This is a genomic window from Pusillimonas caeni (genome assembly GCF_003545815.1).
Taxonomy (GTDB): Bacteria; Pseudomonadota; Gammaproteobacteria; order Burkholderiales; family Burkholderiaceae_B; genus Pusillimonas; species Pusillimonas caeni.
The window spans coordinates 111,447-169,117 of the sequence record NZ_PDUW01000001.1 but is presented as its reverse complement, the minus strand read 5'-3'; the positions used below and the strand labels follow the sequence as shown (position 1 = coordinate 169,117).

Sequence of the window (57,671 nt, the reverse complement as noted above, 5' to 3'; positions counted from 1 at the left end):
TCTTCGGCTTCGGCCATGGGCCCTTCAGGTAAAACTCAAGTCGACAAGGTCACGCATGGCGCCGGCCAGGGAAGCATCGTCGGAAAGGGGCGATACCAGCCCTGCGTAGCAGGCTTCGCGCGGCGCAATGCCGCGCGCGATGAGGCCGGCGGTGGCGACCAGCAGCCTTGTGCTGGGCACTTCGGCCAGGCCGCGGTCCTGGAAGGCGCGCAGCTTGTGCGCCAGGGCGACCAGGGCGGCGGCCTGGGCGGTGTCGATGCCGCTTTCGGCGGCGACGATCTGGGCTTCGCGCTCGGCGGGGGGGAAGTCGAAGTCAAGCGCGACGAAGCGCTGGCGCGTGCTGGGCTTCAAGTCCTTCAGCATGCGCTGGTAGCCGGGGTTGTAGGAGATGACCAGCTGGAAGCCGGGCGGCGCTTCCAGCACTTCGCCGGTCTTGTCTATGGGCAAAATGCGCCGATGGTCGGTAAGGGGGTGCAGGACGACGATGGTGTCCTGCCGGGCCTCCACCACTTCATCGAGGTAGCAGATGGCGCCCTGGCGCACGGCGGCGGCAAGCGGGCCGTCCTGCCATACGGTGTCGTCATGCCGTATCAGGAAGCGGCCGATGAGGTCGCTGGCGGTAAGGTCGTCGTGGCAGGAGACGGTGACCAGGGGCCGGCCGAGCCGCCAGGCCATGTATTCGACGAAGCGGGTCTTGCCGCAGCCGGTGGGGCCCTTCAGCATGACGGCCAGCCGATTCTGGTGGCATTGCTCGAACAGCTGGATTTCGTTGCCGTACGGCAGGTAGTAGGGCGGTTGCTCGCCCGTCGCCAGGCGGGCAACCGTGTTGCCGGGTTCGCGATGCACGTCAGGTGACTCGTTCGTTGGCATAGCGGCTGTCGTGCAGGGGCGGCGCGGCGCCTTCGCCGTGGGTCGCGGCATGGCTCTGGCCGTCATGGGCATGGCCATTGAGGAAAATGGGCGCATGGCGGAAGAAGTCCCATATGTACAGGACGACGCCGATGACGAAGAGGGAGGCGGTGGCCACCAGCATGAGGAAGTGCACCTGGATCTTGAGCTGGACGTCGAGGTAGCCGATGCCCAGCACGCGCTCGAGGTAGACCTGGCCGATGCCGGCGGTGGCGAAGGAAAGCGTCATGCCGAACATGCCGGCGATCTGCAGCCAGAAGGCCCAGTAGCCCAGGCTGCTGCCGGCCTCGGAGCGGTTGCGCGTCATGGTGGGCATGGCGTAGGCGATGACGGCCAGGATGATCATGACGTAGGCGCCATAGAAGGCGGCATGGCCGTGCATGGCGGTGATCAGCGTGCCGTGGGTCCATTTGTTGATGTCGGGGAAGGTGTGGGCCAGGCCCAGCAGGCCGGCGCCGAACAGGGTGAACACGGCGCTGCCGATGGTCCAGTGCAGGGCCAGCACGTTGGGGTGGCGCACGCCCGAGCGGCGGATGGAAAAGTAGGCGTACATGGCCATGCCCACCAGGGCCACGGGTTCGAGCGCGCTGAAGAAGCCGCCCAGCGGCAGCCAGTAGGTGGGCACGCCGACCCAGTAGTAGTGGTGGGCCGTGCCCAGGATGCCGGCGATGAACACCAGGCCCACGATGACGTACAGCCATTTTTCAAGCACTTCGCGGTCGGCGCCCGAAAGGCGGATGAGCAGGTAGGCCAGGAAGGAGCCCTGGATCATCTCCCACACGCCCTCGACCCACAGGTGGATGGTCCACCAGCGGTAGAAGATGGAGACGACGTAGTTCTCGTAGTGCAGCAGGGCCGGCAGGTAGAGCACGGCCGAGCTGCCCAGGCCCAGCAGCAGGACGCCTTCGGTGGTGGTGAAGCGGCCGGATTTCTTGATGGTCATGCCGATGTTGTAGAGGAAGATCAGCATGCAGATGACGATGACGATTTTGTGCGGCAGGGGCTGCTCGAGCAGCTTGTTGCCGGTGCCGTAGCCGAAGAGATAGCCGATGACGGCGGTGACGCCCATGATGGCCCAGAGGATCAGCTGTATATAGGCCAGCTTGGCGCTGTAGAGTTCGGTGCGCGATTCGTCGGCCACGATCCAGTAGGTGGCGCCCATGAAGCCGGTAAGCACCCACACGATGAGCAGATTGGTGTGGATGGTCTTGGTGACGTCGAAGGCCATGATGTTCAGCAGCGGGTCGGGCCCCAGGTATTTGGCCGCGGAGAGCAGGCCGAACACCAACTGCAGGCCGAACAGGATCATGGCCAGGGCGAAGTACCAGTAGGCGACGGATTGGGTTTTATAACGCATGGCGACTCCAGGTTCCGATGGGCTGTCCAGTGTGGGCGTTCGTTATTTGAATGAGGCCAGATAGGCGACCAGGTGGTCGATCTGCGCTTCGGTGAGGTCCTTGCCGTATGAGGGCGGCATGAACGACACGCCGTTGGCTGAGTACATGGGCCCGGGATGCAGGTAGGCGCTGGGTTCCACGATGGATTCGTGAATGAACTCTTCGACTGTGGTGGCTTTGCCCTTGTAGTCGGACGATGCGATGACTTTTTGCGCGGTGGCGGCGAGGTTGGCCAGAGAGGGCCCCGCCAGGTTGACGCCCGGCGCCACCGAGTGACAGGCCGCACAGGTGGGCACGGCTTCGTGGAACAGGGCCTGGCCCAGCGCGATGGGGTCGTTGGAGCTTTCTACCGGACGCCCGCCGGGCGGCTGGTTGCCGGGTTCGGTGCCGGCGGCGGCCGAGGACTGGTCCTGCTGCGCGATGCTGAGCTCGGTGCCGGGAATGGACCCGCCCGTGACCAGGATGGGGCGCGGCGGCCAGCCCTGGTTGTCGATATGCGAGACCCAGTCCATGAAGGCGATGAGGTCGGAAATTTCCTGGTCTGACAAGTTGGGATTGGGCATGAGGCGCCGGTGGCGCTGTTCGTCGTAGAACTGCGAGGGGTCTTTCAGGAAGGCCGTCAGATAGGGCGCGCCGCGATGCTGGGTGATCTTGGTGAGGTCGGGCGCGTAGTAGGCGCCTTCGCCCAGTATCGTATGGCAGTTGATACAGTTGTTGGCGTGCCAGACGTCCTGGCCGCGCACGACTTCGTCGGTGATGTTCTGCGAATTGGTCAGCTTGGGAAACTGCCGATGGCTGTCGACGGTAAGAATCAGGAAAACCAGGCTGGCGACGGCGGTGGAGGCAATGGCGAAGATTCTGGTCTGGCGCTTGTTCATGGCGGCCCCTTCGTCAGACGCCGATGCCGGACCAGTAGCGGACGCCCGTCGCGCCGGCGTACACAATGGCGGCAAGCATCAGTAACACGACCAGATAGCTGACGATGCGCAAAATCGAAAACAGGACTCGTGCATTCACTGGTAATCCCCTTGTTCTGATTTTTGGCGGCGACGAAGCCTTATTGCCTGAGCCAACTATACGCCCGCATGGCGGGCCGGGCAATCGTGCCCACACTTGAAATGTGGCTTTTCGCCCTTATCTGGAATGCGACGTTTTATTTGCCGCGCGCCCTTGCGTGGCCCGCAACCGCGCCATCGCGGACCAGGCGCGCGCGGATCTTCTTGAGTTTTCAACCATTTATACCGATCAGACAATGACCCAAGCCGAATCTACCAATACGCCGTCCGAAACCCTGGGTTTTCAGGCCGAAGTTAAACAGCTTCTGCATCTCATGATTCACTCCTTGTATAGCAACAAGGAAATCTTCTTGCGCGAGCTGGTCTCCAACGCTTCGGACGCCTGCGACAAGCTGCGTTTCGAGGCCATCGACAAGCCCGAGCTGATGCAGGGCGATGCCGACCTGCGGGTGCGGGTGGAGTACGACGCCGACGCGCGCACCGTCACCATCTCCGACAACGGCATCGGGCTGTCGCGCGACGAGGCGGTGGCCAACCTGGGCACCATCGCCCGCTCGGGCACCAAAGAGTTCTTCTCGCACCTGACCGGCGACAAGCAGAAGGACGCCCATCTCATCGGCCAGTTCGGCGTGGGCTTTTATTCGTCCTTCATCGTGGCCGACAAGGTCACGGTGCGCAGCCGCCGCGCCGGGCTGGACGCCGCCGAGGGCGTGCAATGGGAATCGGACGGCCAGGGCGAGTTCACCGTGGCGCAAATAGACAAGGCCGATCGCGGCACCTCGGTCACTCTGCACCTGCGCGAGGGCGACGATGAATTCCTCAGCGGCTGGAAGCTGCGCGAGGTGCTGCGCCGCTACTCCGACCACATCTCGCTGCCCGTGCAGATGCGCAAGGAAGAGTGGGACAGCGAAAAGTCCGAGCAGGTCAAGACCGACGAATGGGAAACGGTGAACCAGGCCAGCGCGCTGTGGACGCGCGCCAAGTCGGACATTACCGACGAGCAGTACCAGGAGTTCTACAAGCACATTGCGCACGACTTCAGCGACCCGCTGGCCTGGACGCACAACCGGGTCGAGGGGCGCAGCGAATATACGCAGTTGCTGTACGTGCCCAAGCAGGCGCCCATGGACCTGTGGGACCGCGAAGGCCGCCGCGGCGTCAAGCTGTACGTGAAGCGTGTCTTCATCATGGACGATGCCGAGCAGCTGCTGCCCAACTATCTGCGCTTCGTGCGCGGGGTCATCGATTCGGCCGACCTGCCGCTGAACGTGTCGCGTGAAATTCTGCAGGAAAGCCGCGACGTCAAGGCCATCCGCGAGGGTTCGGCCAAGCGCGTGCTGTCGCTGCTGGAAGACCTGGCCGAGAACCAGGCCGAACAATACGCCGAGTTCTGGGAGCAGTTCGGCCAGGTGCTCAAAGAAGGCACGGGCGAAGACCCCCCCAACCGCGAGCGCATCGCCAAGCTGCTGCGCTTTGCTTCCACCCACGCCGACAGCCCGGTGCAGTCGGTGGCGCTGGCCGACTATGTGGGCCGCATGAAAGAAGGGCAGGACACCATCTACTACATCACGGCCGAATCCTATTCCGCGGCCGCCAACAGCCCGCAGCTGGAGATCTTCCGCAAGAAGGGCCTGGAAGTATTGCTGATGTCCGACCGCGTGGACGAGTGGATGCTTTCCTTCCTGCACGAGTTCGAGGGCAAGAAACTGGTGTCGGTCGCCAAGGGCGGCCTCGATCTGGACCAGCTGGCCGACGAGGAAGAGAAAAAGCAGCAGAGCGAGCAGGCCGAGACCATGAAGCCGCTGGTCGAGCGCCTGCAGAAGGCCCTGGGCGAGCGGGTGAAAGAGGTGCGTGTCACGGCGCGGCTGGTCGATTCGCCCGCCTGCGTGGTGGTCGACGCCAACGAGCTCAGCCCCCATCTGCGGCGCATGCTGCAGGCCGCCGGCCAGCAGGCGCCCGAGCTCAAGCCCATACTCGAGATCAACCCCGGCCATGCGCTCATCACCCGCATCGACCAGGCGCCGGACGAGGCCTTCGACGAGTGGGCGCAGCTGCTGCTGGACCAAGCCATGCTGGCCGAGGGTGCGCAGCTCGAGGACGCCGCGGGCTTCGTCAAGCGAATGAACAAGCTGCTGCTTGGTTGACGCCTTCGAGGCGGGGCGAGACGGCATCACTCAAGATGCCGCCGGCTTTCGGGCGGACCGCGGGACAGGCCGGGCGTCGCCTTTGAGCCGTCATGCATCAAAAGGGCCTCGCGCTTTGTCGTGCCTCGAAGTTTGGCGCCAACCCGGGCGCACTCTTGGCGATGCGGTTTTTTCAGGCGACCGGCGGCATCTGACGCCTGAACCAGCCATTCTCCCTGCCGTAACGGCCCCAGTCGAAAGCGGGGCCCGGGTCGGTCTTGCGGCCCGGGGCAATGTGCTCGTGGCCGCGCACGGCCCGCAAGGGATACTGGTTTCTCAACGCCTGGGTGAGGCTTTTCAGGCTGGCGTACTGTTCGTCGGCATAGTCCAGCACGTCCGTGCCTTCCAGTTCGATGCCGATGGAAAAGTCGTTGCAGCGTTCGCGCCCTTCGAATTGCGATACGCCCGCATGCCAGGCGCGCTGGTCGGTGGAGACGAACTGCACGATGGTGCCGTCCCGGCGTATGAGGAAGTGGGCCGACACGGTCAGGCCGCGCAGGCATTCGAGCCAGGGGTGCGAGGAATAGTCCAGCCGGTTCAGAAACAGGTCGATGATCTCGTTGCCGCCGAACACTCCGGGCGGCAGGCTGATGTTGTGCAGGACGAGCAAGCAGGGCTCGACGCCCGCCGGACGGGCGTCATAGTTGGGCGAAGGCATGCGCTGCACGCCCGGCTTGGGCTTGAGCCATCCGTGTCGATCGAGTGTCAGCGTGGTCATGGTCTGCGTTTCCTCGGGCTCGCGCTGTGCGGGAAATTTCGGCCGCGATACGGGACGTCAGCGCCGCTGCCCCAATTTGGCGTGCTCGCTGCTGCACCAGGTTTCGCCGTTGATCAGCAAAGCCTCGGAGCGGGGCATGTGGATGCCGCAGTGCGCGCAGCGCACCATGGATTCGGGCTGGTCGACCGGAGGCGCGGCGCCCCGGCGCGGCAGGGAGTCGGCGCGCGGCGCGGAGGCCTGCTTGTCGTGCTGGCGCGCCAGGATGCGCGCCACCAGCAATACGGCCAGGATGACGATGGCCCAGAAAATGAGTTTTCCCACATTATCCTCGGTGCAGAATGACGTCGATGACGAAGCGGCTGCCGCTGTATGAAAGCAGCACGAAGGCGAAGCCCGCCAGCGTCCAGCGCAGGGCCTGCCGGCCGCGCCAGCCGCGCAGGTGGCGCCCGACGAGCAGGACGGCGAAGGTCAGCCACGACAGCAAAGTGAAGATGGTTTTATGGTCCAGCGGAAACAGCACGCCGGTCAGCCGCTGCGACACGATGGCGCCTGAAATGACGGTAAGCGTCAAAATGGAGAAACTGATCCAGATCAGGCGGAACAGCAGGCGTTCCTGCACCAGCAGCGGGGGAATGGCGTCGAGCGCGCGGCTGAGCGACCCGCGTTCGCCCGCCTGCTCGACCGGCCGATGCAGGTAGCGGTCGAGCGCGGCCATCAGCAAGGACTGCAGGGCGGCGACGGTGGTCAGGCCATACGCGGTAAGGGCGATCAGCAGGTGGATGCGCAGCCATTCGTCGGCCGCGTTGCTGACCAGATGGCCGTGGTGAAACACAGCGGCCACGGCGCTGACGAGGGCCGCGGCCGGGAGTAAAATCAGCAATAGCCCATCGATGCGCATGACCAGGCTCTCGAGCCAGAATACGATCATGCCCAGCCACAGTGCGGCCGACAGGGCCAGGGCCCAGCCCAGGTACAGATGGCTGGCGCTTTGCAAAATGGCCATGTACAGCCCCGCGCCGTGCAGCACGATGGCGCCCAGCAGGCAGCTGCGCCGCACGCTTCCCACCTTGGTCTGCGGATCTCCGCCCTTCAGCGGCTGCCACAGCGAGACGGCCAACAGGCCATAAGCCAGCGCGGCGAGCGAGTGAAATACAATGCCAGCAGACATAGATCCGTTAAATCCCGAAGGGGCGTTGAGGCATAATGCCAGGTTGCCCCCGTATTTTAGTGCGTTAGCGTAACCGTTTCTTATTTCGGTTATTTCGACCAGCTAGTTTAAGCGAAAGATTGCCATGCTCGAAAACCTGACCCAGCGCATGTCCCGCGTCGTCAAGACCATACGCGGCGAGGCGCGCCTTACCGAGGCCAACACGCAAGAAATGCTGCGCGAAGTGCGCATGGCCCTATTGGAAGCCGACGTGGCGCTGCCCGTGGTGCGCGACTTCATCGCCCGCGTCAAGGAAAAGGCGCTGGGCCAGGATGTGGTCGGCAGCCTCAACCCCGGCCAGGCCCTGGTCGGAGTGGTGCACAAAGAGCTCACGGCCCTCATGGGCGGCGACCTGGGCGCCGAGGCGGGCGAGCTCTCGCTGGCCACCCAGCCGCCTGCGGTGATTCTGATGGCCGGCCTGCAGGGGGCGGGTAAAACCACCACCACCGGCAAGCTGGCCAAGTGGCTGGTCGAGGGCGGACACGTGCAGCAGGGCCGCAAGTCCGGCAAGAAGAAAGTGCTGGTGGTCAGCGCCGACGTCTACCGCCCGGCCGCCATCGAGCAGTTGAAGACCGTGGCCGCCCAGGCCCATGTCGATTTCCTGCCGTCCGACCCCTCGCAAAAGCCCGAAGCCATTGCCACGGGCGCGCTCGACCATGCCAAGCGCCATCACTACGACGTGCTCATCGTGGACACGGCCGGCCGCCTGGGCATAGACGAAGCCATGATGCGCGAGATCCGCGCCTTGCACGATCTGCTGCGCCCCATCGAGACGCTGTTCGTGGTCGATGCCATGCAGGGCCAGGATGCCGTCAACACGGCCAAGGCCTTTGCCGACGCCCTGCCGCTCACCGGCGTGGTGCTCACCAAGCTGGACGGCGACGCCCGCGGCGGCGCGGCCCTGTCGGTGCGGCACGTGACGGGCAAGCCCCTGAAGTTCGTGGGCATGTCCGAGAAACTCGACGGCCTGGAGCCCTTCCACCCCGAACGCATGGCCCAGCGCGTTCTGGGCATGGGCGACATCGTCTCCCTGGTGGAGCAGGCGCAGAAGAACATCGACATCGCCGAGGCCCAGAAGCTGGCCACCAAGATCAAGTCGGGCAACCGCTTCGATCTCAACGATTTCCGCGAGCAGCTTCAGCAGGTCAAGAAAATGGGCGACATGGGCTCCATGCTCGAGAAGCTGCCGGCCCAGTTTGCCCAGGCGGCCTCGCAATTGCAGGGCGGCCAGGCCGAGAAACAGCTGCGCCGCACCGAGGGCATACTCAATTCCATGACGCCCGCCGAGCGCGCCAAGCCCGAGCTGCTGAAGGCCTCGCGCAAGCGGCGCATCGCCGCGGGCGCCGGCGTGCCGGTGCAGGAGGTCAATCGCCTGCTGTCTCAGTTCGAGCAGATGCAGGGCATGATGAAGCAGATGAAAAAGGGCGGCATGGCCAAGATGATGCGCGCCATGGGCGGGCTGAAAGGCTTGGGCGGCGGCGGTGGTGGCGGTTTTGGCGGTTTTCGACGCTAAGTGCCTGGCCCGTCTTTGACTTTCACGGCCGACTTTTGTCGGCCGTTTTTCATCGCTTGAGCCCTTTTAGCCGCCGCCCACGGCGACGACGATTTCTACGACGTCGTCATTGGCCAGCGCCGTGTGCGCGTGCTGGCTCTTGGGAACGATGTCGCCATTGCGTTCCACCGCAATGCGCTTGCCCTCGTAGCCCAGGCTGCGCACCAGGTCGGCCACGCTGCGGTCCTGGTTCAGCGCGTGGGGCTTGCCGTTCAGAGTGATGTTCATGGAGTCCTCCGGAATCAACGGCCTCGCGGCACGAATGGATGTTCAATATATAGAGATGGGGACGGCCGGCGATTTTTCACCGGGCGAACTTGTCGGTGGCGGCGAGCAGTTGAGCCAGTATGCCGGGCTCGTCGAAAGCATGGCCGGCGTCGTCCACCACATGGAACTCCGCCTGGGGCCAGGCGCGGTGCAGCTCCCAGGCCGTGCGCATGGGCGTGCAGGCATCGTAGCGGCCCTGCACGATCACTCCCGGTATGCCGTGCAGCCTGTGCGCGTCCCGCAGCAGCTGGCCTTCTTCCATGAAGCCCTGGTTCACGAAATAATGGTTTTCGATGCGGGCAAACGCCAGCGCCGAGCGGTCGTCGCTATGCGACTGGCTGTGGGCGGGGCTGGGCAGCAGCGTGATGGTGTGGTCTTCCCATTGGCTCCATGCGTGGGCCGCCTGCAGCTGAACCTCGGGGTCGGGCGAGGTCAGCCGCTTGCGGTAGGCCGCCATCAGATCGTGGCGCTCTTCGGGCGGAATCGGCGCCAGATAGCGTTCCCAGACGTCGGGAAACAGCCATGATGCGCCCTCTTGGTAGAACCAGAGCAGCTCTTCGCGCCTGACGGTGAAGATGCCGCGCACGATCAGCGCGCTGACGCGCTGCGGATGCGCTTGCGCATAGGCCAGCGCCAGCGTCGAACCCCACGAGCCGCCAAAGACCAAGGCCTGCTCGGCCTGCAGTATCTCGGTGCGCAGGCGCTCGATGTCGGCCACCAGATGCCAGGTCGTATTGTCCTCCAGGCAGGCGTGAGGCAGCGAGCGGCCGCAGCCGCGCTGGTCGAACAGCAGCACTTTGTAGCGCGACGGGTCGAACAGACGGCGGTGGGCGGGCGAGCAGCCGCTGCCCGGCCCGCCATGCAGGAAGACCGCCGGCTTGCCTTGAGGGTTGCCGCAAAGCTCCCAATAGATCTGATGGCCGTCGCCGGTGTCCAGCAGCCCGTGGCGATAGGGTTCTATAGGCGGATACATCTCAGCCCTTGCGCTTGAAGATCAGGTCCCACACACCGTGGCCCAGCCGCAGCCCGCGATTCTCGAACTTTGTGAGCGGACGGAAATCGGGGCGGGGCGCAAAGCCATCGCTGGTGTTCTCCAGCAGCGACTCGGCGCTCAACACGTCGAGCATCTGATGGGCATAGTGTTCCCAGTCCGTCGCGCAATGGATATAGCCGCCCGGCGCCAGACGGCTGGCCAGCAGCTGCACGAAGGCCGGCTGCACCAGCCGGCGCTTGTGGTGGCGCTTCTTGGGCCACGGGTCGGGAAAATAAATGTGCACCCCGGCCAGCGAATCGGGCGCAATCATGTCCCGCACCACCTCGACCGCATCATGCTGGATGATGCGCACATTCTGCAGCTGCGAGGCCTCGATGCGCTTGAGCAGGGCGCCCACGCCCGAATTGAACACCTCGACGCCCAGGAAATTGTCGCCGGGGCGCGCCAGCGCGATTTTCTCGGTGGTTTCGCCCATGCCGAAGCCGATCTCCAGCACCGTGGGCGCTTCACGGCCGAACACCTGTTCGAACTTCAGCGGCGCGGCGCGGTAGGACACGGCCCACTTGGGCATGAGCAGATCCAGCGCTTCTTGCTGGCCGGCCGTGATGTGGCTGCGCCGATGCACGAAGCTGCGGATATGGCCGAAATCGGCATGCGGCGGCGTGGTCTCGCCTTGCGGGCCGTGGCTGGGTGGGGTGTCGGTGGGGGAGGAGGGCTTGGAATTCATAGGATGAATTGTAGCCATTTGGCGGCCTGGACGACGCCCGGGCCGTTTGCGCGGGGGCGGGAAACAGGCATACAATTCTTTCCTCGCGCATCAGCCGATGCGAGCGTAGTTTAATGGTAAAACTAAAGCTTCCCAAGCTTTCGTCGTGGGTTCGATTCCCATCGCTCGCTCCAGAATCCAAGCAAGGCCCAGGCTTCGGTCTGGGCCTTTTGTAGCTCAGCCGCCAATGTTGCTCTGCCTGGCCATCAAGCGTTCCAGCGCATGATCGACAAGGCCCGGCCACTCGCCCGGCGCAATGTCGCTGTATCCGCCATGTCCTCCGGTGGCGCTGGAAATCACGAAATCGGGCTCCAGCGTCCGCAGCGTTTCCAGGCTTTTTACATAGGCATCGAAATCGCTATTGCCGAGGAAGGCCGCCTCCAGCACCTTGTTCCCGCTGAACCACAAGGTATCCCCGGTGAACAGATAGCGCTTGCCGTGGGGCGGGCTCACGTAGAAGCAGGTGCTTCCGGGGCTGTGTCCGGGCGTCGGGATGACCTCGATGTTGCCCAGGTGCATTTCGCGCCGCTCGAACAGGATGGTTGGACGGCGGAACCTGGAGAATTCCTCCAGTTCGCGGACATGCCCGCCGAGGTCTGCGCCGAAGCGCTCCGCCACCGTGTTCAGACTATCGCCCAATTCGTCACGATGGCTGAGGTACTGGCGGGCCACGCCACCCAGAGCAGCCATGCGCTCGATTTCATCGATGTGGCTCGTGTTGTAGAACAGGACATTGCCATCGTCGCGCAGCAGCAGATAGGCATGGGTATAGAGGCCCGCGGCAGGGTTTTCGACTTCGGTTTCCCAGATGTCCGGCTGTATCTGTTTCATCACATTCCTCCCGTGCAGAATGGTTGATAACTTCGATAAGCACAGTATGGCGCCTGGTGAAGGGAAGAAAAAGTGCTATAAATTTGTCATCAATGATCTAAGATCTAGAGCATGCTTCCGCGCCGTCTTCATAGATCACCGCATGCAGTGCGGTGATCTGCATTTATGCCTTCTTCTCCTGATTCCGACGATTTTTATCGCTTGAGCGTGCCCCTGTTGCTGACAGTGGCGCTATTGGGCGTGTTTGCCTTCATCCAGGTGTATTCGGTGCAGTCGATCCTGCCCGAATTGCAGCGCGACCTGAACGCTTCCGTGGTAGAGGTCGGTAACGCCGTGGGGATGACGGTGCTGGCGGTGGCGCTGATCTCGCCCTTCATCGGAATGCTGTCCGACGCTTTGGGGCGCAAATGGTTGATCGTCCTGTCGGTATTTGCGCTGGCCATACCCACCGCATTGATGACGCAAGTGCAGTCGGTGCACGGGCTGCTGGTACTGCGGTTCCTGCAGGGCTTGGCCGTGCCGGGCGTGTCGGTGGTGGCCATCGCCTATGTCGGCGAAGAATTCCGTGGCGCCGCGATGGTGCGGCTGATCACGGGATATGTGACCGGCTCTGTGCTGGGCGGGTTCATGGGCCGCTTCCTGATGGGACACCTGGCCGAGTTCATCTCCTGGCGCACGGCCTTTGGCGTGATGGCGGTGATCAATCTGGTGGGCGCCTGGCTGGTGTGGCGCGGGCTGCCGCCCTCGCGTCATTTTGTGGCCAATAAGCGGGTTGCCGACAGCCTGGCGACGCTGGGCCGTCTGGTGCGCAACCCGGCCCTGCACGTGGCCTGCTCGCTGGGCTTTACGGTGCTGTTTGCGCTGGTCGGGCTGTTCACCTTCATCAACCTGCGCCTGGCGGCGGAGCCCTATCATTTCAATTCAGGCCATCTCGCCAATATCTTCAGCGTCTACCTGCTGGGAGTGGTGGTCACGCCGCTGGCGGGGCAGGTGATCCCGCGCATCGGGGCACGCCGCACGGTGCTGGCGGCCGTGATCGTGTCGGCATTGGGCGTGCTGGGCACGCTGGCGACGCCGGCCTGGATGATCGTGCTGGCGCTGGCCGTGGCGGCCTGCGGTGTGTTCGTGACCCAGTCCGCCACGATGAGCTTCATCGCCCATCGGGTGACAAGTGGCCGCTCTCTGGCCAGCGGCTTGTACTATGGGGCGTACTACTGCGGCGGTTTCGCGGGCGCCTGGGGCGGCGGTATCGCCTATACGCTGGGGGGATGGCACGCTACCGTGACCACGCTGATCGCAGTGCAGGCGCTGGGGTGGCTGATCGCCTGGCGCTTCATGCCCGGCCTGGCGGCGCCGCTTGGGGCCGGTGAGTCTCCCTCGCGGCCAGTATGACTAGCATGCAAGTCGATCTTTTCGGAGATGCTGCGCCCCAGCCTCCGGGCAAGCCCGAGGCCAATGCGCATTCGTCCCGCTCTGCCAGCCAAGGCACGGCCAAAGTGCATCCCGCTTCCGCCGGGGAGGCCTGGAGCGAGCTGGCGCAGCAGCTTCCAACTCAGTTGCGGTTCGGTGTCTCTACCTGGTCCTACCCGGGCTGGGAAGGTCTCGTCTGGGACGGCGAATACGATTCCAGCACGCTGTCGAAGCACGGCCTCGAGGCCTACCATCGGCATCCGCTGCTGCGTACGGTTTGCGTGGACCGCAGCTTCTGGCGTCCGCTGACGGTAAGCCAATATGCCGCTTATGCGGGCCAGGTCGATGACGACTTCCGTTTCGTCGTCAAATGTCCGGCCAGCATCACCGACGCCCAGGTGCGTGGCGACGAAGGCAAGGCGCGCGAGCCCAACCCGGGCTTTCTCGATCCGCAACTGGCCATCGAACACTTTGTGCAGCCGACGCTCGAAGGCTTGGGCGCCAAGCTCGGCGTTCTCGTATTTCAACTGAGCCCGCTGCCCTGGGGCTTGCTCAGCCACCCCGCGTCGCTGCTGGACAAGCTGGGCCGCATGCTGGCGGCCGTCCGGCAAGCCTTGTACGCGCACGCCGCCGTGATCGTCGCGGTGGAAGTCCGTGATCCCGAACTACTGTGCCAGGCGCTGGTCGACACACTCAAGGCGCATGGCGCCACCTTCTGCCTGGGCTTGCATGGCAAGATGCCGCCGATCGAGGCGCAGCTGCCCATGCTGCGCGCGCTATGGCCGGGCCCGCTGGTATGCCGATGGAACCTGAATCGCATCTTCGGCGCCTACGGCTACGCCGACGCGCAGCGGAAGCACGCTCCGTTCAATGCCATACTCAGCGAAGATCCGCACACGTGCGCCGTGCTTGTGCGCACCATCCGCGGCATCACGGGCACGGGACAGCCGGCCTACGTGACTATCAGCAACGATGCCGAAGGCTGCGCGCCGCTCTCCATTCAGAAGCTCGCCCGGGCCATTGCCGCGTAGGCCTACGGAACGATTGAAAGACCAAGGCGGGCACGGCTCCCATGCAGCAGCAGGCGATTTAGCGCAAGGCATTCAAGCTGCGCCCCGTACTTGCGGGCTACCGCCTCGCTTACGGTATTGCCGCTGGCAATCACGATCTCCACCCGCTGATATCGGCTTCATGACCCCTTCATGGCCGATTGAAAGCTGTCGCGCGGCGGCAAGGCCTCCGTCTTTGTCCGTTCGGCGATACGCCGTCGATTCAACTCTATCGCATCCTTTGACGGCTCCCAGTCCTTCCAGAAGGCGTCCGGTATATCGGGGAACTGATGGCGCTCGACTCCCTGAAATGAAGGCTTGTAGCCTCGACGCTTCATCTCCCTGACCAAGTCTGCATGCCGCCTGGCCAGGTAGGCCAGCCGGGTATAGAAAAACAGCAGATGGCCTTTGCCGAGTGTGTAGGCATCGGGCTGCGTGAATGGCCCGCGTGCTGCGGCTTTCCGGGCCAGCGCGAACACCCTGGGCAATTCGCGATACTCCGCAACCAGATGCGGTCCACTCAGTTCCTGCACGGGCACGCAATTGATTCGGGTCATGAGCTCTCTCTTCGGGACAAGCCATGATATCGCGTTGAGGTGCGAACGTACTGCTTTGACGCACGCTGCCTTTCGATGTCATTTCATCGAAGAAATAGCCCGTTTCATCGAAAAAATCTTGTTTCATAAAAAGTAGGGCGGCAGACTGCACGGGAATTCTCCACATTGCCTGTCGCCGTGCGCCCCGTTTACCGGAAAGGCGTCCGGAGCCCGCACACGGTGTGCGCGGTTCGCAAGCGGCAGGCCAAGCAAAAAGAAGCCTGTCGATCATGAAAGCACATACTGACCATCGCACTGGAACGGTTGCACTTCCCCGGCCACACATTTTGCGCCTGGCCGTGATATCGGCCCTGGGCATGTATGCCGCGACATCGGCCAACAGCGCACACGCAAGCTGCAATACGAGCGGTGACGCACACTTGGCTTACCAAGTGTGCCAGGGCGCCGATGGCAAGGACGGAAGCTCGAGCGAAAAGAAAGGCAAGGACGGCGAAAGCTTTATCTACAATGAGACCGGAGCCCTGACGGCCGACGCCAGCAGCAGTTTAAGCTACCCGGTAACCGGCAATGTGCCCGGGGTGCTCATGCTGTACAGCCGTGGCGGCAAGGGGGTTGACGAAGGCGCCGGGGGCAAGGGCGGGACAATAAGCCTTTCGAATCGGGGCAGCATTGCGCTGGAGGGCACGACGAACGCAGGCTACTTTCAAAGCCTGATCGCCGTGACGTCCATCGGCGGCAATGGCGACGACTACAACGACAACTACAAGTCCAGCGGGGGCGCCGGCGGGGAAGGCCAGACGCTGACCATTACCAACAGCGGCAATTTGTCCATCAGCGGCACGGTGCAGCCTTACAAGATGTCGGGCAGCACCCGAAGCAATGTACCCATGTTCGGCATCAGCGCGGTAAGCGGCGGCGGAACGGGCGGAGACCAGAACGATGGGGTCGTGGGCGACCAGGTGGGCGGCGCAGGCGGCGACGGCGGCGCGATCGAGCTGACGAACAGCGGTTCGATTTCGCTGGGCAGCAGTGCAAGCCGGCTTACCGGCTACGCCCGGGGCGCGGGCATTCATGCCGAGTCTTATGGTGGCATGGGCGGCACTGACAATGGCGGCGCGGGCGACACCGGTCAGGTCGTTGTCACCAATACAGGCGACATCGATATTGCCTGGACCGCGCAGGACGGCACGGATGTCTATGGCATTCATGCCATCAGTGGCGCCGGGGACGGCCGCAAGTCCAACGATGACAGCAACCCCGGAGGTCGTGGCGGCTTCGGCGGCGCAGTCGGGGTTTCGTCCAGCAGCGCTATCTCGGTGGATCTGAGCGGCACGTTCACGGGCGAGGGGGCGGGCATTGCCGCATTGAGCCGGGGCGGCAAGGGCGGCGAGGGCCCCCCACAGGAAAGCACCGGGGGCCGGGGCGGTATCGGCAACTACGTTTCCGTGCATTTGCAAGGTGAGAACTCTCGTATCTCGACCCGAGGCAACACCCTGTATGGCATCCTGGCGCAAAGCCTCGGAGGCCAGGGCGGCGACGGTGGCAACGGCGCGGCGTTGGCGGGCCAAGGGGGCGGCGCGGGCCTTGGCGGAAGCGCCAGCAACGTTGAGGTGGCCACCGACGGCGGCAGCTCCATAGACACCACGGGCCATTTTTCGACGGGCATCATGGCGCAGTCCATAGGCGGGGGCGGCGGCACCGGCGGTACCTTCGTCTCGGTGCTGGCCGGCCAGGCGGGCAACGGCGGCAGCGGCGGCGATGCCGGAAACGTCACCGTGGACGCCGGCGGCTCGATCGAGACAGGGGGTGACCATGCCCACGGCGTGCTGGCCCAATCCATTGCGGGCAGCGGCGGCGCGGGAGGAGTCGATGTCAGCGGCGTCGTGGCCCTGGGCGGCGACGGCGCGGGCGGCGGTACGGCGGGCGGTGTCAGCGTGCATCAGTCGGGCGATGTTTCAACCGCCGGCTATGCAGCGCACGGTGTGCTGGCCCAGTCCATCGGCGGCGGGGGCGGCGCATCGGGCAGCGCCATCGGTGCGCTCAGCGTCGGCGGCAGCGCAGAGGGTACGACCGGTTCAAAAGGGGGAAGCGTGACCGTCAGCAACCGGGGCGGCAAAATTCAAACGGCCGGCGACGCCTCGATAGGCATCATGGCGCAATCCATCGGCGGCGGCGGTGGAAGCGGCGGCGACAGCAAGGGCATTATCGGCGTGGGCGGCGACGGCGCCGCGGGTGGCGAAGGCGGGCGTGTCGTGCTGCAAGACCTCGGCACCATTTCGACATCGGGCCGGTTCAGTCCGGGCGTGCTGGCGCAATCCATCGGCGGGGGCGGCGGCAATGGCGGGGACACCTTCACCGCGTCGGTCGGCGCGTCGCTTGCCATTGGCGGTAGTGGGTCCGGCGGCGGCAACGGCGGGTCACTGTGCCTGGGCAATGCGGGTGCCTGCGGGGAAGCTTCCCCCGGCCCCATGTACCTGACTACGCACGGCGATTATTCGCCGGGCATTGTTGCCCAGAACATTGGCGGCGGGGGCGGCAACGGCGGCAGCGCAACCAGCGCTACGCTTGAGTCGCTCGTATCGCTGCAGCTTGGTGGCAGCGGTGCAAAAGGCGGGCATGCGGGTACCGATGGCACTGCAATCCACTATACCGACTTGAACATTCGCACCGGCGGCTCGCATGCAACGGGCATACTGGCCCAATCCATTGGCGGAGGCGGGGGAAATGGGGGCGACGCGTCCCGCTTCGACGCGAGCGTCGGCCTGAGTTCCGCCGTGGTGCTGGGCGGCAGCGGCGGTGCCGGCGGGTCGGGGGCCAAGTCGCGGGTGGTGCTGAACCGCTCGCAAATTGCCACGGGCATGGACTACAAGACGGCGGATGCCGGTACCTATGCGCCCAATGATTCGTTTGGCATCCTGGCGCAAAGCATAGGCGGAGGCGGGGGCAATGGCGGAAGCGCAAGCGCCAGCAACCTGGTCATTGCCGTACCTACCGGAGCGGAAACGCCTCCCATCTCTTTCAGCTTCCAGACGGCAGTGGGCGGCCAGGGCGGAGACGGCGGGCACGCCTGCGCGTCGGGTGATGCTTCATGCGTGACCGAGATTTCATTGCTCGAAGGCACGTCGGTGACGACGCTGGGCGACGGCTCCCATGCCGCGGTGGCCCAGTCCATTGGCGGTGGCGGCGGCAACGGCGGCGACGCCTCGGTATTGTCGACGGGTATCAGCTACGGTGATTCCATTTCGGGCAAGATCGGCATGGCGCTGGGTGGCAGCGCGGGCAACGCCTCGCACGGCGGCAAGGTGCTGGTGCACTTGGGAACCGACAGCACGCAGTATGTTGATTTGCCGTCCAGCATCGACTTGCCGCTGAACCTGGATGATGAATCAAGCGTCCTGGCGCCCCAATCAACCATACGTACTTACGGTGATTTCGCCAATGGCGTGCTGGCCCAATCCGTAGGCGGTGGCGGCGGCAACGGCGGCGTCGGCAGCAGCAACTCCTATTCGGCCGGAGGCATGGTCGAGGTCGACTTGAACATCGGCTTGGGCGGGCTGGGTGGCGGTGGCGGCAATGGCGGAGAGGTCGATGTCTATTTGGGACCGACATATACGATACACACTTTGGGCTCGGGATCGCGCGGCATCCTGGCGCAATCCATAGGCGGCGGTGGCGGAACATCGCAGGGCGGCACCATGAGCATGGGCGCCTCGATCGAAGGACTCGGCGGGAAACTGACGCTGGGCGTGGGCCAGGCCGGCGGCTCGGGCGGCAAGGGGGGCTACGTCAAGGCCGACATTGATGGGGCGATTCGAACCCAGGGCGGCGATGCCGATGGCGTTCTGCTGCAATCCATAGGCGGGGGCGGCGGACTGGCGGGCTCTATCGGCGCGGACTCGTCTTCAAACCCCATTCTCGACCGCATCGGCAAGGCCCGGAACACCATTGCCCGCGTGGCGGATGATGGCAGCCAGGGTTATGGCTTCGAGGTCGACATAGGCGGCCGTGGCGGTACCGGCGGCGCGGGAGGGCAGATCGACATTGATTTTGGCGGCAAGATCGCTACCGAGGGCGACTGGGCCGACGGCCTGGTGGCGCAATCCATCGGCGGCGGCGGCGGAGCGGGGGGCTCTTCCAGCGCGTCGGGCAGCTCCAAGTCTGCCCAGATCAATATCGCCGTGGGCGGAGCGGGCGGTACGGCCGGCAATGGCGGGCCCGTCTATGCCTACTTTGACGGCGCCCACTACAATTACATCGGCACCGAGGGCTACAACGCCTACGGTGTGTTGCTGCAGTCCATAGGTGGTGGCGGCGGCCAGGGCGGAGACGGCTCCGACATGGCGCACGGCGACATCTACGTCGGCGGTGGAATGGGCGGCGGCGGCGGGGCCAGTGGATCGGGCGGCGACATCCGTACGAGCGGCACGGATTCATGGCTTAGAGTCCAGACCTTCGGATCCGACGCGCCGGCCTTTGCGGCGCAGTCGATCGGCGGCGGTGGCGGCATCGGTGGCGCGGGCAACAGCGATTCGGCATCCCGTTCCGACGATACCCATGAAGTGGCTCTGTCGGTGGGCGGTCATGGCGGCTCGGGCAACCATGGCGGCACGATAGGGTTGCAGCTTGGAATCAGCTCGTCGACCCAAGGAGACCGTGCTTACGGCTTCCTGGCTCAGTCCATCGGCGGCGGCGGCGGGGTGGGCACCGCCGGCAAGGCCGGCAATCTTGCCAGCGTCGGCCTGGGTGGCCGTGGCGGAGCGGGCGGCGACGGCGGCACCGTGAGCCTCACCTTCAACCCGGGCAGCAACATCGACACCTCAGGTAAGGGTTCGCACGCTGTTGTGGCGCAGTCCATCGGCGGCGGCGGCGGTATCGCCGGCGACAGCTCGCTGAACCTGGGGCTTGGCTCTGACGGCTGGCTGGTGCCCGCCGGAGAAAGCGGCGGCAACGGCAATGGCGGTAGCGTCAGCATCAAGTCGCAGGGCAGCATCACCACCTCCGGGGCCAATGCCTTTGGCATTCTTGCGCAGTCCCTTGGCGGTGGTGGTGGGCTGGGCGGCAATGAAGCGGGTGTCTACGCGGGTTCCACGGGTCATGGAAGCGGCTCGGGCCGCGGTGGCGGCGTGCACCTGGAACACAGGGGCGCCATCCTGGCCAGCGGCAGCGGGGCCAACGGGATATTTGCGCAAAGCACGGGGCCCGACGGCGGGAGCGCCGTCGGCCTGAGCCTGTACGGCAAAGTGCAGGGCGGGTCCGACGACGGGGCCAGCGTGTGGATCGACGACGGCAACTACAACAAGTTCAACATCTACGAGGACGGCGAGGTGCTTCGACCCGAAAGCGGCGTCGGTCTGCGCTACACGGGCAGGGGCACGACAGAGGCGGGCTATGTCCTTGACGTCGACCTGAGCGGACACGGCACGATAGGCGGCAACATCTTGTGCCAGAACGCCAGCGGCTCGGGTGCCGGCGGCACCGACAAGCCCTGCCGGGTCGAGTCGGGCGGCCAGACGGTGATGAAGGAAGCCACGCTGTACCAGGCCGACATCCGCAACGGCGGCCTGCTGGAGATCGGCCGCACAGGCAAGTTCGATACGCTGACGGTCGAGGGCGACTACGAGCAGAAGTCAACAGGCGTCCTGCGGGCCGACATGGATTTCGGCGGGATGCGCACCGACCGCATGATGGTGAAGGGCGATGCCAATCTGGACGGCGGCTTCGACCTGGCCGCGATAAGCCTGCTGCCCCGACGCGAGCTGAGCGTACTGGATGTCGAGGGCGCGCTTGCCGGAACCCTGCAAGCCATCGATTCGCCCATATTCGATTTCCATATGCGCCGGCAAGGCAAGTCGCACCGTGTCAGCGTGAAAGGAGCCGACTTCAACGCCAACGGTCTGGATCTCGAAGGCAATCATCAGGGGGTTGCGCAGCATCTGCAATATGTTTGGGACCAGGGGGGCACGTTGGCTCTGGGGCCGCTGTTTGCGGCGCTGAACACCGCGGCCAAGAGCGGGGCGGGTACGTACCGCGAGCGCCTTACCGACCTGGCGCCCGGTGCAGCCCTGGCGCCGGCCGGCCAGATGGCGGCCGGCATGGTCAACTTCATGGGCGCCATGATGTCGTGCCCAGTCATGGAAGGGACAGGCACCCTGGGCCGCGAACACGACTGCCTGTGGGGGCAGATAAGCCGCCGCAACACCGATCATGATGGGGGCAATGGTTCTCCCGGATTCTCGTTCGACAGCACCGTGCTTCAATTCGGCGGGCAGTGGCAATATAAGCCGAACTGGTTTGTGGGCGGGTCGATGGCCTATCAGGACAGCAGCCTGAAGGGCGACAGCGGACGCGTCAGCGGCAATGGCGACTCGGGCTATGCAGGCCTCGTGCTCAAGCATCAGGATGGGCCGTGGGTGTATTCGGGATCGATCGCCGGCGGCTATGGCTCGTATCGCATGAACCGCGGCATGGAGATCATCGGCTACGACCGTAACGTGCACAGCAGCCCCGACGTCTACAGCGTAGGAGCCAAGCTTCGCGCGGCGCGCCATTTCGAGCTGGCCGAAAAGCTTTATCTGAAGCCTTATGCCGATCTTGACGCGTTCTACACGCGCATGCCGGGCTATAGCGAGTCGGGCGGCCCGCTGGGCCTGGACGTGGACAGCAGCGATCAATTCGTCGTGGGCCTGTCGCCCATGCTGGAGTTCGGCGGGCGCGTCGATTTTTCGGACGGCACGGTCATGCGGCCCTATGCTTATGCCGGCGCATCGTTCCTGAGCAAGGATGCCTGGACGACGAGCGCACGCCTGGCGGGCGCTCCTGCGGGAAGCGCCTCGATCAGCACCTCTTTGCCCGGCGATAATGTCGTGGGACGCTTCGGGTTGGGCGTGCAGCTGAATACAGGTAAAGGGCTGGATTTCCGGCTGCAATATGACGGCGAGGCCTCCAGCAAGGTCACCAGCCATGCGGCACAATTGAAGATGATGTACCGCTTTTGACGGCATTGGCCTCAGGCGATCGATGCCCCAGCGGCCGCGTGCGCGGTTCAGGCCATGGCTCGCCGAAGGCGCAACGAGGCCGTGCGGCCCAGAGCTATCGGTGCAACGCCATTGTTGAAGCTGACCTCGGTTTGCGAGCCGCTGCGGTGCGACAGATGCGAAATGTGTTCAAGGTTGATGATCATCGACCTTGACACGGAGTGGAAGGGAGGCGAGGGCAATTGTTCCGCCAGCCGCTTCATGGTGGCATGCATCAATTCGTCGCCGTGGGCGGCGCTGCAAAGGCGGACGTAGTCGCCTTGCGCCTGAATGATAGTCAGGTCGCAAGTCTTGATCAGTTTCGTGCCGTTTTTCGTGCGGATGGTCAGGTGGCCGCCCGCATGAGGCCTGAGGCGGTCGAGTGCTTGAGAGAGCCGGACAGGGTTGACGGGCTTCAGCAGGTAGTCCACGGCCTCGACTTCGAACGCCTGCGCAGCGTAGTCGCTGTGAGCCGTAACGAATACGATGCCTGGTGTGTGGTCCAGCCCTTTCAGCAGGTCGAAGCCGCTCTCTCGCGTCAACAGGACATCCAGAAAAAGGGCATCTGGACGGGATTCGTGGATCATTCTGCGTGCTTGCTCGGCGGTGGCCGCCTCGCCTTCGACTTGCACGTTGGGTGCGGCCTCGAGCAAACGGCGCATGTAACGCCTTGCGGGCGCTTCGTCGTCTACGATAAGTACACGCAGCATCAGTCCCCTTTATTCTTGTGTAGCAGGTGATGTCGATCAGCCCAATACCCAGGACTGATAGTCTGGTTCTTGCATGTGCCGCTTCAACGACGATTAGTGCCGGTTCGTCGAAAAAGGGATGTTTCGCCGCGTATTCTACTATCTAATTACTAGCGGCGACCCAGACGCTCAACGCGGCGCCTCGCGGTATGGCGCGTTCATGAGCATCGAGTCGATATCTTAATTTCACAGCGAGGCTCGCTGGCGGTATGTCCATGAAGTTTCGTCCTATCAGCGGGGAGTTGGCCCCGGAAGAACCCTTTTTCGGCTTCTGGCGCGCGCAAGCGGTCGTATGGGTTTCTCTGGCCATCATCGGCTTTTTCATCCGGTTTGCGATATTTGGCAATGCCATGGCCGCCTTCTGGCCCACGCTCGCGCTCGAGCCTCTTGCATTCGCTCTGACCAGCGCCGCCGCCATCCTGCACGGCCGCCTCACCCCCAAAAGCGAATCGATCGTTCCGACCCTGGCCTGTGCGGTACTGCTTTGCCTGGCGGCTTCCGCGCTGCTTTCCTCCATCGGATATCTCATACACCAGTTGTTCCTGCCCGGAACGGTGCGACTCGTCCCGGGAAACCAATACCGCCTGGCTTTCATCTATTACATGGGCATATTTTCGATCTGGACGCTGATCTATTTCGGCGTCGGGGCCGAATTGGCCGCGCGCAACGAGCGCATATCCAAGATGAAGGCCGAAACCCGCGCTGTGCAGTTGGAGCTCGAGCATCTTCAGCGGCAGATAGAGCCGCATTTTCTGTTCAACTCTCTCAATACCATCGTGGCGGAGATTTCCGAACGCCCGGCCATTGCCGAGGAGATGACTCGGCGCCTTGCGGATTACCTGCGTTATTCGCTGGACAAGCATGGACGGAGTACCTGCAGGCTGGACGAGGAGATCGATGCCGCCGAAACTTATATACGCATCCAGGCCCTGCGTTTCGACAAGCGCCTTGAATTCCAGAGCCGGGTGGACCCGGCCGCGCTGGACGTGCGCGTTCCTCACATGACGTTGCAAGGGCTGGTGGAAAACGCGATCAAGCACGGCATGCCGGCCGAACATCCTTCTTTTCTGATCACGATCAACGTTCGCTATAAAGGCGAGGAGCTGATCATCGAGGTGATCAATCCGGGCCGGTTGAGGGCGCGCTACGAGGTGATGCAGGGCAGCGGGCTAAGCAATTTATGCCGCCGACTGGCCCTGTACTATCCCGGGCGCTACGAGTTCTCGCTTAGCGAACGAGCGGGCCGCGCGGTGGCGCAGATCAGGCTGCGCGGAGCGCCGATCTCGCCTTTGTAGGACATCATGCGGCCTCGTCCATCGGCTCATGCCGCGGCGCTCTCCGGGGATTGGCCAGGTTCACCACTGCTCCCACCACCATCAGGCAGGGCGAGGCCAGGCTTGCCGAGCGTGCTGTTCGGGGCAAGGTGTCGAGTGTGCAGCGCAGCGCCTGCTGCTCATGGGTGGCCCCGTTTGAAATCAGCGCGACAGGAGTGTTGGGTGGCAGGCCTTGGCCGAGCAGGCCTTCGGCAATGCTTTGCGCCTCTGACGGGCCCATGTAGAAGACGAGTGTGCGGTCGCGCTGAGCGGCGAGTTGGACCCAGTCGCAGCCCGGGGCGCCTTCGTGCTGGTGTGCTGTAACGAAGGCGATTCCGGACGCCAGGCCGCGATGTGTAAGCGGAATGCCGGTTGCGGCCGCGCACGCGCTGGCGGCGGTGATGCCGGGGACGATATCGACCTGAATGCCCAGTTGCCGCAGCACCAGCATTTCTTCGCCTCCCCGGCCGAAGATGAAAGGGTCGCCGTTCTTCAGGCGCACGACTTTGCGGCCCGCCATCGCGTGCTGTGCCAGCAGTGCGTTGATTTCCGCCTGCGGCGGAGCGCGTCTGCCGGCGCGCTCGCTGACATCGATCCTGAGTGCGTCGGCACGGCATTCAGCCAAGAGCGCCGGCGCGTCCAGCTTGTCGTGGACTACGACGTCGGCGGCCCTGAGCAGCTTCTGGCCGGCCACAGTGATGAGGTCGGGGTCGCCGGGGCCCGCCCCGATCAGCCACACCCGACCCCAAGGACGCGCTCGCGGTGGAGCGGCCGGACGATTCAAGGCGATCAGCCAGGAAGGGGATCCGTCAGGCAAAGTCATGGTCGGTCACTCCTGCGGTTTTCGGCAAGGCGGCGCAAGGCCAGCCGTCGGGTTTCCGACGCAGGGGCCGGCTCGGGGAGGACACGGTCTTGTCCTCCCTGTATTGGCCCACGCGCAGGCGCTGTTTGTACAGCCCCTGGCCCAGCAGATGCGCAGCGCAGGCCCGGACCATGTCGCGGCTTGACGCGCCTGGGCCAAAGGCGGCATTCCCCCAACTGGCCGCATCGCCGATGGCATAGATGTCGGGATCCGAGCTTTGGCAGTGGCTGTTGACGGCCACGCCGCCATGTTCGCCCAGCGCCAGGCCGCACACGTTCGCCAGATTGTCCGCCGAACGGAAACCGGCCGAGAACACCACCATGTCGGCTTCCAGCGCGTCGCCGTCGGCGAAGCGCAGCCGATAGCGCTGGCTCATGCCCGGTTCGATCGCCTCCGTTCTCCTGGCGGTGTGCACCTGTATGCCGGTGGCTTCGATCTTGTCGCGCAGCCGTTGCCCTCCCGCCTTGTCCAGTTGCATCGCCATCAAATGCGTGGAGTGCTCGACGATATGGGTTTCGAGTTTGAGTTTGAGCAGGAGGCCGGCCGCCTCCAGCCCGACCAGGCCGCTGCCGATGACCACGCCGCTGCGGCTGTCCGCGGCGCTTTGTTTGATGATGCCGATGTCGCGCGGCGTCCGGTACGGCAGGCAGTGACGCCGGCCATGACCTTCGGCGGGCGTCAGGTACGGGACGGCTCCCGTGGCCAGCACAAGCCGGTCGTACGGATAAGTCTGGTCGTCGGCGGTATAGACGCAGCGGTTGACCCGGTCGATGCCTATCGCCGCCCGGTTGGGCATAAGTGGATAAGGCTCTTCGCCGAGCACGGTGATATCGTAAGGCAAGCCCTGGCGTGCCAGCGCTTCGAGCAGGCGGTGTCCCGCCATGCCGTTGCCTATGACGATCAGGCGCGGCGCTTTGGACTTTGCTTTGCTGGAGCGTTCATTGCATATCATGAAAGTGCTTCCTTGCGGTCAAAAGCTCAAGACGTGGCCAAGCTTGGCCTACATCGGATACATCACGCAATAGCTGTGCCAGTTTCCCCGGCTTTGGTGAAAAAATATCGAAATCGATGGAACCGGAAGGTGGCGCTATAGGAGAGACCCGACGCAAGGGGGGTGCGCTTAGCCGATGGCTGCCAGAAGTTGCGCGGGGCACTTGACGGCGGCCGAGCCGTTGTATTGCACAAAGGCAGTGCATGCATGCACCAGCGCGCACTTCTAAGATCCGGCGCCGGCGAGCGTGGCAGTGCACTGTCCTTCATCTATGCGCCGTCGTAAAACAGGCATACTAGAGGTCGGCAAGACAGCGCCGCGTGCACCGACAACCTGCCGCGGCTCAGTTCAATTGCCATGCCCTCACACTTATACATGGAATTTTCCGGAGCGCCCGCATGAAATCATGGATGACCGCCATCGCCCTGGCCGCCGCATCGACCTTCGCCCACGCCGCCACCGACGCGATCACCGTCTACCAGGATCCGAACTGCGGCTGCTGTTCGGGCTGGGTCGAGCACATGAGAGAAGCGGGTTTCGACGTCAAGGCGGTCAAGACGGAGGACATGGTTTCGATCAAGCAGAGGCTGGGCGTACCCGTGCAACTGAGCTCGTGCCATACGGGCGTGGTCGAGGGCACGGGGCAGTTGATCGAAGGCCACGTGCCGGCCAATGTCGTGCACAAGCTTATCGCGGACTCGTCCGTGAAGGGCGTCGCCGCGCCCGGCATGCCCCTGAATGCGCCCGGCATGGGCGAGCTCGACGGCAATCTGATCACGGTCGATTTCGACGGCAAGCCTTTTTCACGCGATTGATTTCCTCACACCGTAGACTTCGAATCCCCGTCTATCGGAAACACCTGCCCCGAGATCGTGCGCGCATGCGGCCCGGCCAGGAAAACCACCAGCGCCGCGATGTCCGCCGGGGCGGTGAACTTCTTGATCGACTGGTTGGCCATGGCCGATTCGGCTTCATCCTGAACACTGCGGCCGGACGATTGGGCGCGGCCTTCGAGCACGGACTGCAGGCGAGGGCCTTCGACGGCGCCGGGGTGGATGGAATTTGCCGTGATGCCCTGCGGGCCCAGTTCCATGGCCAGGGTCTTGGTGAAGCCGATCAGGCCCCATTTGGTGGTGGAGTAGGCAACGCGATTCGGGTAGCCGAAGCGGCCAGCCAGCGAGGACATGACGATGACGGAGCCGGCGTCGGACTCTTCCAGCAAAGGGATGGCCCGCTGCGTGACCATGAAGGTCCCGGTCAGATTGATGTCGACGACGGCGCTCCAGATATCCAGCGGATAGTCGGCGACGGAAGCCGTGGCGCCGGCGATGCCGGCGTTGTTCACGAGTACGTCAAGCCCGCCGAGCTGCTTGCGCACATCGTCGAACAGCCGGTCCAGGTCGTCGGGCTTGGCGACATCGCCCTGGGTGGCTGTGATGGACGGGTTGTCCGCCGTGGCCCGCCGCAGGGCGGCTGCGTCGATATCCATGATATGCACGCGGGCGCCGCGGTCAAGAAAGGCCTGGGCGGTGGCCAGCCCGATACCGCCCGCGCCGGCGGTGATGAGTACGCGTTGGGTCATGTTTCACTCCGGTCAGCAAGCGGCCATTATGCCCGATCAATGGGCACGGACCGCAGGCCGCGCGCCGGAAGGGGTACCGGACGCGGCCTGCTTAGTGGCCCGTGTTCTGTGCCGCGCGGGTGCTACACCGACCGTGTGATCCCGCCGTCGACCCGGATGTTCTGTCCCGTGATGTAGGCGCCGCCTTCAGAGGCCACGAAGGCGATGGTGGCGGCCATTTCCTCGACCTTGCCGTAGCGGCCCAGGGGGATGCGGGCGCGGGATTCGGCTTTTTCGGGCAGGCTGTCGAAGAAGCCGGGCAGGACGTTGTTCATGCGGACGTTGTCGGCGGCGTACTTGTCGGCGAACAGCTTGGTGAAGGCCGCCAGGCCGGCGCGGAACACGCCCGAGGTGGGAAAGGCCGGGTCGGGCTCGAAGGCGGCGAAGGTGGAGATATTGATGATGACGCCGGACTTCTGCTCGACCATGGCGGGCGTGACGAGGCGGGTGGGGCGGACGGCGTTCAAGAAATACACTTCCATGCCTTTGTGCCAGTCTTCATCGCTCAGATCGAGGACGGGCGCGCGTGGACCGTGGCCCGCGCTGTTGACCAGGACGTCGATGCGGCCCCATTTTTCGAGCGCGGTGTCGACGAGCGTCTTCAGGTCGTCGTTGGACTGGTTGGAACCCGTGATGCCGAGGCCGCCGAGTTCTTTGGCCAGGGCCTCGCCCTTGCCCGACGATGAAAGTATGCCCACGCGGAAGCCGTCCTGGGCGAGGCGCCGCGCCGCGGCGGCGCCCATGCCGCTGCCGCCGGCGGTGATCAGCGCAACTTTTTCTACTGCCATGTGTATCTCCGGATAATTGGGGGTGGCGATGGCTTAATGCCATTTATGGATCTATCATAGGGCAGGAAGTATATTTGTTCGAGCGAGAATAACTCGCTTGATTCAATAGAAAAACTATCGTTAAGGCCGGGCCGCCGGCGAACACATTTATGACACCTGGCACTTCACGCCTGCCGCCGCTGAACGGCTTGCGCGCCTTCGAGGCGGCGGCAAGGCATCTCAATTTCCGATTGGCCGCCGAAGAACTCAGCGTCACGCAGGCCGCGGTGGCGCAGCAGGTGCGGGGACTGGAGGCCTATCTGGGCATCCAGCTGTTCGAGCGCCTGCCGCGCCGCCTGGCGCTGACCGAGCAGGGCCGCGCCTATGCGCCCGAGGTCCGCCGCGCATTCGAGCTGCTGGCCGACGCCACGAGCGCTTTGCGTCCGGCGCCCGAGCGGCTGACCATCAGCGTCACGCCCACCTTTGCCTCGAAGTGGCTCATTCCCCGCCTGCCTGAATTCGTAGAGGCCCACCCCTTCGTCGACCTACGCATACTGGCCAGCGAGAAAGTCTCGGACTTTCGCCGCGACGACGTGGACATCGCGGTGCGGCAGGGGAATCCGCCCTTCGGGCCGGAACTGGAGTCAGACCTGCTGTTCGTCCAGGAGCTGATTGCGGTGTGCAGCCCCATTCTGCTGCCGCAAGGCGCGGCATCGCTGCGGCCGGCCGACCTGGACGGACAGGTGCTGCTGCAGGATGCCCACGATCTGTGGCCGCGCTTTCTCAAGGAAGCCCATGGCGTCGGCGTGCCGGCCGGCGCCCGAAAGCTGCGCTTCAATCAGACGAGTCTGGCGATCGACGCGGCCATGGCGGGGCAGGGCATTGCGCTGGTCAGCCGCTTTCTGGCCGAGCCGGAGTTGAAATCGTCGCGCCTGGTCCAAGCCTTGCCCGGCATACTGCGCGGCCAGGCCGATTTCCACGTGGTCGCGCCCCGGCATCCGCGCCGGCGCGGGTCCACGGACATGGTGCGGCGCTGGCTGCTCGAGCAGCGTCAGGAGCTTCCCGCCTAGGGCTGCACGCCTCCAAGCGCGAGGTACTTCAATTCCATATAGTCGTCCAGGCCGTGCCGCGAGCCTTCGCGGCCCAGGCCCGAATGCTTGACGCCGCCAAAGGGCGCCACTTCGGTCGAGATCAGGCCGGTGTTGATGCCCACCATGCCGTACTCCAGCGCTTCTGAAACCCGCCAGATGCGCGCCATGTCGCGGCTGTAGAGGTAAGAGGCCAGGCCGAATTCGGTGTCGTTGGCATGCGCGATGGCTTCTGCTTCGGTGTCGAAGCGCATCAGCGCCGAGACCGGTCCGAAGATTTCCTGCCGGGTCAGGTCCATGCCGGGGTCGATGCCGGTGAGCACGGTGGGTTGATACCAGAGACCGCCCAGCTCGTGGCGCCTGCCGCCGACCAGTACCTGTGCGCCCTTGCTCGTGGCATCGGCAACCAGCTCTTCGACTTTCTCCAGCGCCGCCCGGTTGATGAGCGGCCCTTGCACCACGTCTTCGTCCAGGCCCGGCCCCACCTTGAGCGCCTGGGTGGCGGCGGCGAGCTTGCTTGCGAAGGAATCGTAGATGCCGCTTTGCACGAGGAAGCGATTGGTGCAGACGCAGGTCTGGCCGGTGTTGCGGTACTTGGACGCGACGGCGCCCGCCACGGCCGCGTCGACGTCGGCGTCGTCGAAGACGATGAAGGGCGCGTTGCCGCCCAGTTCAAGGGAGAGCTTCTTGAGCGTGGGGGCGCTTTGCGCCATCAGCTGGCGGCCGATTTCGGTCGAGCCGGTGAAGGAAAGCTTGCGCACGACGGGGCTGCGGGTAAGCGTTTCGCCTATGGGGCCGGAGTCGCCGGTGACCACGTTGAACACGCCCGCCGGGATGCCGGCGCGGCAGGCCAGTTCGGCCAGGGCCAGCGCAGAGAGGGGCGTTGCGCCGGCCGGCTTGAGCACCATGGTGCAGCCGGCCGCCAGGGCGGGGCCGGCCTTGCGGGTGATCATGGCCGAGGGAAAGTTCCAGGGCGTGATGGCGGCGCATACGCCGATGGGCTGCTTCAGCACCAGCAGCCGATTGTCGGGAAACGGCGAGGGAATGATCTCGCCATAGGCGCGCTTGCCCTCTTCGGCGAACCATTCGATGAAAGAGGCCGCGTAGGCGATTTCGCCGCGCGATTCGGCCAGGGGCTTGCCCTGCTCCAGCGTCATCAGGCGGGCCAGGTCTTCCTGGTTCTGCATCAGCAGCTCGTACCAGCGCCGAAGCAGGCGGGCCCTATCGGCGGCCGTGCGGGCGCGCCAGGCGGGCAGCGCGCGCTCGGCGGCATCGATGGCGCGCTGGGTCTCGGCCGCGCCGGCCCTGGGCACCCGGCCCACGATCTCGCCGCTGGCCGGGTCGCGCACTTCGATGTGCCCCCCGTTGTCGGCATCGACCCATTGGCCGTCTATGTGGCATTGCTGGCGGACGAGACTGGAGTCTTTCAGTTCGAGGTCAAAAGCCATGGTTCCTCCGTTTTCGGCAGGTCGGCGGCGCGCCGGCGCAATCATTTAATTGTAGACCTCGGCGTCGGCCGCAGGCCAAGCGCAAGCCGCGACCTTCCATGCGAGGGCACGTGAAGTCATCGGTCTGCGCCTGTGGCGGCTCCGGCGAGCTCGCGGGCCGGGCGAAAAGCCTGGCATGGCTGCGCCGCATCGATGCATTTCGTAATGGCGCTATTGCCGAAACTGCGCTTCGTCGGGGTCGACCGGATCGAAATGCGTCATTACATCGAGCACCGGCTCGTTTTCCATGACGCGGGCGCGCGCCCTGACGGCGATCTCGTGCCCTTCGGCGATGGACAGGCTGCCATCCATCTCGATGTCCACCTCGACCCAGATCATGTCGCCCAGCTTGCGGGTCTTCAGGTCATGGATGCCCAGCACCCCCGGCGTGGCCAGCAGATGGCCGCGGATGCGGTTCTCGGTGTCGGCGTCGACCGCGCGGTCCATCAGGTCGGCGAACGAACCGGCGAAGAACTTCCAGCCCATGCGGGCGATCATCAGGCCGACCACCAGCGCCGCCAGCGGATCGGCCATGGGAAAGCCGGCCAGGTTGGCGACGATGCCCAGTGCGACCACGAGGGAAGAGGCGGCGTCCGAGCGTGCATGCCAGGCATTCGCGATGAGCATGGTCGAGCGTATGCGCTCGCCCACCTTGAGCATGTAGCGGAACAGCGTTTCTTTGCAGGCGATGGCCAGCAGGGCCACGAACAGGGCGGCGGGATGGACCTTCGGGATGTCGGCCGGGCTCTGCAGATTGCCGAAGGCCCTCCACAGCAGGCCGGCGCCGACGACCATCAGCAACACCCCCAGGATCATGGACGCCGCGGTTTCGAAGCGCAGGTGGCCGTACTGGTGGTCGGCGTCGGGCGCCTTGCGGCTTTGCGCATTGGCCGCCAGCACCACGCCGTCGGCCAGCAGGTCGGAAAGGGTGTGGATGGCGTCGGCCACCAGCGCCTGTGAGTGCGCCAGCATGCCGACAATCATCTGGACGGCGGTCAGCACCAGATTGACGGCCACGCTGACCAAGATAGCGGCGCGCCCCGTCTGGTAGCGTACGGGATCGAGCCCGTTCTGCATTACGAGATGCGCATGCCCGGCTCGGCGCCGGGCCAGGGTTCGAGGATATAGATGCCCGGATGCGACTTTTCATCGGCATGGCTGGCGGCCAGCACCATGCCTTCGGACACGCCGAAGCGCATCTTGCGCGGCGCCAGGTTGGCCACCAGCACGGTGAGCTTGCCGGTAAGGTCTTCAGGCGAATAAGACGCCTTGATGCCCGAGAACACTTGCCGATGACGGCCCTCGCCCGCGTCGAGCGTCAGGCGCAGCAGCTTGTCGGAGCCCTCGACGGCCTCGCAGGCCACGATGCGCGCGATGCGCAGGTCGACCTTGGCAAAGTCCTTGATGTCGATGACGTCGGCGATGGCCTCGCCGCCCGGGGTGGGCACGGCCGCCGCCGGCGGTTCGAACAAAGCGTCGAGCATCGAAGGCTCCACCCGCTGCATCAGATGCTTGAATTTTTCGATGCGGGCGGGGAGCGCCGAGGCGTCCTGCCAGCGATATGCTGCGGCGTCGCCGAAGAGGTCCCGGGCCACGCGGGCGGTGAGCGCGGGCAGGATAGGGGTAAGCATCACCGACAGGGCCTTGAAGCCTGCCAGCGCGCGGGAGCAGATGTCCTGCAGCGCGGCGCGGCGTTCGTCGTCGGGCGTGAGGCCCTTGGCCAGCACCCAGGGCTGGGCGGCGTCGAAGGCCTGGTTGACCGTGTCGGCGTAGGCCATCAGGCGCCGGATGGCGCGGCCGTACTCGCGCGCCTCGAAATCGGCCTGCACTTCGGCGACCACCGCGGCGATGTCGCTGGACAGCGCCGTGGCGTCGCCGACATAGCCCAGTTCGCCGTCGAAATACTTGCTGATGAAGTTGGCGGCGCGGCTGGCGATGTTGACGTATTTGCCGACCAGGTCGCTGTTGACCCGGGCGACGAAGTCGTCGGGGTTGAAGTCCAGGTCTTCGACATGGGAATTGAGCTTGGCGGCGATGTAGTAGCGCAGCCATTCGGGGTCCATGCCGACCTCGAGATAGCGCAGGGGCGAAATGCCCGTGCCCCGGCTTTTGGACATCTTCTCGCCGCTGACGGTGATGAAGCCGTGCACGTGCAGGCCGTCGGGCGTCTTGCGGCCCGAGAACTTCAGCATGGCGGGCCAGAACAGGGCGTGGAAATACACGATGTCCTTGCCGATGAAGTGCACCTGCTCGGTTTCGCCGGCCGGGTCCAGCAGGGCGCCGAAGTCCAGCCCCTGTTTGTCGCAGTAGGCCTTGAACGAAGCCAGGTAGCCCACCGGCGCATCGAGCCAGACATAGAAGTACTTGCCCGGCGCGTCGGGAATCTCGATACCGAAGTAGGGCGCATCGCGCGAGATGTCCCAGTCGGCCAGATTGGCTTCGCTGCCTTCTTTGCCCGTGCCCAGCCACTCGCGGGTCTTGGCCAGCACCTCGGCCTGCAGGCGCTTCTTGCCCCGGCGGTTGTCGCCCGCCGTCCATTCCTGCAGGAATTCCACGCAGCGCGGGTCGGAAAGCTTGAAAAAGAAGTGCTCGGACGACTTGAGCACCGGCTTGGCGTGGGTAAGCGTGGAGTAGGGCTCGATCAGTTCGGTGGGCGAGTAGACGGCGCCGCAGGATTCGCAGGCGTCGCCGTACTGGTCTTTGGCGTGGCAGGTGGGGCATTCGCCCTTGATGTAGCGGTCGGGCAGGAACATGCCCTTGACCGGGTCGTAGAACTGCTCGACGCTGCGCGAGCTGATGAAGCCGGCGGATTTAAGGCTTGTGTAGATGTCCTGCGACAGCGCGACGTTCTCGGGCGAGTCGGTCGAGTGCCAATGGTCGAACTTGATCTGGAAGCCGTCCAGATAGCGCGGCCGTTCGGCCGCATAGCGCGCCACCAGTTCTTGCGGCGTGATGCCCTCGCTTTCGGCCTTGAGCATGATGGGCGCGCCGTGGGCGTCGTCGGCGCCGACGAAATGCACGGTATGTCCGGCCATCCGCATCGACCTCACCCAGATGTCGGCCTGGATGTATTCCATGATGTGACCAATATGGAAAGAGCCGTTGGCATAGGGAAGGGCGGTGGTGACAAATATCGTGCGCGTCATGAACAATGCGTAAAAAAAGGTAAGGGCGGGCTTGCGGCGTGGCCGGTGGAATGCACAATAGAACCGCCCTGGCGCGCGGGAAGGCGCGCCAGGGCGGTTCTATTGTAATGAATCGCCGGGGCTTTGGGCGGCGGGCGCGTTCGGGCCCTAGGGAATTTCGCGCATCTTGACGTCGACGACGTCGTCCTTGCGGAATGCCGAAGGCCGGCCGCGCGGCTGGCGGCGTTCTTCCCAGTAGGCGCGTACGCCGAAGGGGCGGCCCTTGACGCGGGCCACGATATACAGAACACCGATGGCGATCGCGGTGGACACCATGAAGACGAAGGCCATGGCCATGCCGCAAATGGCCAGGATGAGAAACAGTACGCCGCGGAGAATTTGTGTGAATGTATTCATATTGCTGGATAGACAGCCGGTGCAGAAAATAATTCCCCGATCCGCTATTCTTGAGGCTTGAGTCGAGAGTTATTTTTTACAAGGCATGAAAATGAGTCCCACTTCTGAGCGAGTCAGTGCCGCACTGGCCGAAGTCGTCGACCCGGCGACCAAGCGTAAGCTGGGCCCGGCCACCATCAAGAACAGTACGGTGCAACTGGACGGAAGCAATCTAAGTCTTACTGTAGCGCTTGATTATCCTTTGTACAACGACCCGGCCGAGCTGCGGAAACAGCTTGAAACCGCCGTCGAGGCGCTGGGCGTCACATTGAGCTCGCTGCAATTCACCACGCGCATCCAGACCCACGCGGTACAGCCCGGCCTCAAGCCGCTGCCCACCGTGCGCAACATCATCGCCGTCGCCTCGGGCAAGGGCGGCGTCGGCAAAAGCACCACGTCGGTCAACCTGGCCCTGGCCCTCAGCGCCCAGGGCGCCAGCGTGGGCCTGCTCGATGCCGACATCTACGGGCCCAGCGTCCCCATCATGCTGGGCGTTTCGGGCAAGCCCAAGAGCCTGGACAATAAATCCATGGAGCCCCTCGAGGGCCATGGCCTGCAGGCCAATTCCATCGGCTTCCTCATCGACCAGGACGCCCCGGCCATCTGGCGCGGCCCCATGGTCAGCCAGGCGCTCGAGCAATTGCTGCGCCAGACCAACTGGCGCGATCTCGACTACCTCATCATCGACATGCCGCCGGGCACGGGCGACATTGCCCTGACGCTGTCCCAGAAAGTGCCCCTTGCCGGCGCGGTCATCGTCACCACGCCGCAAGACCTGGCGCTGGCGGACGCCCGCAAGGGCCTGCGCATGTTCCAGAAGGTCGACGTGCCGGTGCTGGGCATCGTCGAGAACATGTCGGTCCACGTGTGCTCCAACTGCGGCCATGCCGAGCCCATATTCGGCGAGCACGGGGGCCGCGACATGGCGGCCGAATACCATTTGCCCTGGCTGGGCGCCTTGCCCCTGGCCATGGACATCCGCCTGCAAACCGATTCGGGCAAGCCCACCGTGGTGGCCGACCCCGAAGGGCCGGTCGCGCGCCTGTATCTCGACATCGCGCACAAGGTGGCCTTGCAGGTGGCGGCGCTGCCGCGCGATTTTTCCGCCAGGATGCCCACCGTCGTGGCCAGGCACTAGTTTCTCATCGATGCGCCTGGCGATTGCGTCCACCGTTCTGGTATTCGGCTTGGCCCAGCAGGCGCTGGCGGCCAAGCCCGAGGTCACCGTCGACCCGGGCGGCGTGCCGCCCGAGGCGCTGCAGTCCATCATGGGCGCGGTCGATGCCATCACCCGCCTGGCCGAAGACCAGGATGGCGGCGAAGTCTCGCGCCTGCGGCGCCGGGCGCGAGACGCGACGCTGTCCGCGCTCGAGACCCAAGGGTATTTCTCGGCCGTGGTCGACCTGGAGGTGGGCTCCGACGTGGTAGGCGAAACCTGGGACATCACTATCGACCCCGGCGAACGCTCCGAGGTCGACAGGGTCGACCTGGAGTTCGCGGGCCAGATAGCGACGCCTGAATTCGCCGCCCGGGTGGACACCTTGAAAGAAGAGTGGCCGCTGACCCAGGGCATGCCCTTCGTCAACGACGCGTGGCATAAGGCCAAGACCGAGCTCATCGACAGCGTCAGCCGCAAGGACTTCTACCTTGCCCGCACGACCGCCTCGCAGGCGACCATATTGGCCGACGAGGCCAAGGCGGACCTGCACGTCGCCATCGACAGCGGCCCGCGCGTGCGCATGGGCGAAATGACGGTCAACGGGCTGCGGCGCGTGCCTCGCAAGCTCATCGAACGCTATATCAAGTACGAACCCGGCGATCCCTACGACCAGGACCTGCTGGACGAATGGCAGCAGGCGCTGGACTCCACTTCGTTTTTCCGCGGCGCCTTCGTGATGCTGGACGACGACCCGAAGCACCGCCATACCCGGCCGGACGGCGAAGTCGAGATGCCGCTGGCCGTGCGCGTGACCGAAGCCCCCGCGCGGCGGCTGTCGGGCTCGCTCGGCCTGGACAGCGACAACGGACTGCGGGTCGAGGGCCTTTATCGGCAGAACGTGGTGTTTGGCGAACCGGTCTGGATCGAGACCGGCTTCGGGGTCGACCGGCACCGACAAAGGGCCTTCTACGACGTGCACTTCGCCCCGAACGAGCGCGGCTACCATGACAGCGTGGGCGTGCTCTTCAATCACTCTGACATCGAGGGGCTGGACACCACGCGCTACGGCCTGGGCTGGAAGCGCACCCAGCAGCGCAAGGCGGCGGGCGACAGCCGGGTCGAGTACGAAACGCAGTGGGGCCTCATCGCCGCCTACGACAAGACCCGCATCGAAGGCGCGGAGGGCTACGAGGTGCCGTCCCTGGTGGCGACCTGGCAGTGGCTGCGGCGCGACGTCAACGACAAATACGATCCGCGCGAAGGCAATCTGCTCGACTTCGGCGTGGGCACCGGCGTCACCCTGGACAAGGGCGAACCCTTCCACCGCGCCAGTCTGCGGGTTCAGCAATGGTGGCCGGTGGGCCGGCGCGACGTCCTGACGCTGCGGGGCGAGGTGGGCAAGGTATGGTCCAGCACCTCTCGGCTGCCCGAAGACTTCGGCTTCCGCACCGGCGGCGCGCGCACCATCCGCGGCTATAAGTTCCAGAGCATAGGCCTGCCGCGCGGCGACGCCATCATCGGGGCGCCGGCGCTGGCCGTCGCCAGCGTCGAGTACATCCGCTATTTCACTGAAAGCATCGGCATGGCGGTCTTCGTCGACGTGGGCGACGCCACGGAATCGTTCGGCGACATGGACCTGGCCTTTGGATACGGCGTGGGCGCGCGCGTGCGCACGCCGGCCGGGCCCTTCGGCATCGACGTGGCCTACGGCCAGCGCGATCGCAGGCTGCGCCTGCACTTTTCCCTGGGGATTGCGTTTTGAGGCGGGTCTTGCGATGGGTGCTGGTATGGCTGGGGCCGGCGCTGATCCTGCTGCTGGTCGTGCTCTGCGGCTTTCTGGCCTGGACGCTCGGGTCCGAACCCGGCACCCGCTGGGCCCTGCGCACCGCGGTCCATCAGCTGGACGGCCGCATAACCGGTGTCGAGGGCTCGATATGGCGCGGCCTGAAAGTGCATGAGCTGAACCTGCGCATACCGGCGGCCGACATACACATCAAGGACTTCGAACTGAGCGTCGAATGGCGCGATCTGCTCGACCGCCGTTTGCGCGCCACCAATCTGTCCGTGGGCCTGCTGGACATCGACGTGCTCAGCGACGCGGAGGAGCAGCCCAGGACCGAACCGTTCTCCATGCCGGCGATTCCCTTCCGCGTCGCGCTCGACCGCTTCTACCTGGGCGAGCTGGACGTCAAGCTCGACGGCGAGCCGCTGCTGCTGGACGTGCGCGACCTGCAGGCGTCGCTGGCCCTGACCGAAAGCGATGCGCAGCTGGTTTTCCAGAATCTCAACCTGGGCCGCGACGGCATCGAGGCCGACATCAAGGGCGACTTCCGCCTGCTCGAACTGGCCGATCCCTGGCCGCTGGCCCTGCATATCGAGACGCGCGCCCACAGCGAGCAGCCCGATTCGCCCCTGTGCCTGCGACACTTCATGCCCGATCTGCCCACGGCGGTGCCGATGGTCGGCCTGTCGGAGCAGGAAGGCGAGCAAGCGCGGCCCCGGGAGGCATCCGGACCCGATGCCGGCGATTCGGCCGGCGAAGCGGAAGCGGACGAGAAGATCAGCCCCAACCCGCTGACGGACCTGGCCGGCATCAGCTCGGCCTGCGCGCTCGATCTCGAGATCGACGCCCGGGGCAGCCTGGACGAGCTGGCGCTGGACCTGAAGGGCGAAGGCCAGGACCTGAACCTCGACCTGCATGCCGTGCTGGCGCCGCGCGCCGGCTTCCCCTTGAAGCGCGGCGATCTCGCGCTGAAGCTGGCCGACGGTTCATCGCTGGCGGGTGAAATCACCTGGGATCTGGCCGAGCAGGACGGCGTGACCCAGGACCACGTGGTGGGCTGGTTCTCCGCCGACAAGCTCAATTTCCGCCTGCTGGCCGGCGAAGCGGTGCCGCCGGGCTCTCTTACCGCCAAACTCGATTTCGACGCGCACTTGCTCGAGCACAGCGAACCTTTGTCCGCCGGCCTGAACCTGCAGGTCGATCCGGCCTCGCGCTGGAACGACCAGCAGGTCGCCGGCGGCGTGCGCGCCATGGTGGTCAACGTGGCGCCCGCCGATCAGCGCAACCAGAAGCTGGCGGCCGGAACCCTGTGGCAGAACCTGCAGCTGCCGGAATTCGACCTGGATCTGACCGTGGGCGAGCACAAGCTGGCCGGCCAGGGGTCTTTGGGCACGCCCGGCAGCCGCCTGGACCTCGACCTTGCCGTGTCCAGACTGGCCGACCTATGGCCCGGCCTGCCGGGGGGCGCCCATGCCAAGGGCTGGGTCGGCGGGACGCTGCAGCAGCATGCCACCGACCTGCAAGCCACCTACACGCCCGATAATGCCGAAGCGGACAAAGTGGGCAGCGCGCCGGTCGACGCCCACGTCGCCCTGCAGGGCCAGTGGGGCCCATTGCAACAGGGAAAGCCGGAAGAAGGCTGGCGCGGCCGCCTCACCGTTCTGAAGGCCACCCATGCCGGCCTGGGGCTGGACATGCGCTCTCCGATGGATCTGGTGTTCGCGCCCCAGGCGGCCGCGCCCGACTGGCAATGGCGCATCGGCGCCACCTCGCTGGGCATCAAGCTGCCGTCCGGCAGCGAGGCCGTCGTGCAGCACGGGCATTCCAGCGTGGGCGGCGGGCGCTGGGAGACCCAGGGCGGCATGGACAGGCTCGTGGTCTCGCGCGCCATCGTGCAGGAACTGCAGGACCTCATCCCCGCCAGCGACCCCGAGGAAGACAGGGGCCGCGTCATCGTCGCCGATGACGACAGGTACTCGTCGGTGGAAATCGTTTTCGACGCCGATTGGAACCTGCGCTTTGCCGGGGCGTTGGCGGGTTCGGTCGATGTGCGCCGGGTGTCGGGCGACTTCATCGTTCCGGCCGAGCCGGAGTTCCCGCTGGGCCTGCGCAACCTGGACGTGCACCTGACCGCCACGCCGACCGGCGCCTCGGTCAGCCGGCTGGCGGCCGAACTGAACGTCTCCACCGAGAAAATGGGACAGATCAAGGCCACGGCGGGCGGCGTCCTGCGCAGCCCGCCCGAAGGCGGCTTCGTGCTGGACGCGACGCCGCGCACCTTCGATCTGCTTGCGGACATCAACGATTTGAGCTGGGCCAGTTTCTTCACCGGCGACGCCATGGACATAGGCGGTGTCCTGCACGCCAGCGTGCAGGGCAGCGCGCGGGCCGACGGCAGCTGGGCCACCGAAGGCACGGTGACGGGGCGGGAGATACGCGTGGTGCGCATCGACGACGGCGTACGGCTGCTCGACGGCGAGCTTTCGGCCCGCCTGGAGGGAGACCGTTTCATTCTGGAGAGCCTGCGTTTCCCGGCGCGGCTGCGTGTCACGCCCGACGAATGGCGCACGGCCGAGTGGGTGTCGACCAATCCCGACGCCAAGGACGGCAGCCTGACCCTGAGCGGAAGCTGGACATTGAGCGAATCGGTGGGCGAGGTCGACATAGACCTGTACCGCTATCCCATCCTGCAGCGCTCGGACCGCTACGCCATGGTGACCGGCAAGCTGCGCGTCGATGCGCCATTGCCCCTGTTTTCGCTTTCGGGCGAGCTGACGGCCGATGCGGGCTGGATCGACCTGGACATGCTCAGCAGCGTTCCCACCGTGGACGGCGACGTGGTCGTCGTGCGGTCGGGCGTTAAGCCCAAGGCCAGCACGCCCATGGACATCGCGCTGGACCTCTCCATCGACCTGGGGCCGCGCTTCTACATTACCGGCTACGGCGTCAACTCGGGCCTGGTGGGACAGATGCGGCTGCTTATGCACGAAGGCAAGCTGACCGCCGAGGGCGCGCTGCGCACTCGGGGCGGCGCCATCGACATCTATGGCCAGCACCTGCAGCTGCGGCGCGGCACCATCACCTTCCAGGGCGACATCGCCAATCCGGTGCTGAACATCGAAGCGCTGCGCACCGGGGTCGCCGTCGAGGCGGGCGTGCGGGTTGCTGGTACGGCCAAGAGGCCGCGCATCGATCTGGTGTCGTATCCCGAGGTCAGCGATGTGCAGAAGCTGTCGTGGCTGCTGCTGGGCCGCGGTCCGGACGACTCGGGCGGCGACGCGGCGTTGCTGTTCTCGGTGGGAACATCCTTCCTGGGCGACGGCGAACCGTTCTACCGCAAGTTCGGCATCGACGAGCTCACCATGCGGTCGGGCGAACTGGGCAGCACCGGAAGCATTTTGCCGGTCGAGAGCGTGGTGCGTGGGCTGGACAGCGGCACCAGCAACATCGAGAACCAGTTCGTGGTGGCGAGCCGGCGCATCACCGACGGCGTGACGGCCAGCATCGAGCAGGCCTTGTCGGATACCGGCACGGTGGGGCGCCTGAGCTACCAGCTGGCGCGCGGGCTGTCGGCGCAGCTCAGCGTGGGAACGGTGAACGGCATCGCCCTGATCTACCAGACTTTTTTCCGCGATTAGCGGTTTTGTCCTGGCACGCGCCCGCCCGCCATGGGTAAGGGATAAAATAGGCGCCCAAGTTATGAGGGAACGGGCAATGAGCATAAAGAGTGATCGCTGGATTCGGGAAACCGCGCTGAAGCAGGGCATGATCGAGCCTTTCGAGCCAGGCCAGGTGCGCCAGGCGGTCGACGGTTCGCGCATCGTCAGCTACGGCACCAGCAGCTACGGCTACGACGTGCGCTGCGCCGACGAATTCAAGATCTTTACCAACATCAACTCCACCATCGTCGACCCCAAGGCCTTCGATGAAAAGTCCTTCGTCGACTTCAAGGGAGATGTCTGCATCATTCCGCCCAACTCGTTCGCGCTGGCCCGCACGGTCGAATACTTCCGCATCCCGCGCAGCGTGCTCACCGTCTGCCTGGGCAAGAGCACTTACGCGCGCTGCGGCATCATCGTCAACGTGACGCCGCTCGAGCCCGAATGGGAAGGCCACGTCACGCTCGAGTTCTCGAACACCACCCCCTTGCCCGCCAAGATCTATGCGGGCGAAGGCTGCGCGCAGATGCTGTTCTTCGAGGGCGACGAGGTCTGCGAAACCTCGTATCGCGATCGTGGCGGCAAGTACCAGGGCCAGCAGGGCGTCACCCTGCCCCGCACATAGTCATCCAGCGTTAACCGACTCCAGGGAGTCATGGCATGAAATTCCGTTTCCCCATCGTCATCATCGATGAAGATTACCGCGCCGAGAACACCTCGGGGCTCGGCATCCGGGCGCTCGCCGCCGCCATCGAGGCCGAGGGCGTCGAAGTGCTGGGCGTCACCAGTTATGGCGACCTGAGCTCGTTCGCCCAGCAGCAAAGCCGCGCCAGCGCCTTCATTCTGTCGATCGACGACGAGGAATTCGACGTCGATTCGCCCGAGGACGTGGCCAACGCCATCAAGAACCTGCGTTCCTTCATCGGCGAACTGCGCTTTCGCAACGAAGACATTCCCATCTACCTGTACGGCGAAACCCGCACTTCGCAGCACATTCCCAACGACATCCTGCGCGAGCTGCACGGCTTCATCCACATGTTCGAGGACACGCCCGAATTCGTGGCCCGGCACATCATCCGCGAGGCTCGCGCCTACCTGGACAGCCTGGCGCCGCCGTTCTTCCGCGAACTGGTCAAGTACGCCTCGGACGGCTCCTACTCCTGGCACTGCCCGGGGCACTCGGGCGGCGTGGCGTTTCTCAAGAGCCCGGTGGGCCAGATGTTCCACCAGTTCTTCGGCGAGAACATGCTGCGCGCCGACGTGTGCAACGCGGTGGACGAACTGGGCCAGCTGCTGGACCACACCGGGCCGGTGGCCGAATCCGAACTGAATGCCGCGCGCATCTTCAATGCCGACCACTGCTTTTTCGTGACCAACGGCACGTCCACCTCGAACAAGATCGTATGGCACGCCAACGTGGCCATGGACGACGTGGTGGTGGTGGACCGCAACTGCCACAAGTCCATCCTGCACGCCATCACCATGACCGGCGCGATCCCTGTGTTTTTGCGCCCCACGCGCAACCACCTGGGCATCATCGGCCCGATCCCGCTCGAGGAGTTCGAGCCCGAGAGCATCCGGGCCAAGATCGAGGCGCATCCTTTCGCCAGCAAGCTCAAGAACAAGAAGCCGCGCATTCTCACCATTACGCAAAGCACCTACGACGGGGTCAGCTATAACGTCGAGATGATCAAGGAGAAACTCGGTTCCGAGATCGACACCCTGCATTTCGATGAGGCGTGGATTCCGCACGCGGCCTTCCACGAGTACTACAAGGACATGCACGCCATCGGCAAGAACCGGCCGCGCAGCAAGGACGCCATGATCTTCGCCACGCACTCGACGCACAAGCTGCTGGCCGGCCTGTCCCAGGCATCGCAGATCACGGTGCAGGACTCCGAGACCCGCAAGCTCGACCGCAACGTGTTCAACGAGGCCTTCCTCATGCATACGTCCACCTCGCCGCAGTACGCCATCATCGCCTCCTGTGACGTGGCCGCGGCCATGATGGAGCCGCCGGGCGGCACGGCCCTGGTCGAGGAAAGCATCAGCGAGGCCCTGGACTTCCGCCGCGCCATGCGCAAGGTCGAGTCCGAGTTCGGCAAGAACGACTGGTGGTTCAAGGTATGGGGACCCAAGCGCCTGGCCGGCGAAGGCATCGGCCACCGCGACGACTGGATGCTGGAAGCCGACGACGAATGGCATGGCTTCGGCCCTTTGGCGCCGGGCTTCAACATGCTCGACCCCATCAAGGCCACCGTGGTCACGCCCGGGCTCGATATTTCGGGCACCTTCGCCGAGACCGGCATTCCCGCCGCCCTGGTGTCCAAGTACCTGGCCGAGCATGGCGTCGTCATCGAAAAGACGGGCCTGTATTCTTTCTTCATCATGTTCACCATCGGCATCACCAAGGGCCGCTGGAACACGCTGCTGACCGCGTTGCAGCAGTTCAAGGACGACTACGACCGCAACCACCCGATGTGGCGCATACTGCCCGATTTCTGCAAAGAGCATCCGCGCTACGAAAGAATGGGCCTGCGCGACCTGTGCCAGCAGATCCACGAGGCCTACCGCGCGCACGACGTGGCGCGGCTCACCACCGAAATGTATCTGTCCGACATGGTGCCGGCGCTCAAGCCCTCGGACGCCTATGCCAAGATGGCGCACCGCGAGGTCGAGCGCGTATCGATCGACGAACTCGAAGGGCGGGTCACCGGGGTGCTGCTTACCCCGTACCCGCCCGGCATTCCGCTGCTGATCCCGGGCGAGCGCTTCAATGCGCGCATCGTCCACTACCTGCAGTTCGTGCGCGAGTTCAATGCGCGCTTTCCGGGCTTCGAGACCTATGTGCACGGGCTGGCGGAGGACATCGGGCCCGATACGCAACCGCGCTACTACGTAGACTGCATCCGCGAAGAAGAAGACTGAGTGGGCAGGGCGGCGCAGCGCGTCTTCGACGTCGCCGTGATCGGCGCCGGCGCGGCCGGGATGATGGCGGCGTCGGTGGCCGGGCAGCGCGGCCTGCGCGTGGTGCTGATCGACCATGCGCAGCGCTTGGCCGAGAAAATCCGCATTTCGGGCGGCGGCCGCTGCAACTTCACCAACCTCGGCACGACCCCGGCCCAGTTCATCTCGCAGAACCCCAACTTCTGCCGTTCGGCGCTGGCCGGCTACACGCCGCGCGACTTCATCGACCTGGTCGAGCGGCACGGCATCGCCTGGCACGAAAAGCATCGCGGACAATTGTTTTGCGATGAGTCCAGCGAAGCCATCATCCGGATGCTCGAACAGGAGTGCGATGCGGGCCGCGTGAGCTGGCGCATGCCTTGCCCGGTGCAGGCCATTGCCAGAGAGGCGGACCATTTCTCGATCAAGACCGGCGGCGAATCCATCGAGGCCAGGCAGGTGGTGATGGCCACCGGCGGCATGGCCATCCCGCAGCTGGGCGCCACGGATTTCGCCTTGAAAGTGGCCCGCCAGTTCGGCCTGAAGGTGGTCGAGCCGCGGCCGGCGCTGGTGCCGCTGACTTTCGACGCCGAGCACTGGAAGCCTTTCAGCGCCCTCAGCGGAGTCTCGCTCGAAGTCAGCGTGCGTTGCGGCCAGGGCAGAAGCAAGACGGTGTTTCTGGAAGACCTGCTGTTCACGCATCGAGGCCTTTCGGGGCCGGCCATATTGCAGATTTCCAGCTATTGGCATCCCGGCGAGCCGATCGAGCTCGATCTGGCGCCCGGGCAGGACCTGGCCGAGGCGCTGCTGGCCGCCAAGCCCGGCAATCGCCAGCAGCTCGACACGGCCCTGTCGGCGATCTGGCCGAAAAGGCTGGCCGAACAATGGCTGGCCACGGCGCCGGGCCGGCCCGGCGCTCAGCGCATGGCCGACATCCCCGACAAGACGCTGCGCGCCCTGGCGGCGCGCATCCATGGCTGGCGCTTGACGCCCAGCGGCACGGCCGGCTATCGCAAGGCGGAAGTGATGCGGGGCGGCGTGGACACACGGGGGCTCGACCAGAAGACCATGCAGGCCAAGGCTGTGCCGGGCCTGTATTTCGTGGGCGAGGCGGTCGACGTCACCGGGTGGCTGGGCGGCTACAACTTTCAATGGGCCTGGGCGTCCGGCGTCGCCTGCGGGCGCGCCCTCCAGGCCGCATGACACGCGGCTTCGGCCTTGGCGGGCCAAGCTGATTCACGCTATGCTGAGCGCTGATTCGGAGTCGTCATGACACAGGACCTGAAGCGTACCCCCTTGTACTTCCTGCATGTGCAGGCCGGTGCCCGGCTCACCGACTTTGCCGGATGGCACATGCCTTTGTCCTATGGCTCGCAGCTGGACGAGCATCGCGCCGTGCGCGCCAAGGTGGGCATGTTCGACGTCTCGCACATGCGGGTCATCGATGTGCAGGGCAGCCAGGCCAAGCCTTTTCTGCAGCGCCTGCTGGCCAACGACGTGGCGCGGCTCAGGACGGTGGGCCGGGCGCAGTATTCCTGCATGCTCAATCGGCGGGGCGGCGTCCTGGACGACCTGCTCGTCTATTTCTTTGCCTCCGATGAATGGCGCCTGGTGGTCAATGCCGCCAATGCCCAGGACGATCTCGAATGGATGCGTTCCGTGGCGGCCGACGAAAACTTCGATGTGGCGCTGACGATGCGCGAAGAGCTGGCCATCATCGCGGTTCAGGGGCCGCAGGCGCCGCGGGTCCTTTGGCAGGCGCGTCCCGCCTGGAAGGCCGCCGCCGGCGAGCTGAAACGCTTCACCGCCACCTTCGTCGACGAGGTCGTCATGGTGGCGCGCACCGGCTACACGGGTGAAGACGGCTACGAGATCATTCTGCCCGCTTCCCTGGCGGCGGCCTTGTGGAACGACCTTGCCCAAGCGGGCGTGGCGCCCTGCGGCCTGGCCGCGCGCGATACCTTGCGCCTCGAGGCCGGCCTGAACCTTCACGGGCAGGATATGGACGACAGCGTGCTGCCTTCACAGGCGGGCCTGTCATGGACAGTCAACCTCGACGATCCGGCCCGGCGCTTCATCGGCCGCGAGGCGCTCGAGCAGGCGGGCGAACAGGCGCTGGCCTTCGTGGGTTTGCGCCTGCTCGACCGTGGCGTGATGCGTTCCGGCGCCGCGGTACAGACCGCCTCGGGCCGGGGCGTGGTCACCTCGGGCACCCTGTCGCCGACCTTGGGCGTTTCCATCGCCATGGCGCGTGTGCCGCGCGCGGTCTCGGTGGGCGACGCCGTGCAGGTCGAGGTGCGCGGCAAGTGGATGCCCGCCGAAGTGGTACAAATGCCTTTTGTCCGCAGCGGCACGGCTGCGGGTTCCGACAATCCAGCAACCTGAACGAGGTCCAAATGAATCAACCGGATGATCGCAAGTACACGCCTTCGCATGAATGGGTAAAAACCGAGGGCGATGTCCTCATGGTGGGAATCACCGACAATGCGCAGGATCAACTCGGCGACCTGGTCTTCGTCGGCGACTTCAAGGTGGGCGCCAGGCTCAAGGCCGGCGAGACGGCCGGCGTGGTGGAGTCGGTCAAGGCGGCCTCCGACATCTATGCGCCGGTGGCCGGCGAAATCATCGCCTTCAACGAAGCGCTGGACAGCCAGCCCGACCTCATCAACGAAACGCCCTACGAGGCGTGGATCTTCAAGATTCGTCCGTCCAACGCCACCGACGTCGAGGCCTTGCTGGACGCCAACGGCTATCAAGACCTGGTCAGCGCCGACTGAGCGCGGTCCGCGATAATGGCGGCTCCCTTTCTTCACGCGCGCCGCGCGCCGCGGGCCGGCGGCACGCGAAACGCAGGTAGGTAGAACAGGCAGGACAAAACAATGCATGACGATGTTTTTTGAAAGGGGAGGGCTACCTAGCGCATGCGCAGCGGCTTTTTCGGCTGTCTTGCTGCTTGGCGTCCCGGGTGCGGCTTGCGCCGTCCAGGTAATCGATTCCGAGACGGGCGAGCTGCATCTCGATTTCCAGGCGGGCGCCGCCGCCTATCATAGTCAGCGCAATTACCAGCAGTCGGGGCTTCGCAGCGAGGGTTCGTTCACTTGGCAAGAGGGCTACATCAAGCTCGGCTTGCGGGGCGCTCGCAACCTGTCCGGAGCGAGCCAGCTGTACGGCGGCGTGACGGGCCTGGCCAAGGGCACGTTCGGCGACGGCGATCCCGCCGGCTGGACCAGCGGCCGTGAGCGCGGCACGGCGCTTTCCGAAGCCTATGTCGGCTGGCGCTCGGGCTTTCTGTTTCCTGCGCTGGGCAAGGACGGGCTGCGGTTTTCGGCCGGACGCCAGCGGCTCATACTCGGCGACGGCTTCCTGATCGCCAAGGACGGCCTCAGCATGGGCCGGGAAATTTCCGGCGGGAGGCTGGATCGGGGCGGGGCGTATTACCTCGCGCCGGAAAACACCTTTGCCCGGACGGCGTCCGTGCGTCTGGGCGGCGATCAGGGCCTGGCCGGCGAATTGATGTGGCTGAAGTCGAACAACCCCGGCCAGGCCAAGCCGGAGCTGGCGGTGGCCTTGCTGGAAAGCCAATCGGAAGAGGCCGCCGCAAGCCTTTCCTATATCGACGTGCTCGACACCGATGCCGGACTCGACACGCGCGACCGCAAAGGGGTCAAGACCTACAGCCTGCGCGGCCATGGAAACCTCGGTGTAAACAACCTCTTCGTATCCGCCGAGTATGCGCATCAGCGCAGGCACACAGGCAGGGAAAGGGCCTGGTATGGCGAGATAGGCTGGACGTTCTCCGATTTGCCCGGCAAGCCCAGCGTGAACTATCGCTACAGCTATTTTTCGGATCGCTTCGATCCTTTGTTCTATGGCAACGTGCGCGGCCTGGGTACCTGGGTGCAGGGCGAGCTGGCGGGCAATTACGCCGGCCCGTTCAACAGCAATGCCAAGGTGCATCACGTCAACGTCAAGGTCCCCGCGGGCGAGCGGCTGAGCTTCGGCCTGCTGGCCTACCGCTTCAGTTCCCTGAACAAGTCGCTGGGCCGCCTGGATGCCTACGAGATCGATCTGTACGCCGAATGGCAGGTGGGCGGCTTCTACATCATGCCGGCGATCGGCTGGTACAAGCCCAAGTACGACGATGCGGGCGGAGGCAGCCAGATAGGTACGCGAAGCGGCAATCTATGGGGCCAGCTTCTCGTCACTTACAGTTTTTGAAGAGGATCGTCGCCGGGCTTGTCAGGCCACTGCGTCCAATATCGCCTTCAGCGTGCCGAACAGCTGATCGATCTGGCTTTCTTCGATGATGAGAGGCGGCGAGAGCGCCAAGGTGTCGCCCGTGTAGCGCAGCAACACGCCCCGGTCGTAGCAGGCCTGGAAGGCCTCGGCGGCACGCGCGCCCGGGGCGCCTTCGCGGCTCTGCAGCTCTATGCCCGCCACCAGGCCCAGGTTGCGCACGTCCGCGACATGGCGCGCGCCGCGCAGGCTGTGCGCGGCTTGTTCAAAGCTGGGCGACAGCTTTGCGGCGCGTTCGAACAGACGCTCGCGTTCGTAAATGTCCAGTGTCGCCCGGATGGCCGCGGCGGCCAGCGGATGCCCCGAGTAGGTATAGCCGTGGAACAGTTCGATGCCCTCGGCGGCCTGGCCGACGATGGTGTCGTGCACATTTCGATGGACGGCGACGGCGCCGCAGGGCACGGCGGCGTTGCTCAGGCCTTTGGCAAGGGTGATCAGGTCGGGCGTGATGCCGAAATGCGCGCTGGCCGTGGCGGCGCCCAGCCGGCCAAAGCCCGTGATGACTTCGTCGAAGATGAGCAGGATGCCGTGGCGTGCGGTGACGTCGCGCAGTTTTTCCAGGTAGCCTTCGGGCGGCACCAAGACGCCGGCCGAACCCGCCAGGGGCTCGACAATGACGGCGGCGATGGTCGACGGGTCGTGCAGTGCGACCAGGCGCTCCAATTCGTCGGCCAGGTGGGCGCCCCATTGGGGCTGGCCGCGCGAGAAGGCATTGTGCTGCAGGTCGTGGGTATGGGGCAGATGGTCGACCGCCGGCAGCAGGGCGCCCGAGTAGACCTTGCGGTTGGCGGTGATGCCGCCCACCGATATGCCGCCGAAGCCGACGCCATGGTAGCCGCGCTCGCGGCCGATGAAGCGTGTGCGCTGGCCTTCGCCGCGGCTGCGGTGGTAGGCCAGGGCGATCTTGAGCGCGGTGTCCACCGACTCGGAGCCGGAATTGGTGAAGAAGATGCGGTCCAGCTGCTGCGGCATGATCCGCGCCACGGCCGAAGCGGCCGCGAAGGCCTGCGGGTGGCCCATCTGGAAACCCGGCGCGTAGTCCATCTGCGCCGCCTGGCGGGCGATGGCCTCGACGATCTCGGGCCGCCCATGTCCGGCGTTGACGCACCACAGCCCGGCCGTGCCGTCCAGTATGCGGCGGCCGTGCACGTCGGTGTAGTACATGCCCTGGGCGCTGCTGAGCAAGCGCGGTTTCTGCTTGAACTGCCTGTTCGCGGTGAAAGGCATCCACAGATGAGACAGTTCAGGCGCCCCCTGCTGGCTGGCCTCGTCGTCGGCGGCAGGCGGGCCGGACATGCGGGACAGATTGGCTGATGCGCCGGCGGCTCCATCGGGCTTGGCCCCGTCATTGCCGTTGCCTTGCCGGCGGTACACGACGAAATCATAGCGATAGCCGTTTTCCTCGGGCTGAGGCCGGCGTTCTTTCTCTTGCCACTCCTGGTCGGCCAGGGGCGGGAAGAAAACATCGCCTTCCACATCGGCGTGGATTTCGGTGGCGATGATTTCGTCGGCCAGCGGCAGGGCTTCAGTGAAAATCTGCGCGCCGCCGATGATGCAGACGGAGGGCTCGTCGCCGCAGGCGGCCAGGGCGTCGGCCAGCGAGGTAAAGACGCGCGCGCCTTCGGCCACATAGGTTCGATCGCGGCTGACGACGAGATTGGGCCGGCCCGGCAGGGGACGCCCAAGGGACTCCCAGGTTTTGCGGCCCATCAATATGGGCTGGCCCATGGTGCTGCGCTTGAAGTGGGCCAGGTCACTGGGCAGCCGCCAGGGCAGGTCGTTGTCGCGGCCGATGACGCGGTTGCTGGAATAGGCGACGACCAACTTGATGTAGGGCTGGGCCATGGCAATGCCTTGTATGAGCGCGTCAGACCGCGACAGGCGCCTTGATGTGCGGATGGAACTGGTAGTCCAGGATCTCGAAGTCTTCGTATTCGTACTCGAACAGGCTGGCCGGCTTGCGCTTGATGTCCAGGCGCGGATAGGGGTGGGGCGTGCGCGACAGCTGCAGCTCGACTTGCTCGAAATGGTTGCTGTACAAGTGGCAGTCGCCTCCCGTCCAGATGAAGTCGCCCACCTGCAGGTCGCATTGCTGCGCCACCATATGGGTCAGCAACGCATAGCTGGCAATATTGAAGGGCACGCCCAGGAAGATGTCCGCACTGCGCTGGTACAGCTGGCATGACAGCTTGCCGTCGGCCACGTAGAACTGGAAAAAAGCATGGCAGGGCGGCAGGGCCATGTTGGGAATGTCGGACACGTTCCAGGCCGACACGATCAGCCGGCGCGAATCCGGGTTCTGCCGTATCTGCTGCAGCACCTGCGAAATCTGGTCGATATGACGGCCGTCGGGCGTGGGCCACGAGCGCCACTGCACACCGTATACAGGACCCAGGTCGCCGTTGGCGTCGGCCCATTCGTTCCAGATCGAGACGCCGCGCTCTTGCAGCCAGCGGACGTTGGAATCGCCCCGCAGAAACCAGAGCAGTTCTATGAAAATACTCTTGGTATGCAGCTTTTTGGTGGTGACCAGCGGAAAGCCCTGGTTCAGATCGAAACGCATCTGGTAGCCGAATACCGAACGCGTCCCGGTGCCGGTGCGGTCGGTCTTGCGGGTGCCATGTTCGTACACATGGCGCATGAAGTCTTCGTACTGTTGCATGATGATCGATCAGAAAACGGGTTTCAGTAGCTGGGACGGGCGGCTCGCGCCGTTCCGGGCCTCTGCGTTGCGCGCCTTCAGGCCTCCTCGATGGAGACCGAATGGGTGATTTCCGCCGTCTGGGCCAGCATGGCCGACGCAGAACAATACTTTTCGTGAGAAAGCTTGACGGCCCGCTCGACGGCGGCCTGGGGCAGGCCGGCGCCCGTGACGGTGAACGCGAAGTGGATCTTGGTGAACACCTTGGGGTCGGTGTCGGCCCGCTCGGCGTCGAGTTTGACCTGGCAGCCCTTGACGGCGTGCCGCCCCCGCTTGAGGATGAGCACGACGTCGTAGGCGGCGCAGCCGCCGGCGCCGGCCAGCATCATTTCCATGGGGCGCGGCGCCAGGTTGTGGCCGCCGCCCTCGGGGGCGCCGTCCATGGCGGTGACGTGGCCGCTGCCCGTGCGCGCCACGAAAAGCATGCCTTCCGGGCCGCCCCAATCTATAGTGCATTCCATTTGAGTCTCGCTGCCTGGAGTCTTGATGGGATCGGAAAGAAGTCGATCCGTAAGGGCTCAATCATAGCGCAAGCCCCGGTCCTACATCGCCGCTGGCCGGGTGACGGCCGCCCGTCCCGGCCTGCGGCCGGCGCGGAATTTTTATATCATGTCCGGGTAGAACCCGATTGACGGTCACGAACAAGGGGGCGTTATGGCCGAATCCAAAGTACTCGAGGCGCGGACCTCAACCGCAGAAGGCATGCCGACACGCTCTTTGCGTGGGCTGGATGCCGTTCTGGCCGAAGCGGGCCGCGCCCTGCAGGTACTCACTGGCTCGGCCCAGGCGAGCCGCCCGAATCCGGCCGGCCGGCAACGCGGCGAACCCGCGCTGTCAGAAGCGGAGCAGAGGCATGCCGCCGGCCTGATGCGCGTCAACCACGTGGGCGAAGTCTGTGCGCAGGCCCTGTACCGGGGCCAGGCGCTGCTGTGCGACGATCCCGCCGCGCGGACGCTGTTGCTGCGGGCGGCGGCCGAAGAAGTCGACCACCTGGCCTGGTGCGCAGACCGGCTCGAAGAATTGAAAAGCCGGCCCAGCTATCTCAATCCACTGTGGTATGCAGGTTCGTTTGCGCTGGGACTGGCCGCCGGCCGGGCCGGCACGGCGCGCAATCTGGGCTTCATGGCCGAGACCGAAGCCCAGGTGGAGCAACACCTGGACGGGCATCTTACCCGGCTGCCCGCGGCGGACGAACGCTCGCGCCGCATCGTGGAGCAGATGCGCAGCGACGAAATCGACCATCGCACCACGGCGCAAAGAGAGGGCGCCCAGCGCCTGCCCCTGCCTGCCAGGCTGGCGATGCGCGCCATGTCCAAGGTCATGACCACGACGGCCTACCGGATCTGAACCTCGCCGCTGTTGTGCTGTTGTTGTTTTGTAACGAATTAGGCAAACTACTTTTTGTTTTTTCTTGCCATTCGGGTTTCCCCTAGGTATACTGCAGTTGTGGTTGCAAGAAAGCAGTATCCAAGGCGGCAATTGCTTCAGATACAACAGTTTTCAGAAATTTCTTGCATTGCACCATTTGATGCTATACAATTTAGTTATCGGATGTCGAAACGTGATTGTAGAGGAAAACCCGAGGTAAACCCTCAGCCAACTCCAGTCACGAAGGCTCAAGCAGTAATGCTTTCGTAGCCCGACATGCCACGGTTGTCTCCTCCACCCTCCTCCTTTGGTGGATTTAGCCCGAGATCTCACGATCTCGGGCTTTTTTTTTCTGCAAACGGGACCGCCTTTCTTCTTCGCTCAGGGCGGTTGTCCCTTCCGCATCATCAAGATGGTTTTCTTCTCTTTCCGAAGATTGATGTCGGCTGTCCGAAGGGCCCCCTTTTTCGCCAGGTAATTGCTATGCTCGCGGTTACATGTTTCGTTGCATATTTTTTTTAGGGTAAGCCCTGACTGTTACAGTTTCGGCTCATAATGTCGGGTATCCGTTTCGGTTCCGCCGCGACTGCCTGGTCCGGCCTTTTTTTTACCGTTATTTTTGCGGTCTTGGCGGTGGAGCCGTATTGTCCTTGAACAACGTAGTGGGAGCTCTCTGGTCGTGCCTCAAACCTGGGACACTCTAACCTGGCTGTACATCTGTATCGTGGCCTTCACGGTCGGGGGGCTCATTGTCGCGTCCGAGCGTTGGCACGGCGCGTTCACGGGCGATTCCGACATGTCCAAGCCTCAGGCTTCGCACGCGCGCGCCGCGCCGCGGGTGGGGGGGCTGGCCGTGGTGGCGGGAAGCCTGGCGGGGCTGCTGGTGCTGGGGCCCAGCAACATGACGCTGACCTGGCTGTGGCCGGTGCTTTTCATCGCGGCCATGCCCGTATTCGTCGCCGGGCTGCTCGAGGACATCACCAAGGAAGTGGGCGCGGGCAAGCGCCTGATGGCCGCTTTCGTGTCGGCCGCCATCGCCTGGTGGCTGCTGGGCGGCGTGTCGCGCGTGGGCTTTGCCGGCCTCGACTGGGTGTTGTCGTTCTGGCCCATTTCGCTGGTCGTCACGGTCGTCGCGGTGGGCGGCTGTACCCATGCGCTCAACATCGTCGACGGCATGAACGGGCTGGCCGGCATGGTCGCCACCCTGATGGCGCTGTCCATCGGGCTGGTCGCCCTGCAGGTCCAGGACATTCCCATCTTCCTGATCGCCGCGGCGCTTGCCTCGGCCACGCTGGGTTTCCTGGTCTGGAACTTCCCGTTCGGACGGGTGTTTCTTGGCGACGGCGGGGCCTATTTCCTGGGTTTCATGCTGGCCGAGCTGGCCGTGCAGCTGGTGGTGCGCAACCCCGGCGTGTCGCCTTTCTATGCGCTCGCGGCGGTGTTCTATCCGGTGTTCGAAACGCTGTTCTCGATCTGGCGAAGGCGCTTCAAGCGCGGCACGCCGGTCGACCAGCCCGACGCGCTGCATCTGCATCAGCTGGTTTTCCGGCGTCTGGTGCGGGTCACCTTCAGTCGCGACAGCCGCCACGCGGTGCCGGCGCTGTGCAACGCCATGGCATCGCCCTATCTGTGGGTGCTGACCCTGATCGGCCTGGCTCCGGCCACCATCTGGTGGGACGACCCGGTCATCCTCTGCATCAGCCTGCTGGTGTTCGCCGGCGTGTACATCTGGATTTATACGCGGCTCGTGTCGTGGCGGCGGCCGGCCTGGCTGCTGCTGCCGTCACTGGGGCGCAACAACCGCAACAAGCACTGATTCCCGGCATGGGCTCGCGCCGCCTCCGGCTGTCCGGGCGTGCGTTTTGGCCCGCGAACCTATTAATATTGTTTTCGACAGCTCAACGTGGGAGATTCGATTTTGCAACTTCAAGACGTGAAACTGGCCGTCGTGGGCCTGGGCTATGTAGGCCTTCCTCTGGCGGTGGAATTCGGCAAGAAGCGCTCTGTCCTGGGTTTCGACATCAATGCCCAGCGCATTGCCGAACTGAAAGAAGGCCGAGACCACACGCTCGAGGTCGAGTCCGAGGAACTGGCTCAGGCCAAGCAGTTGGAGTTCGCCCACGAGGCTGAACTACTCGCGCGGGCCAACGTTTTCATCGTGACCGTGCCCACCCCCATCGACGAATACAAGCAGCCGGACCTCACCCCGCTGGTGCGCGCCAGCGAAACCATAGGCAAGGTGCTGAAGCGGGGCGACATCGTCATTTACGAATCCACCGTATATCCCGGCGCCACCGAAGAAGACTGCGTGCCGGTGCTCGAACGCGTGTCGGGGCTGCGCTTCAACGAAGACTTCTATGCCGGCTACAGCCCCGAGCGGATCAATCCGGGCGACAAGCAGCATCGCGTCTCCACCATCAAGAAGGTCACGTCCGGCTCCACGCCCGAAGTCGCCGAACTGGTCGACCAGCTTTATGGCGAGATCATCACGGCGGGCACCCACAAGGCGCCGTCGATCCGGGTGGCCGAAGCCGCCAAGGTCATCGAGAACACCCAGCGCGACGTCAACATCGCCCTGATCAACGAACTGGCGCTCATCTTCAACCGCCTGGGCATCGATACCCAGGCCGTGCTCGAAGCCGCCGGAACCAAATGGAACTTCCTGCCTTTCCGTCCGGGCCTGGTCGGCGGGCATTGCATCGGCGTGGATCCCTACTACCTGACCCACAAGGCGCAGGCCATCGGCTATCACCCCGAGATCATCCTGGCAGGGCGCCGCCTGAACGACGCCATGGGCAGCTATGTGGTGTCGCAACTGGTCAAGGCCATGACCAAGCGCCGCATCCAGGTCCAGGGCTCCAAGGTGCTGGTCATGGGCCTGGCCTTCAAAGAAAACTGCCCCGACCTGCGCAATACGCGCGTGGTGGACATTGTGCGCGAGCTGGGCGAATACAACATCGAGGTCGACGTCTACGACCCCTGGATCGATGCCGCCGAGGCCGTGCACGAGTACGGCATCACGCCCATCAAGGCGCCCGCCGAGGGCGCCTACGACGGCATCATCGTGGCCGTGGCGCACAAGCAGTTCCTGGATATGGGGCCGCAGGCCATCCGCTCGTTGGGCAAGAATCAGCATGTGCTTTACGATCTCAAGTACATCTTGTCGGCCGACGAGTCCGACCTGCGTTTGTGATCAACGGGACGAGAGGTCTGTATGAGTAATCGCTATCAAGAAGTTATCCAATCCCTGCGCGAAGAACCCAAGCGCTGGCTCGTCACGGGCTGCGCGGGCTTCATCGGCTCCAACTTGCTGGAGACCCTGCTTGCATTGGGGCAGAAGGTGGTCGGCCTGGACAATTTCGCCACAGGCCACCAACACAACCTGGACGAGGTCGAGAAAACAGTCGGGGCCGACAAGTGGGCCAATTTCGCTTTCATGGAAGGCGACATCCGCGATCTCGACGTCTGCCGCCGCGCCGTCCAGGACGTGGACTACGTGCTGCATCAGGCCGCCCTGGGATCGGTGCCGCGCTCGCTGCAGGATCCGATCACCAGCAACGATGTCAATATTTCGGGCTTCCTCAACATGCTGGTGGCGGCGCGCGATGCCAAGGTCAAGTCCTTCGTCTATGCCGCGTCCAGCTCGACGTATGGCGACCACGAGGCGCTGCCCAAGGTCGAGGACCGCATCGGCCGTCCGCTGTCTCCCTACGCGGTCACCAAGTACGTCAACGAGCTCTATGCCGACGTGTTTGCGCGCTCGTACGGCTTCGGCAGCATCGGCCTGCGCTACTTCAACGTGTTCGGCAAGCGGCAGGACCCCAACGGCGCCTACGCGGCGGTCATTCCCAAATGGGTGGCGGCCATGATCCGCGGCGAAGAAGTCGTGGTCAACGGCGACGGCGAAACCAGCCGCGACTTCTGCTTCGTCGAGAATGCGGTGCAGGCCAACATCCTGGCGGCGCTGGCCCAGCCCGCAGGCGTGAACCAGGTTTACAACGTCGCCTTCAATGCGCGCACCACGCTGAACGAGCTGTTCCAGTACCTGGCGCAGACGCTCGACAGCCAGGGCGTCAAGTACGACAAGCAGCCGGTCTACCGCGATTTCCGCGCCGGCGACGTGCGCCATTCGCAAGCCGACATCAGCAAGGCCAAAGAGCTGCTGGGCTACGAGCCCATGCACAACATCGTCCAGGGGCTCGAGGTGGCGATGCCGTGGTACACACAGTTCCTGCGCTGAATTGAAGACGTTTTCCCAACGGCTGGCCGGGCTGCATGCGGACCACCGCCGCATCGCCAAGGGCGCCGCCCGGGTGGCTTTCTTTCTCTTGCTGGGCAAGGCGGCGGGCGCGCTGAAAGAAATGGCGGTGGCCTACCGCTATGGCGTCAGCGACGCCGTCGATGCCTATCAGTTCACGCTCACCATGGCCAGCTGGCTGCCCGTCACCATCGTGGGCGCCCTGTCCGTCGTCCTGATTCCGGTGCTGGTGCGAACGCGCCGCGAAAGCCCGGAGGCGCGGGCTCTTTTCCTGGGGCAGTTGCAGGGATGGATCATCGCGCTGGGCGTGGTGCTGGCCGTCCTGAGCTATGCCGCCTGGCCGCTTCTGTTGCAGTGGGCGGGGCAAGGCCTGGATCCGCGCACCCAGCGCATGACGTCGCAGCTGATGCTGGCGTTCGCTCCGGCGGCCTTGCTGACCCTGATGACGGGCATCAGCGCCGCGCGCCTGCGCGCGCACGAACGCCACATCAACACCCTGCTGGACAGTGTTCCCGCTGTGGTGATCCTGATCTGGGTGTTGCTGGCCGCCACGGTGGACGACGTGGGTCCCCTGCTGTGGGGCACGCTGGTGGGGTATGTGATCCAGTCGGCATGGCTGTGGTGGCTGGCGTCGCGCGCCGACGGAATGTGGGGCCGCCCGCGGCTCGGGTTGTCGGCTCATCAATGGCCCGACCTGGTCAAGGCGGCGGGCGTCATGCTGGTCGGGCAGATCGCCATGAGCTTCGTCGGGCCCATCGACCAGTACACGGCGGCCAACCTGGGCGCCAACGCCAATGCCACGCTGGGCTATGCGGCGCGGCTGTTGTCGCTGGTGCTGGGCCTGGGCGCCGCGTCGGTCGGGCGCGCGGCCCTGCCTGTGTTGGCCGATGTCCAGAGCCGGGGCGACGTGGACCACGCGCGCGCCGTCGCCCTGAAATGGTCGGTATGGATGCTGGGCGCGGGCGCGGCGGCGGCCGCGCTGGGGTGGCTGCTGGCGCCGTGGGGAGTGGCCCTGCTATTCGAACGGGGCGCCTTCACGGCACAGGATACGCTGGCCGTGGCCCACGTGCTGCGTTGGGGGCTGCTGCAACTGCCGTTTTATTTTGGAGTCCTGATACTGGTGCAGCTGCTGGCCAGCCAGAACCGCTACCGCATCATGGCCGCTATCGCCGT

Annotated in this window: 46 protein-coding genes, 1 tRNA gene and 1 pseudogene (1 of these 48 only partly in view); 23 read left to right on the top strand and 25 right to left on the bottom strand. The window is 64.8% G+C overall.

Annotation, left to right across the window (positions count from 1 at the left end; translation table 11 throughout):
• Positions 1-24 precede the first annotated feature (24 nt).
• From CSC67_RS00775 to CSC67_RS21630, 4 genes are read right to left on the bottom strand one after another with little or no spacing between them, the layout of a single operon-like run.
• Entirely contained in the window at positions 25-870 is an 846-nt protein-coding gene (locus CSC67_RS00775; protein WP_118992612.1) for a CbbQ/NirQ/NorQ/GpvN family protein, read from the bottom strand.
• Entirely contained in the window at positions 848-2,266 is a 1,419-nt protein-coding gene (locus tag CSC67_RS00770; RefSeq protein ID WP_118992611.1) for a cbb3-type cytochrome c oxidase subunit I, read from the bottom strand. The genes CSC67_RS00775 and CSC67_RS00770 overlap by 23 nt, the downstream gene beginning before the upstream one ends.
• Positions 2,267-2,308: 42 nt before the next feature.
• Positions 2,309-3,184: a c-type cytochrome gene (locus CSC67_RS00765; RefSeq protein WP_118992610.1), complete on the bottom strand. Its 876-nt coding sequence runs from the start codon at positions 3,182-3,184 to the stop codon at positions 2,309-2,311.
• A gap of 13 nt (positions 3,185-3,197) precedes the next feature.
• Positions 3,198-3,323 carry a hypothetical protein gene (locus CSC67_RS21630; protein ID WP_280812607.1) on the bottom strand — a complete coding sequence of 42 codons (126 nt, stop codon included), beginning with the start codon at positions 3,321-3,323 and terminating at the stop codon, positions 3,198-3,200.
• A 235-nt stretch (positions 3,324-3,558) separates the two neighbouring features.
• On the opposite strand from CSC67_RS21630, the gene htpG reads away from it, so the two are divergent.
• Positions 3,559-5,466: a molecular chaperone HtpG gene (gene htpG / locus CSC67_RS00760; protein ID WP_118993150.1), complete on the top strand. Its 1,908-nt coding sequence runs from the start codon at positions 3,559-3,561 to the stop codon at positions 5,464-5,466.
• A 172-nt stretch (positions 5,467-5,638) separates the two neighbouring features.
• Here the strand turns inward: htpG and ampD are convergent, their stop codons facing one another.
• Genes ampD through CSC67_RS00745 form a run of 3 tightly spaced genes read right to left on the bottom strand, consistent with a single transcriptional unit; the run spans position 5,639 to position 7,391 of the window.
• The gene (ampD, locus tag CSC67_RS00755; protein ID WP_118992609.1) at positions 5,639-6,223 is read right to left on the bottom strand and encodes a 1,6-anhydro-N-acetylmuramyl-L-alanine amidase AmpD; all 585 of its coding nucleotides are present in this window, start codon (positions 6,221-6,223) and stop codon (positions 5,639-5,641) included.
• A 57-nt stretch (positions 6,224-6,280) separates the two neighbouring features.
• Positions 6,281-6,544, bottom strand: a complete 264-nt coding sequence (locus CSC67_RS21280) for a PP0621 family protein (RefSeq protein ID WP_167752701.1) — start codon at positions 6,542-6,544, stop codon at positions 6,281-6,283.
• A 1-nt stretch (position 6,545) separates the two neighbouring features.
• Complete coding sequence (locus CSC67_RS00745) at positions 6,546-7,391, bottom strand: cytochrome C assembly family protein (RefSeq protein WP_118992607.1); 846 nt, start codon at positions 7,389-7,391, stop codon at positions 6,546-6,548.
• A gap of 124 nt (positions 7,392-7,515) precedes the next feature.
• Between CSC67_RS00745 and ffh the strand changes: the two genes are divergently transcribed.
• Positions 7,516-8,943, top strand: coding sequence for a signal recognition particle protein (ffh, locus tag CSC67_RS00740; protein ID WP_118992606.1), 1,428 nt, complete (start codon positions 7,516-7,518; stop codon positions 8,941-8,943).
• 66 nt (positions 8,944-9,009) lie between these two features.
• On the opposite strand, the gene thiS is transcribed toward ffh, so the two are convergent.
• The 3 genes from thiS to trmB form a co-directional block, all read right to left on the bottom strand.
• Positions 9,010-9,210 (bottom strand): sulfur carrier protein ThiS, encoded by a 201-nt coding sequence (gene thiS, locus CSC67_RS00735; protein ID WP_118992605.1) that lies wholly within the window; start codon positions 9,208-9,210, stop codon positions 9,010-9,012.
• A 76-nt stretch (positions 9,211-9,286) separates the two neighbouring features.
• Complete coding sequence (gene pip / locus CSC67_RS00730) at positions 9,287-10,222, bottom strand: prolyl aminopeptidase (RefSeq protein WP_118992604.1); 936 nt, start codon at positions 10,220-10,222, stop codon at positions 9,287-9,289.
• A gap of 1 nt (position 10,223) precedes the next feature.
• The gene (gene trmB / locus CSC67_RS00725; RefSeq protein WP_118992603.1) at positions 10,224-10,970 is read right to left on the bottom strand and encodes a tRNA (guanosine(46)-N7)-methyltransferase TrmB; all 747 of its coding nucleotides are present in this window, start codon (positions 10,968-10,970) and stop codon (positions 10,224-10,226) included.
• Between the two features lie 99 nt (positions 10,971-11,069).
• Here trmB and CSC67_RS00720 point away from each other — a divergent pair.
• A tRNA-Gly gene (locus CSC67_RS00720) sits at positions 11,070-11,143 on the top strand.
• Between the two features lie 43 nt (positions 11,144-11,186).
• Here the strand turns inward: CSC67_RS00720 and CSC67_RS00715 are convergent.
• The gene (locus CSC67_RS00715) at positions 11,187-11,840 is read right to left on the bottom strand and encodes an MBL fold metallo-hydrolase (RefSeq protein WP_118992602.1); all 654 of its coding nucleotides are present in this window, start codon (positions 11,838-11,840) and stop codon (positions 11,187-11,189) included.
• Positions 11,841-12,005: 165 nt separating this feature from the next.
• Here CSC67_RS00715 and CSC67_RS00710 point away from each other — a divergent pair, with 165 nt between their 5' ends.
• Both CSC67_RS00710 and CSC67_RS00705 read left to right on the top strand, forming a co-directional pair.
• Positions 12,006-13,232: an MFS transporter gene (locus tag CSC67_RS00710; protein ID WP_118992601.1), complete on the top strand. Its 1,227-nt coding sequence runs from the start codon at positions 12,006-12,008 to the stop codon at positions 13,230-13,232.
• A 5-nt stretch (positions 13,233-13,237) separates the two neighbouring features.
• Entirely contained in the window at positions 13,238-14,281 is a 1,044-nt protein-coding gene (locus tag CSC67_RS00705) for a DUF72 domain-containing protein (protein WP_425337623.1), read from the top strand.
• 158 nt (positions 14,282-14,439) lie between these two features.
• Here CSC67_RS00705 and CSC67_RS00695 read toward each other — a convergent pair whose 3' ends face one another.
• Positions 14,440-14,856 carry a pyrimidine dimer DNA glycosylase/endonuclease V gene (locus tag CSC67_RS00695; protein WP_118992599.1) on the bottom strand — a complete coding sequence of 139 codons (417 nt, stop codon included), beginning with the start codon at positions 14,854-14,856 and terminating at the stop codon, positions 14,440-14,442.
• A gap of 419 nt (positions 14,857-15,275) precedes the next feature.
• On the opposite strand from CSC67_RS00695, the gene CSC67_RS00690 reads away from it, so the two are divergent.
• Positions 15,276-21,851: an autotransporter outer membrane beta-barrel domain-containing protein gene (locus CSC67_RS00690; RefSeq protein ID WP_167752700.1), complete on the top strand. Its 6,576-nt coding sequence runs from the start codon at positions 15,276-15,278 to the stop codon at positions 21,849-21,851.
• 47 nt (positions 21,852-21,898) lie between these two features.
• Here the strand turns inward: CSC67_RS00690 and CSC67_RS00685 are convergent, their stop codons facing one another.
• Positions 21,899-22,579 carry a LytR/AlgR family response regulator transcription factor gene (locus CSC67_RS00685; RefSeq protein ID WP_118992597.1) on the bottom strand — a complete coding sequence of 227 codons (681 nt, stop codon included), beginning with the start codon at positions 22,577-22,579 and terminating at the stop codon, positions 21,899-21,901.
• 254 nt (positions 22,580-22,833) lie between these two features.
• On the opposite strand from CSC67_RS00685, the gene CSC67_RS00680 reads away from it, so the two are divergent.
• A complete protein-coding gene (locus CSC67_RS00680) occupies positions 22,834-23,913 on the top strand; it encodes a sensor histidine kinase (protein ID WP_118992596.1) in 1,080 nt (359 codons plus the stop codon).
• 4 nt (positions 23,914-23,917) lie between these two features.
• On the opposite strand, the gene cobA is transcribed toward CSC67_RS00680, so the two are convergent.
• A complete protein-coding gene (cobA, locus tag CSC67_RS00675; protein ID WP_118992595.1) occupies positions 23,918-24,754 on the bottom strand; it encodes a uroporphyrinogen-III C-methyltransferase in 837 nt (278 codons plus the stop codon).
• The gene (locus tag CSC67_RS00670) at positions 24,741-25,745 is read right to left on the bottom strand and encodes an NAD(P)/FAD-dependent oxidoreductase (protein ID WP_118992594.1); all 1,005 of its coding nucleotides are present in this window, start codon (positions 25,743-25,745) and stop codon (positions 24,741-24,743) included. The genes cobA and CSC67_RS00670 overlap by 14 nt, the downstream gene beginning before the upstream one ends.
• Before the next feature lie 437 nt (positions 25,746-26,182).
• Here CSC67_RS00670 and CSC67_RS00665 point away from each other — a divergent pair, with 437 nt between their 5' ends.
• Positions 26,183-26,599, top strand: a complete 417-nt coding sequence (locus tag CSC67_RS00665; protein WP_118992593.1) for a DUF411 domain-containing protein — start codon at positions 26,183-26,185, stop codon at positions 26,597-26,599.
• A 5-nt stretch (positions 26,600-26,604) separates the two neighbouring features.
• Here the strand turns inward: CSC67_RS00665 and CSC67_RS00660 are convergent, their stop codons facing one another.
• Both CSC67_RS00660 and CSC67_RS00655 read right to left on the bottom strand, forming a co-directional pair.
• Positions 26,605-27,366 carry an SDR family oxidoreductase gene (locus CSC67_RS00660; RefSeq protein WP_118992592.1) on the bottom strand — a complete coding sequence of 254 codons (762 nt, stop codon included), beginning with the start codon at positions 27,364-27,366 and terminating at the stop codon, positions 26,605-26,607.
• Between the two features lie 122 nt (positions 27,367-27,488).
• Positions 27,489-28,193 carry an SDR family oxidoreductase gene (locus CSC67_RS00655; protein WP_118992591.1) on the bottom strand — a complete coding sequence of 235 codons (705 nt, stop codon included), beginning with the start codon at positions 28,191-28,193 and terminating at the stop codon, positions 27,489-27,491.
• A 149-nt stretch (positions 28,194-28,342) separates the two neighbouring features.
• On the opposite strand from CSC67_RS00655, the gene gcvA reads away from it, so the two are divergent.
• Positions 28,343-29,242 (top strand): transcriptional regulator GcvA, encoded by a 900-nt coding sequence (gcvA, locus tag CSC67_RS00650; protein WP_118992590.1) that lies wholly within the window; start codon positions 28,343-28,345, stop codon positions 29,240-29,242.
• On the opposite strand, the gene CSC67_RS00645 is transcribed toward gcvA, so the two are convergent.
• From CSC67_RS00645 to CSC67_RS00630, 4 genes are all read right to left on the bottom strand, one after another.
• Positions 29,239-30,708 carry an NAD-dependent succinate-semialdehyde dehydrogenase gene (locus CSC67_RS00645; protein ID WP_118992589.1) on the bottom strand — a complete coding sequence of 490 codons (1,470 nt, stop codon included), beginning with the start codon at positions 30,706-30,708 and terminating at the stop codon, positions 29,239-29,241. The genes gcvA and CSC67_RS00645 overlap by 4 nt on opposite strands.
• Before the next feature lie 210 nt (positions 30,709-30,918).
• Positions 30,919-31,824 carry a cation diffusion facilitator family transporter gene (locus CSC67_RS00640; protein WP_118992588.1) on the bottom strand — a complete coding sequence of 302 codons (906 nt, stop codon included), beginning with the start codon at positions 31,822-31,824 and terminating at the stop codon, positions 30,919-30,921.
• Positions 31,824-33,893, bottom strand: a complete 2,070-nt coding sequence (gene metG / locus CSC67_RS00635) for a methionine--tRNA ligase (protein ID WP_118992587.1) — start codon at positions 33,891-33,893, stop codon at positions 31,824-31,826. Before metG ends, CSC67_RS00640 begins: the two co-directional genes overlap by 1 nt.
• A 147-nt stretch (positions 33,894-34,040) precedes the next feature.
• Positions 34,041-34,289 carry a hypothetical protein gene (locus CSC67_RS00630; RefSeq protein ID WP_167752699.1) on the bottom strand — a complete coding sequence of 83 codons (249 nt, stop codon included), beginning with the start codon at positions 34,287-34,289 and terminating at the stop codon, positions 34,041-34,043.
• 91 nt (positions 34,290-34,380) lie between these two features.
• On the opposite strand from CSC67_RS00630, the gene apbC reads away from it, so the two are divergent.
• From apbC to CSC67_RS00585, 9 genes are all read left to right on the top strand, one after another.
• Complete coding sequence (apbC, locus tag CSC67_RS00625; protein ID WP_118992586.1) at positions 34,381-35,466, top strand: iron-sulfur cluster carrier protein ApbC; 1,086 nt, start codon at positions 34,381-34,383, stop codon at positions 35,464-35,466.
• 10 nt (positions 35,467-35,476) lie between these two features.
• Positions 35,477-37,249, top strand: a complete 1,773-nt coding sequence (locus CSC67_RS00620; protein ID WP_118992585.1) for an autotransporter assembly complex protein TamA — start codon at positions 35,477-35,479, stop codon at positions 37,247-37,249.
• A 17-nt stretch (positions 37,250-37,266) separates the two neighbouring features.
• Entirely contained in the window at positions 37,267-40,908 is a 3,642-nt protein-coding gene (locus tag CSC67_RS00615; protein WP_118993148.1) for a translocation/assembly module TamB domain-containing protein, read from the top strand.
• A 76-nt stretch (positions 40,909-40,984) separates the two neighbouring features.
• Positions 40,985-41,554 (top strand): dCTP deaminase, encoded by a 570-nt coding sequence (gene dcd / locus CSC67_RS00610; protein ID WP_118992584.1) that lies wholly within the window; start codon positions 40,985-40,987, stop codon positions 41,552-41,554.
• A gap of 35 nt (positions 41,555-41,589) precedes the next feature.
• Positions 41,590-43,857 carry an arginine/lysine/ornithine decarboxylase gene (locus CSC67_RS00605; RefSeq protein ID WP_118992583.1) on the top strand — a complete coding sequence of 756 codons (2,268 nt, stop codon included), beginning with the start codon at positions 41,590-41,592 and terminating at the stop codon, positions 43,855-43,857.
• A 60-nt stretch (positions 43,858-43,917) separates the two neighbouring features.
• On the top strand, positions 43,918-45,078 hold the full coding sequence (locus CSC67_RS00600; RefSeq protein ID WP_245220109.1) for a BaiN/RdsA family NAD(P)/FAD-dependent oxidoreductase: 1,161 nt from the start codon (positions 43,918-43,920) through the stop codon (positions 45,076-45,078).
• 66 nt (positions 45,079-45,144) lie between these two features.
• A complete protein-coding gene (gene gcvT, locus CSC67_RS00595) occupies positions 45,145-46,260 on the top strand; it encodes a glycine cleavage system aminomethyltransferase GcvT (RefSeq protein WP_118992581.1) in 1,116 nt (371 codons plus the stop codon).
• Between the two features lie 11 nt (positions 46,261-46,271).
• Complete coding sequence (gene gcvH, locus CSC67_RS00590; RefSeq protein WP_118992580.1) at positions 46,272-46,652, top strand: glycine cleavage system protein GcvH; 381 nt, start codon at positions 46,272-46,274, stop codon at positions 46,650-46,652.
• Between the two features lie 106 nt (positions 46,653-46,758).
• Positions 46,759-48,093 carry an alginate export family protein gene (locus CSC67_RS00585; protein WP_245220078.1) on the top strand — a complete coding sequence of 445 codons (1,335 nt, stop codon included), beginning with the start codon at positions 46,759-46,761 and terminating at the stop codon, positions 48,091-48,093.
• A gap of 21 nt (positions 48,094-48,114) precedes the next feature.
• Here the strand turns inward: CSC67_RS00585 and aptA are convergent, their stop codons facing one another.
• The 4 genes and pseudogenes from aptA to CSC67_RS00570 form a co-directional block, all read right to left on the bottom strand.
• The gene (gene aptA, locus CSC67_RS00580) at positions 48,115-49,467 is read right to left on the bottom strand and encodes an omega-aminotransferase AptA (protein WP_483414393.1); all 1,353 of its coding nucleotides are present in this window, start codon (positions 49,465-49,467) and stop codon (positions 48,115-48,117) included.
• Positions 49,468-49,545: 78 nt separating this feature from the next.
• A pseudogene (locus CSC67_RS21485) lies at positions 49,546-50,016 on the bottom strand (dihydrofolate reductase); the annotation flags it as partial.
• A gap of 22 nt (positions 50,017-50,038) precedes the next feature.
• The gene (locus tag CSC67_RS00575; protein WP_118992578.1) at positions 50,039-50,833 is read right to left on the bottom strand and encodes a thymidylate synthase; all 795 of its coding nucleotides are present in this window, start codon (positions 50,831-50,833) and stop codon (positions 50,039-50,041) included.
• 77 nt (positions 50,834-50,910) lie between these two features.
• Positions 50,911-51,333, bottom strand: coding sequence for an OsmC family protein (locus tag CSC67_RS00570; protein ID WP_118992577.1), 423 nt, complete (start codon positions 51,331-51,333; stop codon positions 50,911-50,913).
• Positions 51,334-51,574: 241 nt separating this feature from the next.
• Between CSC67_RS00570 and coq7 the strand changes: the two genes are divergently transcribed.
• From coq7 to murJ, 5 genes are all read left to right on the top strand, one after another.
• Positions 51,575-52,219, top strand: a complete 645-nt coding sequence (gene coq7, locus CSC67_RS00565; protein WP_118993146.1) for a 2-polyprenyl-3-methyl-6-methoxy-1,4-benzoquinone monooxygenase — start codon at positions 51,575-51,577, stop codon at positions 52,217-52,219.
• A gap of 700 nt (positions 52,220-52,919) precedes the next feature.
• The gene (locus tag CSC67_RS00560; RefSeq protein WP_118992576.1) at positions 52,920-54,056 is read left to right on the top strand and encodes an MraY family glycosyltransferase; all 1,137 of its coding nucleotides are present in this window, start codon (positions 52,920-52,922) and stop codon (positions 54,054-54,056) included.
• Positions 54,057-54,158: 102 nt separating this feature from the next.
• Positions 54,159-55,433 (top strand): Vi polysaccharide biosynthesis UDP-N-acetylglucosamine C-6 dehydrogenase TviB, encoded by a 1,275-nt coding sequence (gene tviB / locus CSC67_RS00555; protein WP_118992575.1) that lies wholly within the window; start codon positions 54,159-54,161, stop codon positions 55,431-55,433.
• A gap of 21 nt (positions 55,434-55,454) precedes the next feature.
• Positions 55,455-56,480, top strand: coding sequence for an SDR family oxidoreductase (locus tag CSC67_RS00550; protein ID WP_118992574.1), 1,026 nt, complete (start codon positions 55,455-55,457; stop codon positions 56,478-56,480).
• A gap of 1 nt (position 56,481) precedes the next feature.
• Positions 56,482-57,671, top strand: the 5' portion of a protein-coding gene (gene murJ, locus CSC67_RS00545; RefSeq protein ID WP_118992573.1) for a murein biosynthesis integral membrane protein MurJ. It continues 145 nt past the right edge of the window; 1,190 of the gene's 1,335 nt are visible here — the first part of the coding sequence; it begins with the start codon at positions 56,482-56,484; its stop codon lies beyond the right edge, outside the window.

Coding starts and splice junctions, on each gene's coding strand:
- gcvH (WP_118992580.1), top strand. CDS start 46,272: ATGAATCAACCGGATGATCGCAAGTACACGCCTTCGCATGAATGGGTA.
- thiS (WP_118992605.1), bottom strand. CDS start 9,210: ATGAACATCACTCTGAACGGCAAGCCCCACGCGCTGAACCAGGACCGC.
- CSC67_RS00605 (WP_118992583.1), top strand. CDS start 41,590: ATGAAATTCCGTTTCCCCATCGTCATCATCGATGAAGATTACCGCGCC.
- CSC67_RS00665 (WP_118992593.1), top strand. CDS start 26,183: ATGAAATCATGGATGACCGCCATCGCCCTGGCCGCCGCATCGACCTTC.
- metG (WP_118992587.1), bottom strand. CDS start 33,893: ATGACGCGCACGATATTTGTCACCACCGCCCTTCCCTATGCCAACGGC.
- ampD (WP_118992609.1), bottom strand. CDS start 6,223: ATGACCACGCTGACACTCGATCGACACGGATGGCTCAAGCCCAAGCCG.
- CSC67_RS00710 (WP_118992601.1), top strand. CDS start 12,006: ATGCCTTCTTCTCCTGATTCCGACGATTTTTATCGCTTGAGCGTGCCC.
- CSC67_RS00705 (WP_425337623.1), top strand. CDS start 13,238: ATGCAAGTCGATCTTTTCGGAGATGCTGCGCCCCAGCCTCCGGGCAAG.
- CSC67_RS00715 (WP_118992602.1), bottom strand. CDS start 11,840: ATGAAACAGATACAGCCGGACATCTGGGAAACCGAAGTCGAAAACCCT.
- aptA (WP_483414393.1), bottom strand. CDS start 49,467: ATGTCCGGCCCGCCTGCCGCCGACGACGAGGCCAGCCAGCAGGGGGCG.
- CSC67_RS00685 (WP_118992597.1), bottom strand. CDS start 22,579: ATGCTGCGTGTACTTATCGTAGACGACGAAGCGCCCGCAAGGCGTTAC.
- CSC67_RS00620 (WP_118992585.1), top strand. CDS start 35,477: ATGCGCCTGGCGATTGCGTCCACCGTTCTGGTATTCGGCTTGGCCCAG.
- CSC67_RS00575 (WP_118992578.1), bottom strand. CDS start 50,833: ATGCAACAGTACGAAGACTTCATGCGCCATGTGTACGAACATGGCACC.
- ffh (WP_118992606.1), top strand. CDS start 7,516: ATGCTCGAAAACCTGACCCAGCGCATGTCCCGCGTCGTCAAGACCATA.
- htpG (WP_118993150.1), top strand. CDS start 3,559: ATGACCCAAGCCGAATCTACCAATACGCCGTCCGAAACCCTGGGTTTT.
- CSC67_RS00745 (WP_118992607.1), bottom strand. CDS start 7,391: ATGTCTGCTGGCATTGTATTTCACTCGCTCGCCGCGCTGGCTTATGGC.
- CSC67_RS00570 (WP_118992577.1), bottom strand. CDS start 51,333: ATGGAATGCACTATAGATTGGGGCGGCCCGGAAGGCATGCTTTTCGTG.
- CSC67_RS00660 (WP_118992592.1), bottom strand. CDS start 27,366: ATGACCCAACGCGTACTCATCACCGCCGGCGCGGGCGGTATCGGGCTG.
- trmB (WP_118992603.1), bottom strand. CDS start 10,970: ATGAATTCCAAGCCCTCCTCCCCCACCGACACCCCACCCAGCCACGGC.
- dcd (WP_118992584.1), top strand. CDS start 40,985: ATGAGCATAAAGAGTGATCGCTGGATTCGGGAAACCGCGCTGAAGCAG.
- CSC67_RS00640 (WP_118992588.1), bottom strand. CDS start 31,824: ATGCAGAACGGGCTCGATCCCGTACGCTACCAGACGGGGCGCGCCGCT.
- CSC67_RS00550 (WP_118992574.1), top strand. CDS start 55,455: ATGAGTAATCGCTATCAAGAAGTTATCCAATCCCTGCGCGAAGAACCC.
- gcvT (WP_118992581.1), top strand. CDS start 45,145: ATGACACAGGACCTGAAGCGTACCCCCTTGTACTTCCTGCATGTGCAG.
- CSC67_RS00695 (WP_118992599.1), bottom strand. CDS start 14,856: ATGACCCGAATCAATTGCGTGCCCGTGCAGGAACTGAGTGGACCGCAT.
- CSC67_RS00655 (WP_118992591.1), bottom strand. CDS start 28,193: ATGGCAGTAGAAAAAGTTGCGCTGATCACCGCCGGCGGCAGCGGCATG.
- pip (WP_118992604.1), bottom strand. CDS start 10,222: ATGTATCCGCCTATAGAACCCTATCGCCACGGGCTGCTGGACACCGGC.
- CSC67_RS00770 (WP_118992611.1), bottom strand. CDS start 2,266: ATGCGTTATAAAACCCAATCCGTCGCCTACTGGTACTTCGCCCTGGCC.
- CSC67_RS00765 (WP_118992610.1), bottom strand. CDS start 3,184: ATGAACAAGCGCCAGACCAGAATCTTCGCCATTGCCTCCACCGCCGTC.
- CSC67_RS00670 (WP_118992594.1), bottom strand. CDS start 25,745: ATGATATGCAATGAACGCTCCAGCAAAGCAAAGTCCAAAGCGCCGCGC.
- CSC67_RS00775 (WP_118992612.1), bottom strand. CDS start 870: ATGCCAACGAACGAGTCACCTGACGTGCATCGCGAACCCGGCAACACG.
- CSC67_RS00585 (WP_245220078.1), top strand. CDS start 46,759: ATGACGATGTTTTTTGAAAGGGGAGGGCTACCTAGCGCATGCGCAGCG.
- CSC67_RS00630 (WP_167752699.1), bottom strand. CDS start 34,289: ATGAATACATTCACACAAATTCTCCGCGGCGTACTGTTTCTCATCCTG.
- cobA (WP_118992595.1), bottom strand. CDS start 24,754: ATGACTTTGCCTGACGGATCCCCTTCCTGGCTGATCGCCTTGAATCGT.
- CSC67_RS00680 (WP_118992596.1), top strand. CDS start 22,834: ATGAAGTTTCGTCCTATCAGCGGGGAGTTGGCCCCGGAAGAACCCTTT.
- apbC (WP_118992586.1), top strand. CDS start 34,381: ATGAGTCCCACTTCTGAGCGAGTCAGTGCCGCACTGGCCGAAGTCGTC.
- gcvA (WP_118992590.1), top strand. CDS start 28,343: ATGACACCTGGCACTTCACGCCTGCCGCCGCTGAACGGCTTGCGCGCC.
- CSC67_RS00600 (WP_245220109.1), top strand. CDS start 43,918: ATGATGGCGGCGTCGGTGGCCGGGCAGCGCGGCCTGCGCGTGGTGCTG.
- coq7 (WP_118993146.1), top strand. CDS start 51,575: ATGCCGACACGCTCTTTGCGTGGGCTGGATGCCGTTCTGGCCGAAGCG.
- CSC67_RS00645 (WP_118992589.1), bottom strand. CDS start 30,708: ATGGCTTTTGACCTCGAACTGAAAGACTCCAGTCTCGTCCGCCAGCAA.